We start from the raw sequence: 55,318 nt of genomic DNA, 5'->3' as shown, positions 1-55,318 counted from the left end.
CTGCTCAGTGCCATGGCGACGCTCCTCGGCGCGCTCTTCATCTGCCTGAGCCCGCCCGCCGAGCACCACGCCGCCGCCTCCGCGACCGGCGCCTCGTCCGGCTCCACGTCCGCGTCCGGCAATGCGGCGGCCGAGTACACCTGCCCGTACGACAAGGGCGCCTGCGGCCTGATGCCGCTCGTCAAACCGGCCGTACTCACCGCGCCCCCGCTGGACGCGCCGGTCGAGGCCGGGGCACAGCCCCAGCACCTCGGCGCACCGCCCGCCGGGGCCTCGCTGCCCCGCTCGGGAGCGCAGCCGCGGGCTCCCAGCCTCCACGTCCTTCAAGTGCTGCGGACCTGAACGGTCCCGCCTCCCCCACAGCCCCTTGATCACTTCATTGACGAAGGACGACACATCATGGCTACCCGCACCAACGACCGCAAAGCCCGAATAGAGAAGATGCGCCGCGCCGAGCAGGCCCGCGAGCGCCGCAGCCGCATCATCACGATCGCCGTCAGCGGTGTCGTCGTGGCCGGTCTCGTCGGCTTCGGCGTCTACGTGCTCAACAAGGAGTCGGACAAGAAGGACCAGAAGGTCGCCGAGGCCAAGGCGCCTGTCACCGGCGAGAAGAGCTGGGACGCGAAGAAGCTCGGCCGCACGCACGTCACCAAGGCGGTCACCTACCCGATGAAGCCGCCGGTCGGCGGCGACCACAACCAGGTGTGGATGAACTGCAACGGCGACGTCTACAAGGAGCCGATCCCCGACATGAACGCCGTGCACTCGCTGGAGCACGGCGCGGTCTGGGTCACGTACAACGACAAGGCTTCGGCGGGCGACGTGAGCAAGCTGAGCGAGAAGGTCAAGAAGACCCCGTACACGCTGATGAGCCCGTTCAAGGGCCAGGCCGGGCCGATCATGCTGAGCGCCTGGGGCAAGCAGGTGACGGTCGACAGTGCGAGCGACCCGCGCGTGAGCCAGTTCTTCACCAAGTACGTGCAGGGCCCGCAGACTCCCGAGCCGGGCGCCGCGTGCACCAACGGACTGGGCGGCAAATGATCCGCATGACGCGTACGCACTGGGCCGCGATTGCGGCTGTCGTGCTCGCGCTGCTCTTCGCCGGGGCCGCGACGGTGGCCTCGGCGCGGGGCGGGGACGACACCACATCGCGTACGCCGTCCGCGGATTCGGCCGACGCGGGCTTCGCGCGGGACATGTCGGTCCATCACCAGCAGGCGGTGGAGATGTCGTTCATCGTCCGGGACCGTACGCAGGACGACGAGGTGCGCCGGCTCGCGTACGACATCGCCAACACCCAGGCCAACCAGCGGGGCATGATGCTGGGCTGGCTGGATCTGTGGGGGCTGCCGAAGCTGGCGGCGGACCGTGAGCCGATGTCCTGGATGACCGGGGAGGGCGCGCACGGCGGGTCCGGACACTCCGGGCACGGCGGGTCGTCCGAGGCCGGGGACGGTGCCCTGATGCCGGGCATGGCGACCAGGGCGGACCTGGACCGGCTGGGCAAGGCCGGCGGCAAGCAGGCCGAGATCGAGTACCTCCAGCTGATGATCATCCACCACAACGGCGGGATCTCGATGGCGGAGGGCTGCGCGAAGCAGTGCACGGTCGGCCCTGAGAAGGCGCTGGCGGAGGGCATGGTGGCGGCGCAGCGCTCGGAGGTCGAGCTGATGGTGGACCTGCTGCACAAGCGGGGCGCGGAGGTTCGTACGTCGTAGGCCGCCGCGCCGTAACCGGGGGCGCTGCCCCCGGACCCCCGCGCCTCAAACTCCCCCAGACTTCGTCCGGGGGGACCCCCACGGGGCTGAATTGTTCAGCCCGTCCGGCGTTTGAGGACATGCGGCCGAAGGTCGCATACGGGGTCAGGGCGGCCCCTTGGTTACGGGATGGGGGTACCTCCCACGGCCGCCAGGCCGTAGGGGGAGGGCGGGGTGGGGAACAGGCCCGCCGCAGGCGCACCCCGCGCCCACCTAGCTTCCCGCCCGCCACACGATCCGCGGCGGGCGGACCCCCGCACACAGCGGCATGCCCGCGCCGTCCGTCAGCCCCAGCCCCGCCTCCGCCGCGCCGCCCTTCACCGCCTCCTCCGGCACGTCCGCGAGAAAGAGCTTCGCCCGCCGGAACATCGCGAACGATCCGCCCGGCGGCAGCTCACCCCACGTCAGGTAGACGAAGCGCTCACCGCGCCGCCCCTGGACGTACGGCCCGCGGAAGTCGGCCGTGCCGTCGGGCGCCGTGACGGTCTCGACGGGTATCTCGAAGACCGCCTCGGCCGCGTCGGCGCGCACCAGCTGGTCGGGCTCGCTGCCGCGCTGCGTACCGACGTGGACGTGGCGGTACGCGCCGCACGAGCTGCCGGGCAGCTCGCGGCCCGTGATCCGCAGGGTCAGCCGTGCCATGTCCAAGCGCTCCTTCCGCGAGCTCCACCTGCTGCGGTCGCGTACTCCGAACGGCCCAATGACAATGGGTTCGCTCGGGCAGTCAAGGCATGCCAGGAGGTACGAAGCCATGACCACAGCCAGAGACATCATGCACCCCGGGGCCCAGTGGATCCCCGCGCACGAGACCCTCGACCGGGCCGCGCAGCTGATGCGGCAGCTCAATGTGGGTGCGCTGCCCATAGCCGACTCCAACGAACGGCTCTGCGGCATTCTCACCGACCGTGACATCGTCGTCGGCTGTGTGGCCATGGGCCACGACCCCTCGCAGGTCACCGCGGGCGACATGGCCAAGGGCACGCCGCGCTGGATCGACGCGGGCTCCGACGTGGGCGAGGTGCTGCAGGAGATGCAGGGCCACCAGATCCGCCGGCTGCCGGTGATCGAGAACAAGCGGCTCGTGGGGATGATCAGCGAGGCCGATCTGGCCCAGCATCTGTCCGACGCGCAGATCCACGCCTTTGTGGAGCGGGTCTACGCGAACGGCTGAGGCCATGTCGTGCGTACGGCCCGTCCGGCGCTCGCCACGGCCGGTCCGTCGAGGACCGCCCGGGCCACCGCTTCCGGGCGGTCCAGCATCACCAGGTGGCCCGCCGGTGCGACCGTCTCGAAGCGGGCGCCGAGCAACTGGGCGAGGGCGTGCTGGCGCTCCAGCCAGCGCTCGCCCGCGGCGTTCGCGGCGAGCACGGTGACCGGGACGTCGGGCAGGGCGTACCGCTCGCGCAGGCCGAGGAGTTCGGCGGCGACCGCGCGGTAGTGGGTGTTCTCCAGGAGGCCGCCCTGGAGCACCCGTGAGGTGGCGTAGCAGCGGCGTACGAGCGCGGCCGGGGCCGGGTCGCCGCCGCCGGTGCGGGAGAGGCGGACCACGGCGCGGCGGGTGAGCGGGCCGAGCGCGGCGGGGACTCCGGCGGCGGACAGTGCCGTGCCGAGTGCCCGGGCCGCGGCGGTGCGCACCGCGGGCGCGGCGGGCACGCGCGCGTGCTCCTCGACGGACGAGTCGAGGAGGACGACGGAGGCGGTGCGGGCGGGGTGCAGCCGGGCGAAGGCCTCGGCGTGGAACCCGGCGATCGAGTGCCCGACGACGGTGGCGGGCCCGTCCAGACCGAGTGCGTCCAGTACGCCCGCGATGCGGTGGGCCTCGCCCGCCGCGGACGGCGGCACGGTGGCAGGGCCGCTCAGTCCGTGCCCGGGCCGGTCGAAGCGGACGACGGTGCGGTGCGGGGCGAGCAGTGGGACGACGGGGTCCCAGTCGAACCAGCTCATCGCGAGCCCGGCGCTCAGTACGCAGACCGGTCCGCTGCCCTCGACGACCACATGGTGCGGCACGTCTCCCACTCGTACGAACGTCAACGTCGCTCCTCCTCCCGCGCCATGGACGGCACGAGCACCGGAGGCAAGCCTGCCACGAACCGAGGTGCCGTTGACGAGCGGCGTCCCAAGTGACAACTCCCAGGTACCGCAGCCCTTGTCGGGCCGTGGCACCCGCGCTTCGCTCCTCACCGGCCCGGCCGGGTCACGGCAGCAGGATGATCTTTCCGCCGTTGCGGCGGGCTTCGACGTCGGCGTGTGCCCGGGCCGCCTCCGCCAGCGGATAGGTCCGCCAGACGGGCACGGTGAGCTCGCCGGAGGCGGCCAGCTCGGCCAGCACGGGCAGGGACTCGGGGAAGCGGTCGGCCGGGTCCATGCCGGTGAAACGCACCCCGTGCTGCGCGAACGACGGGTCGGCGATGGTGATGACACGGACCGCATCCCCGACGAGGGTGACGGAGTCGGCGAGCACGCCGGCGCCGGAAGCGTCGAAGACGCGGTCCACACCGCCCGGGGCGGCGGCCTTGACCCGCTCGACCCAGCCGTCGCCGTAGCGGACCGGCGTAGCACCGAGCGCGGTGACTCGCTCTATGTCGTCCTCGGCGACTGTGCCGACAACAGTGACGCCCTGGGCGGCGGCCAGCTGGACGGCGATCGTGCCGACGCTGCCGCCGGCACCGTGGACGAGCAGTGTCTGGCCCGCCTGGACACCGAGGTGCTTCAGCGCGCGGAACGCGGCCTCGCCGACGGTGACCAGTGCGGCTGTGGTTTCCCACGACAGTGCCTCGGGCTTGGCCACCGGCCGGTCCAGCAGCGCGTGCTCGCTGTAGCCGCCGACGGAGGCGACCCCGAAGACCTCGTCCCCCACGGCGGCGCTCGCTCCGTCGCCGACGGAGTCGACGACGCCGGTTACGTCCCATCCCGGGGTCATCGGGAACTGGACGGGAAAGAAGCCGTCCATCAGTCCGGCGCGGATCCGCACGTCGATCGGGTTGACGGCGGCGGCCCGCACCCGGATCCGGACCTGCCCCGGCCCCGGCTGGGGGGTCTCGACCTGCGAGACGGTGAGCACGTCCGGGGGGCCGTAGGCCGAGAAGCTGATCGCTGTAGACATCAGGAACTCCCTGAGGGATAGAGACAGCACACGAGCTGATTCATCCAGTCCGTATGATTGCCATTCCTGTGTATCACGCAGAGCGTATGATTGCGAGAGTGGAGCGCATCACACGTCGCGTATGATTTACGTGGAATGATGGGCACATGCCCGAAGAGCCGACGCCCCCCTGGGCCCGCCGCCCGTCGATCAGCAACCCCCGGGTCCAGCGCACCCGCGCCCGCATCCTGACCGTGGCCCGTGAGCTGCTGCCGGAGGTCGGGCCCACCGGGCTGACGTATGCGCTGCTGGCCGAACAGGCCTCCGTGACCCGGCAGACCCTCTACCGCCACTGGCCCACCCGCGCCGCCCTGCTCTTCGACCTGATCCTGGAAGGCCCCGACGTGGCCTACCCCGAGCCCGGCGACGACCTGCGCACGGTCGCCACCGCATGGCTGACCAGCCTTCGGGCGGGCCTGACCGACCCGGCCACCCGCCCCGCGGTGCTGGCCGTCACCGCCCAGGCCGACTACGACGCCGACAGCGCCCAGGCCCTCACACGCATCGGAACCGATCGACTCGCGGCCCTCAACAAGCTCCTGGAACCGTCAGGCCGCCAGATCACCGCCGACGAATACACCCTGCTCTTCGGACCGGTCATGTCCCGCCTCTTCTTCGACCGACGGGACGTCACAGACGAGTTCATCGACGCCGTCGTCACCCAATGGCTCACCACCGTCGACCGCACACCCCCGCCCGGCCATGACACGGAGAACACTCCGTCGTGACCACCATGGGCTGACCGCGACCCGGCTTCGGCGGCTACGGGCGCCGCTTCAAGCCTGCGCCGAACGCGGCTCATCGGGCGTGTGCGGCCCCGCGTCGACACATACCGGGTGGGGGTAAGCTGCGGGCCATGGTGATCGGTCGGCCCGCGCGGTTCGGACAGCTGTTGCTGTTCATGGCGCTGCTGTTCGGCATCGCCACGATGCACACGCTCGGCCACCCGGTCGCGGATCACGGCGGGGGCGCGGCGAGGCATGTGGCCGCACCCTCGCACGAGGTCGGCACGACGGGCGCCGTGAACCCCGTCGCCATGGCGAATCCCGGCCACCACCACGCCGCCGACCCTGCCGACCCTGCCGAGGCCCAACCGCCGTACGCCGGGCCGACGGTGCCCGGCATGGGCATGGATCCGATGAGCGTCTGCCTCGCCGTGCTGGACACCTTCACGGTCGTCCTGCTCGTCGCCGGACTGCTGCGCACCGACGTCGGCGCGCTGCTCGCGGGCTGTCACGCCCGGATACTCCGCGCCCTGCGGCCCAACCCGCCTCCCCGTAAGACCCTCCTCGCCAGGCTGTCGGTGCTGCGGATCTAGAGGTGGGCCCGCTGCCCGGAAACCGCCGCGCTGCGAGCGGTGTACCGGAAGCAGCAGACGCGCCCATCCACACGCATCACCACACACCACGAGGTGCTCTCAGTCATGCGCACTCACCCCACAGACCTCACCCGCCGCACCGTCCTGGGAGCGGCAATCGCCGCCGCCGGCACGGGAGTTCTGGCCGCCTGTTCCGGATCGCCGGGCACGGACCACGGATCGATGAACCACGGCGCCACCGGGGAGGCGAGCCTGAAAGGCTATGTCAGCCCCGACGGCCCCGAGGTCGCAGCCGCCGAGGCGAAGCGGGGCTCCGGCCCCGTCCGCGCCGTGAAGCTGACGGCCACGCCCACCCCGCTGGACCTCGGCGGCGGGCTCACGGTCAACTCCTGGGCGTACGGCGACCAGCTGCCCGGCCAGGTGGTCCGCGTCACGGCGGGCGACACCCTCGCGCTCACCCTCGCCAACCATCTGCCGCAGTCCACCTCACTGCACTGGCACGGCATCGCCCTGCGCAATGACATGGACGGCGTCCCCGGCCTCACCCAGAACCCGGTCAGGCCGGGCGGCTCCTTCGACTACCGCTTCACGGTCGCGGACCCGGGGACGTACTGGATCCATCCGCACTCGGGCGTCCAGCAGGACCGCGGGCTGTACGCCCCGCTGATCGTGGAGGACCCGAGGGAACCCCTGGCGTACGACAAGGAGTGGGTCGTCGTCCTGGACGACTGGGTCGACGGCGTCGACGGCTCCACGCCCGAGGGGGTGCTGGCCGAGCTGAGGCACGGAATGGCCGGACACTCCGGCGCGGACATGCCGATGGACATGCCGATGGACACGCCGTCCCCGACCGCGAGGGCAAAGAGCCCGTCCCGGATGATGATGGGCGCGACCAGCAAACTGCTCGCCGGCGACGCGGGCGATGTCGCGTATCCGTACTACCTGGTCAACGGGCGCACGACCGAGGCTCCCTCGGTCTTCAGGGCCAGGCCGGGCGACCGGATCCGGCTGCGCATCATCAACGCCGGCGGGGACACCCCGTTCCGGGTGGCACTCGGCGGCCATGAGCTGACGATCACCCACACCGACGGCTTCCCCGTCCAACACGCCAAGGCCGACTCCCTGATCCTGGGCATGGGCGAGCGGTACGACGTGCTGGTGACCGCGGGCGACGGGGTCTTCCCGCTCACGGCGGTCGCGGAGGGCAAGGACGCACCGGGCAGGGAGGCGGCCGCGATGGCGCTGCTCCGCACCGGCAGCGGCAGCGCACCCACCGCCTCCGTACGTCCCAAGGAGCTGTCCGGCAGGCTGCTGACCCCCAACCGGCTCAGGGCGGCCGAGTCCGTCGCCCTTTCCGCGCGGAAGCCGGACCGCCTGATCCGGCTGCGCCTGACGGGCAGCATGACGAAGTACAACTGGGCCTTCAACGGCAAGCCCTACACCCCGGGCGAGCGCCATCCGGTCCGGGCGGGCGAGCGGGTCCGGCTGATCTTCTTCAACAGCACGAAGATGTGGCACCCGATCCACCTCCACGGCCACACTTTCGCCCTGGCGAAGGTCCCGGGCGGCCCCCGCAAGGACACGGCGGGCCTCCTGCCGAACAGGACGGTGGTGGTGGACTTCGACGCCGACAACCCGGGCCTGTGGATGACCCACTGCCACAACGTCTACCACTCGGAGTCGGGGATGATGACGGTCCTCGGGTACCGGAAGTAGCACCCGGGGCGCCCCACGGAGCCGCACGTGGGGCGCCGCTCGGGCCCGGTACGTGGGGCGTCCCACATCTCCCCGCCGGGACATCGCGTCAGAAAGACGATTACACTGGGCCGCGTGCCTCAACTACGCCTCGCTCTGAATCAGATCGACTCGACCGTCGGCGATCTCGCCGGCAACGCCGAGGCGATCGTGCACTGGACCCGGCACTCCGCCGAGCAGGGGGCGCATCTCGTCGCCTTCCCCGAGATGGTGCTGACCGGCTATCCCGTCGAGGATCTGGCCCTGCGGTCGTCCTTCGTGGAAGCGTCCCGGGCCGCCCTGCGCGCGCTCGCCGTGCGCCTCGACGAGGAGGGCTTCGGCGAGCTGCCGGTCGTCCTCGGCTACCTCGACCGCTCCGAGCGGGCCCAGCCCCGCTACGGGCAGCCCGCGGGCGCACCCCAGAACGCCGGGGCCGTGCTGCACCGCGGCGAGGTGGTACTGACCTTCGCCAAGCACCATCTGCCCAACTACGGCGTCTTCGACGAGTTCCGCTACTTCGTGCCGGGCGACACCATGCCGGTGACCCGCGTGCACGGGGTCGATGTGGCGCTCGCGATCTGCGAGGACCTCTGGCAGGACGGCGGCCGCGTCCCGGCCACCCGTTCCGCCGGGGCCGGGCTGCTGATCTCGATCAACGCCTCGCCGTACGAGCAGAACAAGGACGACACCCGCCTGGAGCTGGTCCGCAAGCGCGCCCAGGAGGCGGGCTGCACCACCGCCTATCTGGCCATGATCGGCGGACAGGACGAGCTGGTCTTCGACGGCGACTCGATCGTCGTCGACGCGGCAGGCGAAGTCGTCGCGCGGGCCCCGCAGTTCGCCGAGGGCAGCGTCGTGCTGGATCTGGAGCTGCCCGCGGCCGCCGCCGAGCCGCCCTCGGGCGTGGTCGACGACGGGCTGCGCATCGAGCGCGTCGTCCTCTCCGAGGAGCCCCTCGACGGCTACGAGGCCGAGCTGACCGGCGGCTATGCCGAGCGGCTCGACGACGACGAGGAGGTGTACTCCGCGCTGGTCGTGGGACTGCGCGCGTACGCCGCGAAGAACGGCTTCCGTTCGGTGCTGATCGGGCTGTCCGGCGGCATCGACTCCGCGCTGGTCGCGGCGATCGCCTGCGACGCGGTCGGCGCTCAGAACGTGTACGGCATCTCGATGCCGTCGAAGTACTCCTCGGACCACTCCAAGGGCGACGCGGCCGAGCTGGCGCGCCGCACCGGGCTCAACTTCCGCACCGTACCGATCGAGCCGATGTTCGACGCGTACATGGGCTCGCTCTCCCTGACCGGTCTCGCCGAGGAGAACCTCCAGTCGCGGCTGCGCGGCACGATGCTGATGGCGGTCTCCAACCAGGAGGGCCACATCGTGCTCGCGCCGGGCAACAAGTCCGAGCTGGCGGTGGGCTATTCGACGCTCTACGGCGACTCGGTGGGCGCGTACGGGCCGATCAAGGACGTCTACAAGACCTCGATCTTCCGGCTCGCGAAGTGGCGCAACCGCGCCGCCGAGGAGCGCGGGCAGGTCCCGCCGATCCCCGAGGCCTCGATCACCAAGCCGCCGAGCGCGGAGCTGCGCCCGGGCCAGGTCGACACCGACTCACTGCCCGACTACGACGTACTGGACCGGATCCTGGAGCTGTACGTCGACCGGGACCAGGGCAAGGACGCGATCGTGGCGGCCGGTTTCGAGGAGGAGCTGGTCGCCAAGACGCTGCGGATGGTGGACACGGCGGAGTACAAGCGGCGCCAGTACCCGCCGGGCACCAAGATCTCGGCGAAGGGCTTCGGCAAGGACCGGCGGCTGCCGATCACGAACCGCTGGCGGGAGACGACGCACTGACCTGCTGGTCCGGGGTACGGGGGCTTCCTGCGGCGATGACGCGGGAGGCCCCCTTCGCCGGTCGCTGCCGGCGTTGGCGACGGCTCCCTCGCGGGGGCTGCCCGGACCCCCGCGCCTGCGGCGGGCTTTGCCCCCACCCCGCCCTCCCCCTACGGCCTGGCGGCCGTGGGAGGTACCCCCATCCCGTAACCAAGGGGCTTCGCCCCCTGGACCCCCGTATGCGACCTTCGGCCGCATGTCCTCAAACGCCGGACGGGCTGAATGTGCGGCCCTGCCCCACATTCAGCCCGCCGGCGTTTGAGGCGCGGGGGTCCGGGGGCAGCGCCCCCGGTTACGGGAAGGGGCGGGGCCGGGGAAAGCTCAAAGCCTGATGCGCGCCGCGATCGGCAAATGGTCGCTGTCCGTCTGCGGCAGGGTCCAGGAAGACACCGGCTCCACGCCCTTCACCATGATCTGGTCGATCCGCGCCATCGGGAACGACGCCGGCCAGCTGAAGCCGAAGCCGTCCCCCGCCGCCCCCTGCGTGGAGCGCATCTGGGAGGTGATGGACCTCAACGAGCGGTCGTTCATCGTGCCGTTGAGGTCACCGAGCAGCACGATCTTGCCCGTACGGTCATGCGCGATCGCCTCGCCCAGCGCGTCCGCGCTGTTGTCGCGCTGGTTCGCGGTGAAGCCGGCGTTGAGCTTGACCCGTACCGACGGCATGTGCGCGACGTACACCGCGACCGCGCCCTCGGGCGTCCGCACCGTGGAGCGCATCGCGCGTGTCCAGCCCAGCCGGATGTCCACGGGCGCCGTGTCGGTCATCGGGTACTTGCTCCACAGCCCCACCGTGCCCTGCACGGAGTGGTACTTGTACGTCCCGGCCAGCGCCTGTTCGTACGCGGTGACCTGACCCACCGGCAGTTCCTGCAGCGCGAGCAGGTCCGCGCCCGACGCGGCGACCTTCTTGGCCGTGCCCTCGGGGTCGGGGTTGCCCGCGTTGACGTTGTGCGTGGCGACGGTCAAATTGCCGGTTCCGCCCGACTTGTCGGCGATCAGGCCCCCGAAGAGATTGAGCCAGACGATCGAGGGCAGCAGCAGGGCGATCAGCGCGGTGGCCGAACGCCGCACCACGGCGACGACCAGGATCACCGGGATGAACACGGCGAACCATGGCAAAAAGGTCTCGCTCAGACTGCCCAGGTTGCCGATGCGGTTGGGGACTTGCGCGTGCAGGATCATCAACAGCGCGATCAGTACGGCGAGTGCGGCGAGCACGAGGCCGCGCCGCCAGATGCCGGAGTCGCCGCGCCAGCCGTCGAGCAGGCTCCGGAACCGGGCTCCGGTGCGCCCGTTCCGGGGGCTGCCGTTACCGGTCTCCGTCTTGTACGCCTGCGCCATGGAGCTTTCCTCACTGCCTTGCCGTCACACCAACCTCGCCGTCGACACTAGGCGATGACGGGCGTTTCGCCGCCGTCGCCGGACGGCCGTTCTGCCTCGATGACGACAGGACGACGTACGGGGTTCCTCGTATCGGGCCAGGTGAGGGCGCTGTGACAGAACCCGCACACTTCGGGCAGTGGCCCGGACGGCGGTTCTGGGCGCTTCAGCGTGGCGGGCGTACGCCCTGGAGCACCGCGTCCACGATCCGTTCCGCACCGCCCTCTCCGGGTGTGCCTTCGGGGCGCAGCACGGTGCGGACCAGCATCGGTCCCACGAACAGGTCGCCGAGGAGTTCGATGTCGATGTCGGAGCGGATCTCGCCGCTCTCGATGCCGCGGCGCAGGACGGCTTCCATGAGTTCACGGCGGGGGGCGACCGCGGTGCGGTGGTACAGCTCCCACAATTGGGGATAGTTCTGCATCTGAGCGAAGACGTTGTGCAGGAGCGTGGAGGACCGCTTGGCGAGACCGCGCCGACGCATTATCTCGACGAGCGCGACCAGGTCGTCCCGCACGGAGGTACCGGGCAGGGGCGGAGCGACCGGTTCCATGGACCGTACGACGTCGAGAAGGAGGGCTTCCTTGCCTTCCCAGCGGCGGTAGATGGTGGCCTTGCCGACCCCGGCGGTGCGGGCGATGCGCTCGATGGACAGCTCGGATATGGGGACGCCTTCCTCGAGGAGCCGCACGACGGCTTCGACGATGGACCGCTCGGCCGCCTCGCTGCGGGGCCGCCCTCGCCTTGGGGTCTTGCGCTGCTCCGCCTGCTGCCGCACCATCTGCTGCCGCTCCATCTGCTGCTGCTCCCTCAGAGGCACGTTCGCTGCCGCCCTCGCCTGTCCTTCCGATTCTCCCTGCCCCCGCCCGAAGCCCGGGTCGGCTCCGGGCGGAGGGTTCGCGCACACCGGGCGCTCAGGTCCTGTCCGGTCGATCTTGCCGGGCTCGCGTGCCCTGGCACGGCACCTCGCCGCGTTGTCGTCAGTCGCCGACGCTCCGCGTCGGCTCTCCCCCTGCCTTCGGCGGGGGGACCCCCATCCTCCGGCCTGCGATGCACCACGCCAGACCCCGCTCACTGATCCGGCCTGATCGACCGGACAGGACCTAGTCGCGCGCCGCCGTCTCCCGGACGCGTTCGGGGTCCTGACGCTCCGGTCCCGCGCCCGGTCGGCCGGGCAGGAACGCCCCGACCACCACGGCACCGACGACGGCGATGGCCGCCGAGCAGAGTGACGTCAGATGCATGGCGTCGAGGAAGGCCTCGTTCGCCGGGCCGATCAGCGCCTTGCCCGCCGGGCCGAGCCTCTCCGCCGCGGAGAGGGTGGCCTCGATGGACTCGCCCGCGGCATACCGTGCCCCGGCGGGCAGCGCGCCGAGGTGCTCCTCGATCCCGCTGCGGTAGTGCGTGGCCAGCAGTGAGCCGAGTACGGCCACCCCGAGCGCGCCGCCGATCTGGCGGAAGGTGTTGTTGACGGCGCTGCCCGAGCCGGCCTTCTCCTGCGGCAGCAGCCGCACCACCAGGTAGGTCACCGGCGTGGAGACGTGTGCCATGCCCACGCCCTGGGCGAGGAAGGCGATCTCGATCGCCCATACCGGGGTCGAGGTTCCGAACAGCGCGAACGCCCCGAACCCCGCCGCGATCAGCAGCATGCCCGCCGCACAGGTGGCCCGGGTGCCGAACCGGGCCACGGCCAGCCGGGCCCGCGGCGCGAAGACCATCTGCGCCGCGGCCATCGGCAGGATCAGGAGCCCGGCCCGCAGTGCGCTGTAGCCGCGCACGCTCTGCAGATAGAACGCGGAGAAGAAGGTCAGGCCCATGAGGGCGAAGAAGACGAGCGCGACCGCGGCGACGGCTGCGGAGAAGGCGGGCTTCTTGAAGTACCCCATGTCGAGGGCCGGATGCCTGCTGCGCTTCTCGTGGAGGACGAAGCAGACGAGCACGGCGAGCCCCAGGACCACCGGGCCCACCACGGACCGGGCGGTGAAGTCGCCCAGCTCGCCGGCGTGGATGATCCCGTACACCAGCAGCAGCATGCCGACGATCGACAGCACGACGCCGAGGGGGTCGAGCCCGCCGGGGTTCGGGTCCTTGGAGTCCGGCACCAGGAGTGCGACGCAGACCAGGGCGATGATGACGACGGGCACGTTGATCAGGAAGATCGAGCCCCACCAGAAGTGGTCGAGGAGCAGTCCGCCGGTGACCGGGCCGACGGCGATCGCAACGCCGACGCTGCCCGCCCAGATCCCCATGGCCTTGGGCTGCTCGTCACGCTCGAAGACGTGCACCAGCACGGCGAGCGTGGCAGGCATCACAAAGGCGGCGCCGAAGCCCATCAGCGCCCGGTAGGCGACGAGCTCGGCGGGTGAGCCGGACAGCGCGGCAAGTGCCGAGCCGAAGCCGAAGAGGAAGGTGCCGAAGAGCAGGACCTTCTTGCGGCCAATACGGTCGCCCACCAAGCCGGCGGTGAACAGCATCCCGGCGAGGACGAGCGTGTAGGAGTTCATCGCCCATTCGAGCTCGCTCTGGGTGGCACCGAGGCCGTGCGGCGGTGGGCTGGCGATCGTCTTGACCGCCACATTCAGGATGGAGTTGTCCAGCACGACGATGATCAGGCTGAACATCAGGACCGTGAGGATCGCCCACCTGCGGCGGTGCACGGCTTCGGGAATCCGCGGCGGGGCGGGTCTGCCGGACGGGGTCGTCATGGGGGCAGCGTAACTCAATTTCGATACGACACCGTCTCGTATCGAAAACCAGGAGAACGTGACGGATCCCCTTCCGCGCGGGCGGCACGAGGTGCCACCATGGAGGCGGTCCGGGGACGCCGTCAGGGCGCCTCGAGATGACGAAGGAGCCGTTAGCCATGACGCTTCAGGCTGCCCAGAAGCCCACCGACAGCAGCAAGGCGCTGTACGGCGGCAAGGGCACTCGCCGCATCACGGTCCACGACATCGCCACCGCCAAGGAGCGCGGCGAGAAGTGGCCGATGCTCACCGCTTACGACGCGATGACCGCGTCGGTCTTCGACGAGGCCGGCATCCCGGTCATTCTCGTCGGCGACTCCATGGGCAACTGTCACCTCGGTTACGACACCACCGTGCCGGTCACGATGGACGAGATGACCATGCTCTCCGCCGCGGTCGTACGGGGCACCAGGCGTGCCCTGGTCGTCGGCGACCTCCCCTTCGGCTCGTACCAGGAAGGCCCTGTCCAGGCTCTGCGCAACGCCACCCGGCTGGTCAAGGACGCGGGCGTCAGCGCGGTCAAGCTGGAGGGCGGCGAGCGCTCGCTGGGCCAGACGGAGCTTCTGGTGCAGGCCGGTATCCCGGTCATGTCGCATCTGGGCCTGACCCCGCAGTCCGTCAACACCATGGGCTACCGGGTGCAGGGCCGCGGCAACGAGGATGCGCACCGGCTGCTGCGTGACGCCAAGGCGGCACAGGACGCCGGCGCCTTCGCGGTCGTCCTGGAACTCGTACCGGCCGAGCTGGCCGCCGAGGTCACCCGCAGCCTGCACATCCCGACCATCGGCATCGGCGCGGGCGCCGACACGGACGCCCAGGTGCTCGTCTGGACCGACATGGCGGGCTTGACGGGCGGCAAGGTGCCGCGCTTCACCAAGCAGTACGCCAACCTCCGCGAGACGCTCGGCGACGCCGCGAAGGCCTTCGCCGACGATGTGGTCGGCGGAGCGTTCCCGCAGGAGGAGCACACCTTCCACTGAGCCATCTCCGGCACCACCGACAGCCCGCCGACATCCCCCATCGGCGGGCTGTCGTCCGCCGTGGGGCCCGAAGTCCCGGAAGGCCTCCAGGGGCCCCCGCGCGTAGCCTTGAACGTGGACTCGGGGCTTGCTTGCATCACCCGCCGGGAGGCTGTCGTCATGGCCGGAATCGTGCGCAAGACCTTCGACTCCCCGGAAGAGACCCGTCCCTTCGCGGAGGGAACCGGGAAGCTCGACCTCGTCACCACTGAAGGCGGTCCGCCGGTCGGCCGGGCCGTGTACGAGCCGGGCTGGCAGTGGTCCAAGCACATCAAGCCCATCGTCGGCACCGACAGCTGCCAGTCGCACCATGTGGGCTATGTCCTCAGCGGCCGGATGAAGGTCGTCATGAACGACGGCGAGACCGACGAGATAGGCCCCGGCGACCTCTTCGACGTCCGGCCCGGCCACGACGCCTGGGTGGTCGGCGACGAGCGCGTCGTCCTGCTCGACTGGGCCGGTTTCGTCGACTACGCCAAGCCGGCGGGCTCCTGACCTGCTAGGCCCTGGCTGTCGGCGGGACGTCGCCCGCTTGTCGGCAGCCTGTCGGCGGCTTGTCGGTGGCGCCCGTCATCGTGGACGGCATGACGCGAATCGACAAGAACGCCGTCGAGGTACGAGGCCTCGTCAAGCATTACGGCGACACCAAGGCGCTGGACGGGGTGGACCTCGATGTCCGCGAGGGCACCGTCCTCGGTGTCCTCGGTCCCAACGGCGCCGGCAAGACCACTCTCGTCCGCTGCCTGTCCACCCTCATCACTCCGGACGCCGGCCATGCCGTCGTCGCGGGCTACGACGTGGTGAAGCAGCCGCGGCAGCTGCGCCGCACCATCGGACTCACCGGCCAGTACGCCTCGGTCGACGAGAAGCTCTCCGGCTGGGAGAACCTCTACATGATCGGGCGGCTGCTCGATCTCCCCCGCAAGGACGCCCGCCGCCGCGCCGACGAGATGCTGGAGCGGTTCTCGCTCACCGACGCGGCGAAGCGGCCGGCGATGCAGTACTCCGGCGGTATGCGGCGGCGGCTCGACCTGGCCGCCTCGATGATCGGCAGCCCGTCCGTGCTCTATCTCGACGAGCCGACGACCGGCCTCGACCCGAGGACTCGCAACGAGGTCTGGGACGAGGTGCAGCGGATGGTCGCGGAGGGGGCGACCGTCCTGCTCACCACCCAGTACATGGAAGAGGCCGAGCAGCTGGCGAGCGAGCTCACGGTCATCGACCGCGGGCGGGTCATCGCCAACGGCCGCGTCGACGAGCTCAAGGCGAAGGTCGGCGGCCGCACCCTGCAGATCCGGCCCAGCGATCCGGCGCAGCTGTCCGCCATGGCCCGCGCGCTCGGCGAGTCCGGTCTCGACGGGATCGCCGGTGCGACAGTCGTCCCCGACGAGGGTCTGCTGTACGTACCGATCCTGAGCGATGCACAACTGACTGCGGTCGTGGGCCTGTTGGGCACGCACGGTTTCGGCATCGCACACATCGGAACCCATCTGCCCAGCCTGGACGAGGTGTTCCTGGCCATCACGGGCGAGAAGACGCCCGTGTCCGACACGATTCCCGAGGAGGTCGCCGCATGAGTACGGCTACTGCCACCACCGCTCAGTCGCCCGCTCCCGCGCCCGCCCCGGTCAAGAACGCGTCGGCGGGCGAGGGCCGGATCGGCCTGCGGGGCAATGTGCGGCACATCGGCGCGCTGGTGCGCCGCAACGCCCTCCAGATCAAGCAGGACCCGGAGTCGATGTTCGACGCCGTGCTGATGCCGGTCATCTTCATCCTGTTGTTCGTCTACGTCTTCGGCGGCGCGATCTCCGGCAAGGGCAACCAGCAGGAGTACGTCAACTACGTGGTCCCCGGCATGATGGCGATGATGGGCATGAACATCGCCATGGCTGTCGGCACCGGCGTCAACGACGACTTCAAGAAGGGCGTGATGGACCGCTTCCGGTCCATGCCGATCGCCCGCTCCTCGGTCCTCATCGCGAAGATCGTGGTCGAGGTCGGCAGGATGCTGATCGCCACGACCATCCTGCTCTCCATGGGTTTCCTGCTCGGCCTGCAGATCCACACCTCGGTGCTCGAACTCCTCGCCGCGGTCAGCCTCTCCATGGTCTTCGGCGCCTCGCTGATGTGGATCTTCATTCTGCTCGGTCTCACCATGAAGACGGCCCAGGCCGTCCAGGGAGTGGCCATGATGGTGCTGATGCCTCTGCAGTTCGGCTCGTCGATCTTCGCCCCGCCGACCACGATGCCCGGCTGGCTGCAGACCTTCACCGACTACAACCCGCTGTCCAATCTGGCGGACGCGGCCCGGAACCTGATCAACGGCGGCCCGGTCGCCCACTCCGTGTGGATGACGCTCGGCTGGTCGGCGGCGATCACTCTGGTCACTGCGCCGCTCGCGGTCGCCAAGTTCCGCAAGAAGACCTGACCCTGACGTGGGGTCACACCAGGGCGGCGGCCTCCTCCAGGGTGAGGCCGCCGCCTTCGGCGTAGGCGCTCTCGTACGCCGCGTCCCCCAGCGCGGCGCGGACCGCCGCCTCGGAATCGGCACGGCCCTCGCGCTCGTAGCGGGGCGAGAAGTGGCCCGGCGGCAGCAGGGCGTCGGACGCCCCGAGTATCCGCCCCGCGTCCGGGGCTCGTTCCGGGTGCCCCAGGGCCAGCGCCCCGGCAGCCGTCACCAGGTGCAGCGAGGGCATCTGCGGAGCGACCATCAGGGTCAGCGGGTCCCGCGCCTTCTCCAGCGCGTGGCGTGCCCTGCTCAGGGACAGCTCGTAGTCGCCGTCGACGAGGTCGAGCCGGGCGAGGAAGCCGGTGATCATGCCTTCGAAGATCGCCATGGTCGCGGACTGGAACTGCGTCAGCAGCACGTCGACCTCGGCACGCGCCTCGGGGACGCGGCCGGTGCGCCCCAGCCACAGCGCGAGGTACAGCCGGGCGAAGACCGTCGAGTCCCGGCCCGCTCCCCTGCCATCGGCCAGCACGTCACGGATCAGGGCCTCACCCCGCTCGCTCTCCCCCATCTCCAGCAGGATGCCGCCGAGACGGGAGCGCAGCACCGCCGTCTGGGCCTGGGCACCGACCTGCTCCGCGTATTCGATGGCGGACGTGAAGTCCTCGGCGGCGAGCGGGTATTCGCCGCGGTTCTCGCGCGCCTCGCCGCGCGCGGACAGGGCCTCTGCCGCACCGAAGGCATCGCCGATCCGGGTGAAGATCTCCAGGGCCTCCTCCGCGTCCCGGGCCGCGTCACCGGCCCACTCGCTGCGGTTGGCGAGCACATTGGCCCGCGCCTGGAGCGAAACGGCGAGCTCCCACTCGTATGCGAACGCGCGGCAGGCCTCGGTGGTCTTGTCGAGCAGGATCTTGAGCTGCGCGACCTCTCCGGTCATCACGACGGCGAAGAACCAGAGCGAAGCCGGGGGGCGGCAGGTCTGCGGCAGCCCCGGCCGATAAGCCTCGGTGATCCTGCGCAGCCGCTCCATCTTCTCCGGCGTCGTCCACTCGTCGACGTCGTAGTCCATGAACACCATCCGGATCAGCGCGGCGCCGCGCCGGGCCTCCTGGAGCAGCTCGGGCGACATCGGCGGCGGCGCGTCCGTGAACCGTTCGGTGATCGGCGGGGCGGGCTCGACGGGCGGCGCGAAGGGGTCGGGGCCGAGCTCGCCGGCGGCCGTGGCCCAGTGCCGGGCCTCGGTGCGCAGATCCCGCATCTGCCAGTACCAGGACAGGTAGACGACGAGGCAGAGCGCCTCGTGCTCGTCGCGGGCGGCGACGGCGTGGCGCAGCGCGGTGCGCAGATTCTCGTACTCGAGCTGCAGCAGGTCCAGGGCGGCGCGCTGGCCGTGGCCGCGCAGCAGCGGGTCGGTGACGCGTGCCAGCTCCCGGTAGTGGACCAGGTGCCGCCGCTCCACGGCGGTGCGTTCGGCGGCCTGGTCGAGGCGTTCGGCGGCGTACTCTCCGACGGTTTCGAGCAGGCGGTAGCGCATCTGGCCGTCGGGGGTGGGTGCGGCGACGACGAGCGACTTGTCGATGAGGGATCCAAGGACGTCGGCGACATCGAGGTCGGCGTCCGGTTCCGCGCAGACCGCCTCCGCGGCGGCGAGGTCGCAGCCGCCCGCGAAGACCGACAGCCGCGGCAGTACGGCGCGTTCGGCGTCGTCGAGGAGGTCCCAGGACCAGTCGACGACGGCCCGCAGGGTCTGCTGGCGCGGCAGTACGGTGCGGCTGCCGCTGGTCAGCAGGCGGAAACGGTCGTCCAGCCGGTCGGCGATCTGGCGCGGGGTGAGCATCCGCAGGCGGGCGGCGGCGAGTTCGATGGCGAGCGGCAGCCCGTCGAGCCGGTGACAGATCTCGGCGGCGGCCTCCGGGTCGTCCTCGGTACGGAAGCCGGGCCTGGCCGCGGCGCCGCGCTCGGCGAGCAGGCGCAGCGCCATGGGGTCCGGCAGCGGGTCCACCGGGCGCACCAACTCCCCCGGCACGCCGAGCGGTTCACGGCTGGTCGCCAGCACCGTGACGCCCGGGCAGCTTTCGAGCAGCCGCTCGGCGAGGGCGGCGGCGGCGCCGACGACATGCTCGCAGTTGTCGAGGAGCAGGAGCATACGGCGGCGCTCGCAGTGCTCGGTCAGCCGCAGGACGGCGTCGTCGCTGTGCCCCTCCGCGGCCCTCAACTCCTCGGCACCGGCGCCGCGCAGCACGGTCTCGCGCGCTCCGAGCGCGCTGAGGACAGCCTCCGGGACGGTCTCCGGGTCGTCCACGGGCGCGAGTTCGGCGAGCCAGACCCCGTCGGGCCACGGACTCTCTCCGGTCGCGCCGACCCGCTCGGCGGCCTCCTGCGACAACCGGGTCTTCCCGGCGCCGCCGGGCCCGAGCAGCGTGACGAGCCGGGCGGCGGCCAGGTCGCCGTGGATGGCCTCGATGTCGGCGTCGCGCCCGACGAAGGAGGTGAGGCGGGCGCGCAGATTGCCGGGGGTGTACGGCCGCTGCGCGGGCACCGGCGGCATGCCCGCGGCGCGGGCCGTCGCGGGCGGGGCTGCATTGGAAAGCAACTCCCCGTGCAGCGCCCGCAGTTCATGACCCGGGTCCGCCCCCAGGCTGTCCGCCAGCAGCCGCCGTACCTCCTCGTACGCCGCCAGCGCCTGTGCCGCCCGCCCCGCGTCCCGCAGCGCCCGCAGACGCAGCACCTGGAGGCGTTCGTCCAGCGGGTGCGCCTCGCACAGCGCGGCGAGCTCCGGCAGCGCCTCCTCCGCGCGGCCGAGCGCGAGCGCCGCCGCGAGCCGGGCCCTGCGGGCGTCCAGGCGGCGGGCCTCCCAGCGTGCCGCCTCGGACGTGCGGTCCGGAAGGTCGTCCAGCACCGGCCCCTGCCACAGCGCCAGCGCGTCGTCGAGCAGCGCCGCCGCCTTGACCGCGTCGCCCTCGTCCAGCGCCCGCACGCCCTCCCCCGCGATCCTGTCGAACCGGTGAAGGTCCACGTCGTCGCCCGTTGCGCACAGCCGGTATCCGCCGCTGTCCGCCGAGGCGACCGCCGCGTGCCCCAGCGCGCGCCGCAGCCGCCCGACGAGCGCCTGGACGGCGCCCACCGCGTCCGCGGGCGGATCGCCGTCCCATACTTCGTCGACCAGTACGCCGACCGGGACCGTACGCCCGGCCCGCAGGGCCAGCACGGTCAGCAGCGCGCGTAGTCGCGCACCGCCGAGGGCGACGGGGGTGCCGTCGTCGTGAAGTGCCTGAGTGGTGCCGAGTACCCGATAGTGCACCCGACCATTGTCACCCGGTGCCGAACCCGGCCCGCGCAGCAGGAACCCCCGCGCACCCCCGGGACGTTCTCACCACGTCACCGGTACGGTCGATCCCGCACGTCCCTCCCCCGAGCCCTGGCGGGCGTGGGGGGACCCCCAGCCTTCAGGAGCCGCACCCATGACCACCGCCACCTCCCGCCACAGCGACCGGCGCATCAGTCCGGTGTTCCTCGGGATCGTCGCCGTGATGGCGGTCACCGGGTGGGCGGTGTGGACGGACTTCGCGGCGAGCCCCGGCGTGGCCGTGTTCCTGTTCGTCACGTCGGCATGGATCGTCTCGCTGTGTCTGCACGAGTACGCGCACGCCCGCACGGCGCTGCACAGCGGTGACATCTCCATCGGTACCAAGGGGTACTTGACGCTCAATCCGCTCAAATACACGCACGCGCTGCTGAGCATCGTGCTGCCGGTGCTGTTCGTGATCATGGGCGGCATCGGTCTGCCGGGTGGCGCGGTCTTCATCGAGCGGGGCCGTATCCGGGGCCGCTGGAAGCACAGTCTGATCTCCGCGGCAGGGCCGCTGACGAATGTGCTGTTCGCGCTCGTGTGCACCGCACCGTTCTGGCTGCACGCGCTGGACGGGGTGCCGATGGTCTTCCGCTTCGCGCTCGCGTTCCTGGGGCTGCTCCAGATCACGGCCGCGATCTTGAACTTCCTGCCGGTGCCCGGGCTCGACGGCTACGGCGTGATCGAGCCGTGGCTCTCGTACAAGATCCGCCGCCAGGTCGAGCCGTTCGCGCCCTTCGGGCTGCTCGCGGTCTTCGGCGTGCTGTTCATCCCCGAGGTGAACCTGGCGTTCTTCGAAGCGATCGACACGATCCTGCGGGGGCTCGGCATCAGCGAGGTGGAGACGTACTGCGGTCAGGAGTTCTACCGCTTCTGGCAGACGGACGCGAGGTGCGAGGCGATCGTCAGCCAGTAGCCCCGCGAGCCGCGCGCTCCACCTTCGCCCGGCGCAGGTAGTACCAGGTCATGTTCGACGCGAGCCCGGCCAGCAGCACCCATACGATCCCGAGCCAGCTGCCCTGTGCGAAGGAGACCACCGCTGCCGCGACGGCGAGGATGCAGACGACGAGGGAGTACAGAGCGAGGCGGGGCATGGGGTAGGGCTCCTGTCCGGGTACTGATGGCATACGCCGTCCAGTGTCCCCCATCCCCCCGCCCGCCCCTGTCACCGCCTACACGTCGGTGACGCGCAGCCCGGCGTGCGCCTTGTAGCGGCGGTTCACCGAGATCAGATTGGCGACCAGCGACTCGACCTGGTGGGCGTTTCGCAGCCGGCCCGCGAAGACTCCGCGCATGCCCGGGATGCGGCCTGCCAGCGCCTGCACGAGGTCGGTGTCCGCGCGCACCTCGCCCATCACCATCACATCGGTGTCGATCTCCTCGATCGACTCGTCCTGCAGCAGTACGGCGGACAGATGGTGGAAGGCGGCGGTCACCCGCGAGTCCGGCAGCAGGGCCGCGGCCTGCTCGGCGGCGCTGCCCTCCTCCGGCTTGAGTGCGTACGCGCCCTTCTTGTCGAAGCCGAGCGGGTTGACGCAGTCGACGACGAGCTTGCCCACGAGCTCCTTCTGCAGCGTCTCCAGTGTCTTGGCGTGCCCGTCCCACGGCACGGCCACGATCACCACATCGCTGCGCCGGGCGCACTCGGCGTTGTCGGCGCCCTCGATACCGAGGCCGAGCTCGGCGGCCGCCGTCTCGGCGCGCTCCACGGCGCGGGACCCGATGATCACCTTCTGGCCCGCCCTGGCCAGCCGGTAGGCGAGCCCGCGGCCCTGGTCGCCGGTTCCGCCGAGCACGCCGACGACCAGCCCGGATACGTCGGGAAGGTCCCAGGGGTCCTTGGCCGGGGCCTTCGGCGCGGCGCCTGCGCTGTCACGAGAAGTCATGCGCACGACCTTACTTCCTGGTCTCGGCACCCGATCGGGTGAGCCGGTGGCAATCCGGCCCGCCCGGTTGGGCCGTCGTGCACGATGCGGGGCCATGGATGCTGTACGCGTCGCCCTGCTGCGGGAAGTCCTGGCCGGTACGGAGTGGCCCGCGGCGACCCGGCGCTTCGCCGGGACGCTGCGCTCGTCGGTCGTGCCGCAGGGCGGCGGACTGCTGCTGGTCGGGACCGAGGAGTACGAGCCGTGGCATCTGGCCGCGCATCTCGTGGACGAGGCGGCCTGGTCGGGACAGCCGGAGCTGACGCCGACGCTCGTACGGCACCGGGTGCGGCCCGGGGACCCCGCCCAACTGGCCGTCGGGCTCGGCAGGCTGCAGGCGGCGCGACGCGGCGAGACCCTGCTGGTGGTGGCACCGACCAGGCCGGACGCGGGGCTTCTAGAACGGGTGCACGACGCACGGCGGGCCGGGGCGACGGTGCTGGCGCTGGACGGCGGGGACGCTGAGGTGCACGGCCTGGCGCACGAGGCGCTGGCGGTGAGCGACCGGGTGGACGAGGTCGACATCGACACGGTGCAGCATCTGGTCAGTGCGGCGGCGGGCGAGAACGTGGTGCCCGCGGCGCGCGGGCGGCGACGGCTCAGGGACCGGCTCTCGCGGCTCGCCGACCAGCTGACGTCGCCGCCACCCGCGCGCTGGTAATTCGGTTGCCGGGGGCGACGAGGGGTGCGGACGATGACCCCTCGTGACCTCCAAACTCTCCTCCGTACTGCCCGACCTGTCGCCGTGGCGGTCCTCCCGCGACTTCCGGCTGCTGTGGATCCAGGGCCTTGTCACGTACTTCGGCAGCTTCATGGCGATGATCGCCCTGCCGCTGCAGATCAAGGAGCTCACGGACTCACCGCTCGCGGTCGGTGCGATGGGCGCGGTGGAGCTGGTCCCGCTGGTCGTCTTCGGCCTGTACGGAGGGGCGCTGGCGGATGCGGCCGACCGCCGCAAACTGATCCTCGGAACCGAGGCGGGCCTCGGCCTGCTGGCCGTGATCCTGCTGGTGAACGCGCTGCTGCCCGACCCGATGCTCTGGCCGCTGTACCTGGTCGCGGCAGGCGTCTCCGCGCTCGCCGGTCTGCAACGCCCGGCACTGGACTCGCTGATGGCCCGGATCGTCCCCCACGACCAGCTGACGGCGGCGGCCGCGCTCAACGCCCTGCGCTGGCAGCTCGGCGCGATCGCGGGTCCCGCGCTGGCGGGTCTGGTCGTGGCGTACGCGGGTCATGCACCGGCGTACGCGATCACGGTCCTCGGCTTCGTCGCGTCCGTACTGCTCTGTCTGCGCCTGGCCGCGGCGCCGCCCGCGCACGACGCGGACAAGCCGTCGCTGCGGGGGATCGCCGAAGGGGCGCGCTATGCGTGGTCGCGTCCGGTGCTGCTCGGGACGTACGCGATCGACCTGGCCGCGATGTTCTTCGCCTTCCCGAACACGATCTTCCCGTTCCTCGCGGACGACCTGGACGCGCAGTGGGCGCTCGGCCTGATGTACGCGGCGGGCTCGGTCGGCTCGGTGGTGCTCAGCCTGACCAGCGGCTGGACGTCCCGGGTACGACGGCACGGCTTGTTCGTCGTCTTCGGCGCGGCGGGCTGGGGCCTGGCGATCGCGGCGGCTGGCTGGTTCTCTAACGTCTGGCTCGTGCTGCTGTGCCTCACCTTCGCGGGCGCCGGCGACATGCTGAGCGGCCTGGGCCGCTCGACCATCTGGAACCAGACGATCCCGGAGGAGCTGCGCGGCCGGCTGGCGGGCATAGAGGTGCTCTCGTACAGCGTCGGCCCCCAACTGGGCCAGGTCCGCGCGGGCACGATGGCGGGCTGGACGGGGACGCGCGCGGCGATCTGGAGCGGGGGCGTGGCGTGCGTGGCCTCGGTGGGGCTGCTGGCGGGAGCCCTGCCGGGGCTGCTGAGGTACGACGCGGACACGGACGAGGACGCGGGGCGCAGGCGTGCGCAGCGGGAGGACTCGGCGCGGGTCTGACCCGGGGGCGCTGCCCCCGGACCCCCGCGCCTCAATCGCCGGCGAGGCTGAAATTTCCGCCGGTCGGCCTGATTCTTCAGGCCGACCGGCGGAAATTTCAGCCCGTCCGGCGTTTGAGGACATGCGGCCGAAGGTCGCATACGGGGGTCTGGGGGTCTGCCCCCAGTTCGGGAAGGGGCGGGTAGGGGAACAAGCCCCGCGCAGCGGCACCCGCACCCGTACCGTCACGCCGAGTCGTCGTCCCCCGCCGTCGCAGACCCGTCGTGCCACCGCGGATCCGTCTCCCACTCCAGATTCCGCTCCCGCGCCGTCTCCATCGCCTGCTCCGCCTCCCCGCGCGTCGCGTACGGGCCGAAGCGGTCCTTCGCGGGGCACTCCGGGCCCTCTTCGACCTTCTTGTGCTCCAGGCAGTAGTACCACTCGCCCGGTTTTCCGACCGTGCGCTTCTTGAACAGGGCCATCGTGGGCTCCTTCCTCTCCCGCCATGCTGCCCCACGCCTTCCCCCGTAGCCCTTCGGGCACGGGAGGGACCCCCTCGTTAGACTCGCGGCATGTCTGGCCAGTCGCTGCTCGTACCAGGGGAGCTCTCTCCCATCCGATCCGTCCCCGGAAACATCCGGCGCCCCGAGTACGTCGGGAAGCCTGCCCCGACGCCGTACACCGGGCCGGAGGTCCAGGACTCCGACACCGTCGAGCGCATGCGCATCGCCGGTCGTATCGCCGCTCAGGCGATGGAGGAGGCCGCCAAGCACATCTCGCCCGGCGTGACCACGGACGAACTGGACCGGGTCGCGCACGAGTTCATGTGCGACCACGGCGCGTACCCCTCCACGCTCGGCTACCGCGGCTTCCCCAAGTCCCTGTGCTCCTCGATCAACGAGGTCATCTGCCACGGGATTCCGGACTCGACCGTCCTGCGCGACGGCGACATCGTGAACCTCGACGTCACCGCGTACATCAACGGCGTGCACGGCGACAACAACGCCACCTACCTCTGCGGCGACGTCGACGAGGAGTCGCGCCTGCTCGTCGAGCGGACCCGGGAGTCCCTCAACCGCGCCATCAAGGCGGTCAAGCCGGGCCGCCAGGTCAATGTCATCGGGCGGGTCATCGAGTCGTACGCCAAGCGCTTCGGTTACGGCGTGGTCCGCGACTTCACCGGGCACGGGATCAACTCGTCGTTCCACTCGGGGCTGATCATCCCGCACTACGACGCGGCGCACGCGACCACCCTCATCCAGCCGGGCATGACCTTCACCATCGAGCCGATGCTCACGCTGGGCACACACGAGTACGACATGTGGGACGACGGCTGGACCGTGGTCACCAAGGACCGGAAGCGGACGGCGCAGTTCGAGCACACGCTCGTGGTAACCGAAAACGGGGCCGAAATTCTCACGTTGCCGTGATCGCTTCGAGGGGTAGGGTTTTTACCGACAGGACGTCGGGAACACATTGACTTAGGTAAGCCTAAGTAGGGAGACTCGGTCGTGGCAAGCGCCAGTGCCGCCATCGCTTCCTTTCCCGTCACCATCGGCCCCTGGAGGCCCGCCTTGGACGCCACCACCACGTCCGGTACGCCCTTCTCGACGGTCATCCGTGTCGCCTCGCACGAGCAGCACACCGAGGCGGAGACCTCGACCTTCATGAGCGACCTGCTCGGCGGCCGGCTGGGCGTGGAAGCCTACGCGCGCTACACCGAGCAGCTGTGGTTCGTGTACCGGGCGCTGGAGGACGGCGCCGAGTCACTCAGGGACGACCCGGTCGCGGGGCCCTTCATCCGGCCGGAGCTGATGCGCACGGCCGAGCTGGAGCGCGATCTGGCGCATCTGAGGGGCGCGGACTGGCGCGAGGAGCTCGCGCCGCTGCCCGCGACCGTGGCGTACGCCGAGCAGGTCTCGCAGTGTGCGCGCGACTGGCCCGCGGGCTATGTCGCGCACCACTACACCCGCTACCTCGGCGATCTCTCCGGCGGCCAGATCATCCGCGACAAGGCGGAGAAGACCTGGGGCTTCACCCGCAAGGGCGACGGGGTGCGGTTCTACGTCTTCGAGCAGATCCCCAACCCGGCGGCGTTCAAGCGGGGTTACCGCGAGCTGCTGGACGCGGTGAACGCGGACGACCTGGAGAAACAGCGGATCGTCGACGAGTGCAAGCGGGCGTTCGACTACAACGGCGCGGTGTTCCGTGAGCTCGGAGCGGAGTTCCCGCTCAGCGCATAGCCGGAACGGGGGCCGCGAGGCGTACGCGGCCACCGATCTCGATCGTGCCGTCGGGGCCGGGGGCGGTGAGGATCTGCGAACCCCGGCCCTGCGTAATGTTCAGCGCCCGCCCCAGCCGGTCGGTGAGCAACAGCGCGGCGGCCCCGGTCGCCTCGTCCTCGTCGATACCGTCACCCCGCCCGGGAAAGGCCCGCGCCCGGACCCGGCCGGCGGCCTCGTCCTCCCACGCCCACGCGTAGACCCACTCGCCCGCCGGCGGCACCTCCAGCGCCTCGACCTCGGCGGCCGAGCCGTACTGCCGGAGCGTGCGCGGCGGCGCCCACTCGGCGCGCGCCGTGATCCAGGTGAACTCCCCGTCCTGGCTGACCCACACCTCGCCCGCGGGAGGGTTCACCACCTCCAGATCGAGCAGCCAGGCGGCGCCGACGAGGGGATGCCCGGCGAAGGCGAGCCGGAGGCCGGGGGTGTAGATGTCGACGACACCGCGCTCGGGGTCGTCGACGAACACGGTCTCACTGAAGCCCAGCTCGGCGGCGAGGGCCTGCCGTGACGCCCGGTCGGGAAAGGCGCGGGGGTCGCGGACGACACCGAGGGTGTTGCCGTGGCGGCCGTCGGCGCCGCAGAAGACCTGAAGTACGTCGAGCACGTCGCGTTGGTTCACCCCGACATTGAAGCAAGTCACTTCAAGCCAGTGACGGCGGATTGCGCGAACGCGGCGATCCACGAGCCTGGTTAATCAGGTAAGGCTAACCTAAACTGACGATGACTCGGGCCGAAAGGCCCCCCTTCACGCGAAGTCCCACTGGACAGCACGGCACCCCATGGCAGACTGCGGCCGACCGCTGTTAGACAACGAACAAGAGGAAGGTGCATCGGTGCGCACAACTCGCCTTGCGGGTGCGGTGATTGCCGTGCTCGCTCTCGCCCTGACGGCCGGTGGATGCGGCAGTACGGACGACGCCGGACCGGCCACGAAGGGGAAGCCGGCCGGGGCCCGGGCCGCCGCCGCGCCCGACCGGGTCGAGCCACTGGCCGCTGCACCGAAGCCACAGGTGCCGGTCACCGTGACATCGGCGGACGGGAAAAAGGTCACAGTCGCATCGACCGAGCGGATCGTGCCGCTGACACCGGCGCTGAGCGAGACCGTCTTCACCCTCGGCTTCGGAAAGCAGGTCGTCGCCCGCGACAACGCGACGACCTTCGAACAGGCCAAGAAACTGCCCGTGGTGACACGTGCTCACAACGTCTCGGCGGAGAGCGTGCTCTCGCTGAAGCCGACCGTCGTCCTCGCCGAGACCCTGACCGGCCCGGCCGAGGCCATCGGCCAGATACGCGACGCGGGCGTCCCTGTCGTGCTGGTCAAGCCGGGCAAGAGCCTGGCCGACGTGGGGCCGCGGATCGACGCGGTCGCGGCGGCGCTGGGCGTCAAGTCGGCGGGCGACGAGCTGAAGACGCGCACGCAGACCCGTATCGACGCGGCCCAGAAGAAGATTCCGCAGCCGAAGGAAGGCAAGAAGCCGCGGGTCGCGTTCCTGTACCTCCGCGGCTCGGCGTCGGTCTACCTGATCGGCGGCGCCGAATCGGGAGCGACGTCGCTGCTGGAGGCGGCGGGCGCGGTGGACGCGGGCAAGGAGTCCGGCCTGACGAAGGACTTCACGCCGATCACCAGCGAGGCGCTGGCCAAGGCCGCGCCCGACGCGCTTCTGGTGATGACGGACGGGCTGGAGTCGGTGGGCGGCGTGGACGGGCTGCTCAAGATTCCGGGCGTGGCGCAGACGCCGGCGGGCATGGACCGCAGGGTCGTCTCGGTCGACGACGGGGTGATCCTGAACTACGGGCCGCGGACGGATCAGGTGCTTCGGACGCTGGTCGACCAGCTTTACGCGAACGGAAGCTGAGGATGTCGTCGACGTCTGCGGAGGAGGCCCGGGCGGTGCCTGGGCCTCCGGCCTCCGAGCCGGGCGCTCCCGCCGCGCCGGGTAACCCGGAGCCCAATGCGCCCGCGCCGAACGGTACTTCGCGTACCAGTGTGGCGGCGGCTCAGGCGGGCGCGCCCGCGCCAGGCTGTGCGTCACCGGGTAGCCCGGGGCCCAATCCGCCTGTGGTGAACGGGACTTCCCAGGACGGGGCCGACGCCGCGTCGGCGTCGGCGCCTGCGGCGGGCCTGTTCCCCACCCCGCCCCTCCCCGAACCGGGGGCTCCGCCCCCGGACCCCCGCGCCTCAAACGCCGGCGGGGCTGATTGTTCCCCCCGCGGGGCTGAAGTTTCCGCCGGCGAGGCTGACATTCAGCCCGTCCCGCGGAGGACATACCTCCTCACCGGGTCCCTCGTACTCTCCCTCCTCGTCCTCTCCCTTCTCTCCGCCGGGCTCGGCGCCTACGACATCCCCCTCAGCGATGTCGTCTCCTCCCTCCAGCACCGCGTCGGGCTCGGCGGGCATGCCCTCGATCGTGTCGGCGAGAGCGTCCTGTGGAATGTCCGGCTGCCGCGTGTCGTGCTCGCGCTGCTCGTCGGGGCCTCCCTCGGGTGTGCCGGGGCCCTGATGCAGGGCGTCTTCGGTAATCCCCTCGCCGAGCCCGCCATCATCGGGATCGCCTCCGGCGCGGCCGTCGGCGCCGTCGGGGCCGTTGCGCTCGGGCTGAGTTTTCTCGGGAACTGGACCGTCACCGCCTGCGCGTTCGTCGCCGGGCTGGTCACCGTCCTCGTCGTGTACTCCCTGTCCCGTTCGGGCGGCAAGACCGAGGTCGTCACGCTCATCCTCACCGGCATCGCCGTGAACGCCTTCGCTGGCGCCCTGATCGGGCTCTTCATCTTCTTCGCGGACAACGCCCAGATCACCCAGATCACCTTCTGGCAGCTCGGCTCGCTCTCGCAGTCGACCTGGCCGAGGGTGCTCGCCGTACTGCCGTGCGCGGTCGCCGGGCTCGCCGTCGCGCCGTTCTACGCACGCAAACTGGACCTGCTCGCCCTCGGCGAACGGCCCGCCCGGCACCTGGGTGTCGATGTCGAGCGGCTCCGTATCGCCCTCGTGCTCGTCGTCGCGCTGCTCACCGCCGCCGCCGTCGCCGTGGCGGGGATCATCACCTTCGTCGGCCTGCTCGTGCCGCATCTGCTGCGGATGGCGCACGGCTCCGGTCACCGTTATCTCATTCCGGGCAGCGCGCTCGGCGGTGCGCTGATGCTGGTCGCGGGCGACCTCGCCGCGCGGACCGTCGCCGAGCCCGCGGAGCTTCCGCTCGGGGTGCTCACCGCGCTGTTCGGCAGCCCGTTCTTCTTCCTGCTGCTGCGCAGGACCCGTCGTAAGCAAGGGGGTTGGGCATGAGGGCCCTGAAGCGTCTCTTCGCCGCACACGGGCGCGAACTGCCCGCTCCCCCCACCCCGGGCAGCCCGCTCGTCGAGGCGCGCGGCCTCCATGTGCGGCTCGGGCAGCGCGAGGTGCTCGGCGGTGTCGATCTCGCCGCCCACCCCGGCGAGGTGCTCGCGCTGGTAGGGCCCAACGGCGCAGGGAAGTCGACGATGCTCGCCGCCCTCGCCGCGGATCTGCCCGCGGCGCGGGGCGAGCTGCGGATCGCGGGCCGCCCGGCCGCCGAGCTGTCGGCGCCCGAACTCGCCCTGCGCCGCGCAGTGTTGCCCCAGTCGGCCACCCTGTCGTTCCCCTTCCCGGTGGAGGACGTCGTACGGATGGGCCGCGCGCCCTGGGCCGGAACCGTCCTGGAGGAGCAGGACGACGCGGCCGTCGCCGAGGCGATGGCCGCCACCGAAGTGGCGGGCTTCGCGGCGCGGCCCTTCTCCGCGCTGTCCGGCGGCGAACGCGCCCGCGTGGCTCTCGCCCGCGTACTCGCCCAGCGGGCACCCCTGTTGCTGCTCGACGAGCCGACCGCCGCGCTCGATCTGCGCCACCAGGAGCTGGTGCTCCGCGTCTGCCGGGAGCGCGCCGCGGCCGGGGACGCCGTCGTCGTCGTGCTGCACGATCTCGGGCTGGCCGCCGCGTACGCGCACCGGGTCGCCGTGCTGCACGCCGGACGGATCGCGGCCGAGGGTCCCCCCGCGGCGGTTCTGGACGACGAGATGCTCAGCCGGGTCTACCGGCAGCCGGTCGAAGTGATGCCGCATCCGCGGACCGGTGCGCCTCTTGTCGTCCCGAGGAGGGGCATGTGACATTCGCTTGACCTTGTCGTGACGGTGCCGTGTCCCTACCCCGCATGTGAGAGCTACATCACTGGACGGGTGGGTATCGGTGAGGTAAGCCTCGGTTAAGTTAGGTCCGCCTCACCCCTCGTACCCCCGTACTCGTCCTCTGTGGAGCCCGTATGCGACCCGTCCGTCTGTCCGTCGTCACCGCCGCCGCGACCGTGGCGGCTTTGACCGCCGTCACGGGATGCTCCGAGAAGAGCGACGCCAAGGGTTCCGACGGCGCCGTGTCGGTCACCGCGAAGGACGACTCCTGCGAGGTGTCGAAGAAGGAGTTCCCGGCCGGCCATGTCGAGTTGGCCATCGAGAACAAGGGCAGCAAGGTCACCGAGGTCTACCTCCTCTTCCCCGACGACCGCATCGTCTCCGAGCGGGAGAACATCGGCCCCGGCACCAAGCAGAAGCTCACCGCCGAGGTGAAGGCGGGCGACTACGAGATCGCCTGCAAGCCCGGCATGAAGGGCGACGGCATCCGCCAGAAGGTCACCGTCACCGGCGGCAAGGCCGCCAAGCGCAGCCCCGAGATGGACAAGGCCGTCGCCGAGTACCGCACCTATGTGCAGGCCCAGGCAGACGAGACCCTGCCCAAGGTCAAGGTCTTCACGGACGCCGTCAAGGCGGGCGACATCGAGGCCGCGAAGAAGGCGTACGCCGACTCCCGTATCGGCTGGGAGCGCACCGAGCCGGTCGCCGAGTCCTTCGGTGACATCGACCCGAAGGTCGACCTTCGTGAGGACGGCCTGGAGAAGGGCCAGAAGTGGACCGGCTGGCACACGCTGGAGAAGGCGCTGTGGCAGGACAAGAAGCTCGGCGCCGCGGAGAAGACCCTCGCCACCACCCTCATCACCGACCTGACCGCCTGGCAGAAGCGGGTCGGCACGGCGGAGATCACGCCGACCTCCATGGCCAACGGCGCCAAGGAGCTGCTCGACGAGGTCGCCACCGGCAAGGTCACCGGTGAGGAGGAGCGCTACAGCCACACCGACCTGGTGGACTTCAAGGCGAACGTCGAGGGTGCGCAGAAGTCGTACGAGCTGCTCAAGCCGGTCGCGTCGAAGAACGACCCGAAGCTCGTCGCCGAACTGGACAAGCAGTTCGCCGCGCTGAACAAGCTGCTCGACAAGTACCGCAAGAGCCCCGCCTCGTACGAGTTCACCTCGTACGACAAGGTCGGCAAGGCGGAGCGCAAGGAACTGTCGGACGGCGTCAACGCGCTGGCCGAGCCCCTGTCCAAGCTCGCCGCCGCCGTCGTGAAGTAAGGGGGGGACCACAGATGTCCGAGGAGACCACCAACAGCCAGGCCCCGAGCCGTCGTTCGCTGATCGGCTGGGGCGGTGCGGGGCTCGCGCTCGGCGCCGCCGCGGCAGGCGGCGCCGCTGTCGCCATGACCCGCCAGGACACGGCCGTGCCCGCCGCCGAGAGCGGCGCGGCGGTGCCCTTCCACGGCGCGCACCAGGCGGGTATCGCCACCGCCGTACAGGACCGGCTGCACTTCGCGGCCTTCGACGTGAAGACGAAGGACCGTGCCGAGCTGGTCCAGCTGCTCAAGGACTGGACCCGGGCGGCGGAGCGGATGACGGCCGGACAGGCCGTCGGCGAGGGCGCGTTCGGCGGCCTCGACGAGGCGCCGCCGGACGACACCGGCGAGGCCCTCGGTCTCAAGCCGTCCCGCCTCACGCTCACCATCGGCTTCGGCCCGTCCCTGTTCGCCAAGGGCCGCTTCGGCCTGGAGGGCAAGCGCCCGGCGGCCCTGGTGGAGCTGCCGGTGTTCCCCGGCGACAGTCTCGACCCGGCGCGCAGCGACGGCGACATCTGTGTGCAGGCCTGCGCGGACGACCCGCAGGTCGCCGTGCACGCGATCCGCAACCTCGCCCGGATCGGCTTCGGCAAGGTCGCGGTCCGCTGGTCGCAGCTGGGCTTCGGCAAGACCTCGTCGACGACGCCCGAGGCGCAGACCCCGCGCAACATGATGGGCTTCAAGGACGGCACCCGGAACATCGCCGGTACGGACAAGGCCGCGCTCGACAAGCACGTCTGGGTCTCCGAGAAGGAGGGTTCGGGCTGGCTGACGGGCGGCTCGTATCTCGTCGCGCGCCGGATCCGGATGAACATCGAGACCTGGGACCGTACGCCGCTCAAGGAGCAGGAAGACATCTTCGGCCGGGACAAGGGCGAGGGCGCGCCGGTCGGCAAGGCCAAGGAGCGCGACGAGCCGTTCCTGAAGGCGATGCTGCCGACCGCGCATGTGCGGCTCGCGCACCCGGACACCAACGGCGGCGCGAAGATCCTGCGCCGCGGCTACTCCTTCACCGACGGTACGGACGGTCTGGGCCGCCTGGACGCCGGGCTGTTCTTCCTCGCCTACCAGCGCGACGTCCACAAGGGCTTCATCCCTGTGCAGCGCAGTCTCGCGGGGAGCGACGTCCTCAACGAGTACATCCAGCACGTGGGTTCGGCGTTGTTCGCCGTCCCGCCGGGCGTCCGCGACAAGGACGACTGGTGGGGCCGGGCGCTGTTCTCCTGACCTGAAGGGACCCGACGTGTTCGGCAACTATCTGATCGGCCTGCGCGAGGGCCTGGAGGCCAGCCTGGTCGTCTGCATCCTGATCGCGTATCTGGTGAAGACGGATCGCCGTGATGCGCTCCGTCCGATCTGGATGGGCATCGGGGTCGCGATCGCGCTCTCCCTCGGCTTCGGCTTCGCGCTCGAATACGGCTCGCAGGAGCTGACGTTCGAGGCGCAGGAGCTGCTCGGCGGCTCGCTGTCGATCGTCGCGGTCTGCCTGGTGACCTGGATGGTCTTCTGGATGCGGCGCACCGCGCGGCATCTGAAGGCCGAGCTGCACGGCAAGCTGGACGCCGCGCTGCAGATGGGCACGGCCGCGCTGGTCGCCACCGCGTTCCTCGCGGTGGGCCGCGAGGGCCTGGAGACGGCGCTATTCGTCTGGGCGTCGGTCAGGGCTGCCACCGACGGGGACGGTACGCAGGCGCCGCTGGTCGGCGTGCTGCTCGGCATCGCCACCGCGGTCGTGCTGGGCTGGCTGTTCTACCGGGGCGCGCTGCGGATCAATCTGGCCAAGTTCTTCACCTGGACCGGCGGCATGCTGGTGGTCGTGGCAGCCGGTGTTCTCGCGTACGGCGTCCACGACCTGCAGGAGGCCCGCTTCCTGGGCGGTCTGGCGGACAAGGCCTTCAACATCACGACGACGATCCCGCCGGACAGTTGGTACGGCACGCTGCTGAAGGGCGTGTTCAACTTCCAGCCCGACCCGACCGTCCTCCAGGTCACGGTGTGGGTGCTCTATCTGATCCCGACGCTCGGCCTGTTCCTGGCCCCGGTAGGGTTCGGACGGTCAGTGGGGGTCAAGGAGCAGAAGGCAACCGATGAGAAGGCCGATTCGGGTGGGAAGGCTGCGTCTGGCGGCGACGGGTCTGACGGCGATGACAGTGCTGTCCCTGACGGCGAGCGGGTGCGTGACGGTGCACGGGGAGCTGGAAGTCGTACCGTCGGCGACGAAGGCTGAGGCCGCGCAGGCGCTCCAGGACTTCACCGACGCGTACAACAACGCCGACAAGGCCTATGACCCTGTTCTGGACGCGGACCGTGTCACCGGTGCGCTCGGCGCGATAAACCAGGCCGGTCTCAAGGCACGCAGCGTCAACTACCCAGACGGCAACCCCCAGCATGTGCCGCTGGAGCTGAGCGACGCGAAGTTCACCATCCCGAAGAAGGCCGGCTGGCCGCGCTTCTTCCTCGCCGACGTCGACTCCAACCGCGACCAGGACCAGGGCAGTCAGGACAACCGCTGGGTACTGGTCTTTCTGCGCGACAGCCCGGACGACGTCTGGCAGGCGGCGTATCTGACGATCCTGCGGCCCGCCGCGATTCCGGCGCTGAAGACCGACGAGGACGGCTTTGCCGAGCCGGTCGCGCCGGACAGCGCGGCGCTCGCGGTCGCTCCCCGCGATCTGAGCGAGGAGTACTCCTCGTACATGCAGAACGGGAAGCCGGAGCACTTCAAGGACGGGCCGCACACCTCGGAGTGGCGCGCGTCCCGCAAGAAGGAAGAGAACCTGCCGGGGATACGGACGCTGTACATCGACCAGGCCCTGGACTCCGACGACTTCGGGCCGCTCGGGTTCGTCACGCGGGACGGCGGCGCGCTGGTCTTCTTCACCGTACGCAACTACGAGCGGCAGATCGCCGCGAAGGGCGTACGGCTGCAAGTCGTCCCGGATGTGAAGGCCCTGCTGACGGGTGAGGTGAAGTCCACGCTCACCAAGGAGCGGATCTCCAGCCAGGCGGTGACGGTTCCGGCGAGCGGCGCGGGCGGCGGCAGGGTCGATGTGCTCGGACGTCTGACGGGCCTGACGGCGGCGAAGGGTTCGTAGCCCCGCCTGTAGCCCGTCTCGGCCGAGTTAGGGCCTGTCGTTTGGATCAGGCCGGATCAGTGAGCGGGGTCTGGTGCGTGCGATCGCAAGGCGGAGGAAGGAGCCGACGCGGAGCGTCGGCGACTGACGACAACGCGGCGAGCGTGCGTGCCAGGGCACGCGAACCCGGCAAGATCCGAACGACAGGCCCTAACGACCGAGCGGCCAGGCCACCGCGGACTGGTCCACCGACTCGTTCTCGCCCGCGTACTTCGCGCACGCGTCCGTCAGCGTCTCCAGCAGCGTCAGCGGGTCGGGCAGCGAATGCTCGAGGCCGCGTACCCACTTCATCTCAAGTCCGCCGGGCAGCCGCGCGGGCGGTACGAGCACATAGCTGCCGCGGCAGTGCCAGCGCAGCCCGGGGTGCTCGTCCATCGTCTCGGGATGGCAGTCCAGTTCGCAGGGCCACCATTCGTCCTCGTCCTCGGGGGTGCCACGGGTGGCGGTGAAGAACAGCATCCGGTCCTCGCCGTCCTCGGCGACCGGGCCGACCTCGATGTTCAGGTCGAGCAGGCGTTCCAGGGCGCTGCGGCCCGCCTCCAGCGGTACGTCGAGCACATCGTGGACCATGCCGGTCGCGGTGATGAAGTTCGCCTCCGGCTGTCCTTTCGCCCAGCGCTCGATCTGGCCTCGGTCGGTGGTGGACTGTGTCTGCCAGGCGAAGGAGACGGGATGCCTGCCCGGTGTGGGGCAGCCGATGCGTTCGCAGGAGCAGCGGTAGGAGACGGGGTGCGCGGCGGGCGCGAGCGGCAGTCCCACGGCGGCGGCAGCCAGCAGCAGGGGCACGCGGCGGGAGTCGTCGGTGTCGGTGTTCTTGGGGCGGCGGCGCAGCCACTGGGGCAGCCGGCTCTCCCTGGACAGCCTGTTCTCCGTGCCGCGGAAGCGGCCGATACCGTCGCCCATCTATCCCCTCACACCTCACGCTCGCCCTGCGCGGACTCTGCCATGGTCCCACCATCCTGCTCCCCGGGTGGCCACGGTCCCCGACCGGGGTCCCTTCCGGCATATTCCGGGAGGGCTCGGAGTGCGGAGCCGGGAGGGAATGAAGCACTGGCGTACGGCGATCGGCAGCTCGCGTACAAGACGATGAATCACCCGATCGGTGTACATCACAGGGGCCCCACAGGCCTCACCATGGGCGGCAGTTGTCACACCCGACCGCGAGGAGCCCTCATTGCCCCGTGACGCCACCCCCCGGCGCTACCTGATGTGCCCACCCGCGCACTTCAAGGTGACCTACTCCATCAACCCATGGATGGATCCGGCGAAGCCGGTCGACCTGCCGCTCGCCCTCGCCCAGTGGGAGGACCTGCGCGACCGCTACCGCTCGCTCGGCCACACCGTCGAGCTGCTGGAGCCGCAGGAGGAACTGCCCGACATGGTCTACGCCGCGAACGGCGCGACCGTGATCGACGGGCGGGTGCTCGGCGCCCGCTTCGCGCACGCGGAGCGCGAGCCCGAGGCCGGCGCGCATCTCGACTGGTTCCGGGCGAATGGTTTCGCCGAGATCCACGAGCCCGCGCACATCAACGAGGGCGAGGGCGACTTCGCCGTCACCGCGTCCTATCTGCTCGCGGGGCGGGGCTTCCGTTCGAGCCCGCTCTCGCACGCCGAGGCGCAGGAGTTCTTCGGCAGGCCGGTCATCGGGCTCGATCTGGTGGACCCGCGGTACTACCACCTGGACACGGCGCTGTGCGTCCTGGACGACGCGGGCGACGAGATCATGTACTACCCGGACGCGTTCTCGGCGGGCAGCCGTTCGGTGCTGTCCCGGCTCTTCCCGGACGCCCTGATCGCGGATGAGCAGGCCGCGGCGGAGTTCGGTCTGAACGCGGTGAGCGACGGCCGTCATGTGCTGCTGCCGCAGTCGGCGGTGGGGCTGTTCGAGCCGCTGCGGGACCGGGGGTTCGAGCCGATCGGCATGGACCTGAGCGAGCTGCTGAAGGGCGGCGGCAGCGTGAAGTGCTGTACGCAGGAGCTGCGCGGTCAGGAGCCAGGAGTCTGACGCTGGACGCTCACTCGGCGTGGGGCGGCCAGGGGTCGCCCCACGACGCGTCACGCGCCGATTTGTACAGCGCGCCGTGGCGCTTGGCCACCGTGTCGCGGCGCAGCCCCTCCGTGTCCGTGCACAGGTCGAGCAGCACCAGGCCCTTGCGGATCTGGGGCTTGCGGGTGACGCGGGATGCGACCGGGTTCGCCGGGAAGCGCACCGCGGCGACATAGCTGAACTTCTCGTCCTCGTACGGGAGTGAGCCGCCCTTGACCTGGCGGTGGAGCGAGGAACGGCTGACCCTCGCCGCAAAGTGGCACCAGTCCGCGCCCGGCTCGATGGGGCAGGTGGCGCTGTGGGGGCAGGGCGCCGCGACGGTGAGTCCGGCGGCGATCAGGCGGTCGCGGGCCTCGATGACGCGGGCGTAGCCGTCGGGGGTGCCGGGCTCGACGATCACCACGGCCTGGGCGGCGCGGGCCGCCTCGGTGACGACCGCGTGGCGGTCCTTCGCGGTGAGCTCCTTGAGGACGTACGAGACCGTGACGAGATCAGTGCTCTCTATACGGAGCGCCGCGCTGATCCGCGAGCGCTGCCATTCGGCCGCCCGCAGCGCGGGAACCCCCGAGGCGACGGCCAGTTCACGCCCCAGTGCCAGCGCGGGCTCGGCCCAGTCCAGGACCGTGGTGCGCGGGGCGTTCTCCTCCCACGCCTCGGCGACCGCCCAGCTCGCGGCGCCCGTCCCGCCGCCGATGTCGGTGTGCGTCGCCGGAGCCCACTCGGGCGCAGCCGCCCGCAGCGCGGCGAGCGCGGACCGTACCGCCTCGAAGGTCGCCGGCATCCGGTACGCGGCGTACGCGGCGACGTCCGAGCGGTCCCGCAGCACCGGGGCGTCGGTCGGGGTGTTCCCCCGGTAGTTGGCGATCAGCCGGTCGACGGCCTGCGCGGCCTGCTTCGGCGGCAGCCCGTCCAGAAGCGCGGCCAGGGTGGTGCGCAGGGCTTCCGCGGTGGGGAGTGTGGCGTTCACCGGGAAATTCTAAGCGGTGCCGGGGAAGCCCGGGTGGCGTCGCGCGGCGGGGCAGGTCCCCGCGGCTCGTGCGGCACGGAACCGGGACGATACGGGGACAGAATCGAACTCCTGGGAGCCCGGCGGCAGTTGCTACGCTGACGGCCGTCGCCGCACACGGAACGTGCTGCACCGCTCACGGGGGGACCATGAGACAGCGGGTCGTGCGCCTGGCCCTGGTGGCCGGGGTGACCGTACTGGCCCTGCTGCTCCTGCTGAGTATGTGCGGCACAGGCGAGGGTGGCGCGGGCGGCGACAAACCCCGCAAGCCGGTCCGGCACAGTGCGGCGCCGCTGACCCGGCTCACCGTTCCCTCCGCGTACGACACCCAGCAGGGCTGGGAGATCACCAACGCCTCGCCCGAGTACGCGATCGCGCGGGACAGCGGCCGCGTCGGCTATCTGGAGCGGGTCCAGGACGACAGCTTCCGGCTGCGCACCCTCGACGCCGCCACGGGCAGGCCCGGCTGGACGGGGCTGCCCTGGCATCCGCCCGCTTCGGACGAGCACATCCCGCGACTGCTGTCCGTCGCCAAGGACGGCCACGAGTACTTCGTGACCTGGTCCTTCGGCAAGGCGGGCGAGGACGCGCTGACCTCGGCGGACACCTTTGTCGCGCTGGATGTGTACGACGTGGCCGACGGAGACCGCCAACGGATCGAGGTCCCGTGGCCCGCCGCACCGACGGTCTCGGGCACCGGTCCCGGCATCCTCATCAGCGACGGCCGCACCCGGACCGCGGTGGTCGACCCGGTCTCGGGCGAGGTGTCCCGGGTGCCGGAGAGCGCGCTCGGCCACCCCAGGGGCTGTGCGGGCTGCCGCCGGCTCACCGAGGTCCGCGCGCTGACCGCGGAGGGCCTGCTGGTGAGCGGGGATCCGGGGTTCTGGGTGCGCGGCGGTTTCTCCAGCCGCGATGTGGCCCCGGCCCGTACCGACCCGGCCTCCGGCGTGCCGACCTCGATCGTCCCCGGCTACGTACTGGCCAAGTGGCAGCCCGCGAAGGGCGGCAAGAACGGCAACGACTCAGCCGCGTACGACATCTGGGCGGTGCACGACGCGGCGACCGGGAAGCCGCTGGTCCAGGCGCGGTGCCACAAGCCCGCGATCGAGCCGGGCGAGTATCCGCAGGCCGTGCCCGCGCCCGGCGGCGACTATCTGGTCGCCGGGAACCTGGCCTTCGACCTGGAGCGGCGTACGGCGCACTGCTTCGAGGAGTCGGACGGCTCCAAGCCGCTGACGCTCACGTCGGTGACGGACTCGGGCACAGCGTACGGAGCGACCAGCGCGCTCAGCGCGGCGGACGCGCTGGCCGGCGGCGGGAACCCGATCGAGCTCGATCTGGCCACCGCCGCGCCCCAGGCGCTGTCCCCCAATGTCCGGCTGCCCGCCGCGGAGGCCGCGGGCGTCGGGATCTTCAGCTGGACGGACGCGAAGGACCGGCTGCATCTGATCGGGTACCCGCGCAAGGACCAGTAGGCGTAGGTCTCAGACCGCTTCGGCCCGGCGCTGCCAGGGGCGGCACAGCCCCAGGAAACAGCCCAGCGCGCCCAGCGCGCAGGTCAGTTGGACCACCGCCATCGGGACGGCCGTCTGCTCGCCCGCGATCCCGACCAGCGGTGAGGCGATCGCCCCGATGAGGAACGCGGACGTGCCGATCAGCGCGGACGCCGAGCCCGCGGCGTGCGGGGTGCGCAGCAGGGCCAGGGCGTTGGTGTTGGGCATCACGAGGCCCATCGCGGACATCAGGACGAACAGTCCGACCGCGACGGGCAGCAGGCCGACCCTGCCGAAGACCCCCGAGGTCATCAGCAGCAGCCCGGTGGCCGCGAGCATGACCATGCCCAGGCCGAAGCCCAGCGCCTTGTCCAGGCTGACCCGGCCCACGAGCACCTTGCCGTTGATCTGGCCGAGCGTGATCAGGCCGATGGAGTTGACGCCGAAGAGCAGGCTGAAGGTCTGCGGGGACGCGCCGTAGATCTCCTGGACCACGAACGGCGAGGCGGAGATGTACGCGAAGAGCGTGGCGAAGGCGAGCCCGCCGGTGAGCGTGTAGCCGGTGAAGACCCGGTCGGCGAGCAGCCCGCGCATCGTGCGCAGGGCCTCGCCGACGCCGCCGCCGTGCCGCCGCTCGGGCGGCAGGGTCTCGTGCAGCCACTTGGCCACCACCAGCGTGAGCAGGATGCCCACGGCGGTCAGAACGACGAAGATGCCGCGCCAGTCGGTGATCCGCAGCACCTGGCCGCCGATCAGCGGCGCGATGATCGGGGCGACGCCGGATATCAGCATCAGGGTGGAGAAGAAGCGGGCCATCTCCACGCCGTCGTACAGATCCCGGACCACGGCGCGGGCGATGACGATGCCCGCAGCACCCGCGAGTCCTTGCAGCAGCCGGAAGCCGATCAGCATGTCGACGGTGGGGGCGAGCGCGCAGACCGCGGTGGCCGCGACGTACACGATCATGCCGACGAGCAGCGGACGGCGTCGGCCCCACTTGTCGCTCATGGGGCCGACGACGAGCTGCCCGAGTGCCATGCCCGCCAGGCACGCGGTCAGCGTGAGCTGGACGGTGGCGGCGGGCGCGCCGAGGGAGCGGGTGACCGCGGGAAGCGCCGGGAGGTACATGTCCATGGAGAGCGGCGGCAGTGCGGTGAGACCGCCGAGGACGAGCGTGACCAGAAGGCCGACGCGGCGCGCTGCCGTGACGGATGCCGGTGCGGGTGCGGGTCCCCTGGCGGAAGCCGTGGCGGATGCGGAAGCCGGGGCGGCGGCCGGTATGTGTCCTTCTGTACTTCCCTGGCCGCTGTCCGGCTTCGGCATCACGTCTCCATGTCGTTGAATCCTTCCCTATGCTCTCAGCTCCGCAGCAGTGGTCGAGACCCTTTCGAGACGCCCCGGGCTATACCGGCTTGAGGCCCGGATCGCCCGCCTCCGTCACGAAGGACGCGGCCGTGGCGATCGGAGCGCCCGGCGTGGTGACCGCGCCGACCGTCCGGAAGTCGGCGCGGGCCTGCTGCTCGCCGAGCGTCACGGTCACATAGCCTCGCCGGCCGTTGTAGAACTTCATGTGCGGGTTGGCCTGGGTGAGGTTGTCCCAGTTGCCGGGCTTGTCGACGCCGTCCTTTCCGCTGCTGATGGAGGTGGCGACCAGTTCGGTCCCCACGGTGCGGGACGCGGGGTCGTCGAAGTCCTTCTTCAAGTCGAAGCCGTAGCCGACGTGCACGTCACCGGTGAGGACCATCAGATTCTCGATACCGGCCGCCTCGGCGCCCGCGAGGACCCGGTCGCGGGACGCGGGGTAGCCGTCCCAGGCGTCCATGCTGAACTTGAAGGTCCCGGTGGGGACACTGCGCCGCTGAGCGAAGGTGACCTGCTGCGGGACGACGTTCCAGAGCGCGCGGGAGCTCTGCCAGCCGTCGAGCAGCCAGCGTTCCTGCGCGGCGCCGGTGAGCGTGCGCGCCGGATTCTCGGACTCCGGGCCCGGGACCTGCCAGCCGTCGCCGTACGCCTGGTCCGAGCGGTACTGACGGGTGTCGAGGATGTCGAACTGCGCGAGCCGCCCGAAGTGCAGCCTGCGGTACAGCCGCATTTCGGGGCCCTCGGGCTGCTGGGGCCTGCGCAGCGGCTGGTTCTCGAAGTACGCGCGGTAGGCGGCGGCCCTGCGCAGCAGGAACTCCTCCGGCGGTGCGCCGTTCTCGGGGATGTCGCCCGCGTAGTTGTTCTCGGTCTCGTGGTCGTCCCAGGTGACGACGAAGGGGTGCGCGGCGTGCGCGGCCCTGAGGTCGGGGTCCGACTTGTAGAGGCCGTAGCGCAGCCGGTAGTCCTCCAGGGTGACGGTCTCCCGGTTGAAGTGGGCGGGCAGGCGGCGGTCGGTGTAGTTGCGGGCTCCGCCGACGGCGTTGACGGCGTACTCGTAGAGGTAGTCGCCGAGGTGGAGGACGACGTCGAGTTCCTGTTCGGCGAGGTGCTTGTACGCGGTGAAGTAGCCGTCGTGGTACGCCTGGCAGGAGACGGCGGCGAGCTTCAGCTCACCGATCCGCGCGGACCGCGCGGGCGCGGTGCGGGTGCGGCCGGTCGGGCTGATCCAGCTCCCCGCGCGGAAGCGGTAGTAGTAGGGGCGGTCGTAGTCGAGGCCGGAGACCGGGACATGGACGCTGTGGTGGAACTCCGGGTGGGCGGTGACGGATCCGCGCCGGGCGACACGGGTGAAGCCGGAGTCGTGGGCGAGCTCCCAGCGCAGCGGGACCCTGGAGCGGGGCAGACCGCTGTCGGGCTCGTACGGACGGGTCGCGAGCCGTGTCCACAGCAGTACGGAACCGGGCTGCGGGTCTCCGGAGGCGACGCCGAGGGTGAAGGGATCCTCGGTGATCTTCTTGGCGTCGAGTTCGGCGGCGTGGGCCGTGCCGGGCAGATTGACGGCGAACGCGAGTGCGGCGGCAGCACCGGTGACGGTGAGAAACCTGCGACGGCCGATGTGCCGGGCGGCGGCCCGGAGCTCGGGTGCGTGCGGTGCGGGTGTCATGTGCCCCTCCCCTGACGTGTGTTGTCCTTTCGCATTGGAGTAGGGGCTGACGACCCTGTGTTGTCGAGTACACAACATCCGCATGTCGGCGGGATGAGTTCCACGTACAGGTAGGCGACTACGCTGCGCGGGCATGAACGCTGTTGCGAAGATTGCGGTAGTGACGGGAGCGGGCTCGGGTATCGGCCGGAGCGTGGCGCTGGCTCTGGCGGAGGCGGGCTGGTCGGTGGTCCTGGCGGGCCGGCGGGCGGAGTCCCTGGAGGAAACGGCCTCGCTGGCGGGCGGGGATGTCCTGTGTGTCCCCACTGATGTGACGTCACCGGCGGATGTCACCACGCTGTTTGCGACCGCGCACGAACGCCACGGCCGTGTTGGCCTGCTGTTCAACAACGCAGGCACGTCCGGCCCACGCGTCCCCTTCGAGGACATCTCCTACGAGGACTGGCGCGCGGTGGTGGACGTCAATCTGACCGGCGCGTTCCTGTGCGCGCAGGCGGCGTTCCGCATGATGAAGGACCAGTCACCGCAGGGCGGCCGGATCATCAACAACGGCTCGATCTCGGCGCATGTGCCGCGCCCGCACTCGGCGCCGTACACGTCGACGAAGCACGCGATGACGGGCCTGACGAAGTCGCTGTCGCTGGACGGGAGGGCGTACTCAATCGCGTGCGGCCAGATCGACATCGGGAACGCGGCGACGGAGATGACGCAGCGGATGCGGGCGGGGATTCTGCAGGCGAACGGGGAGGTGGTGGTGGAGCCGGTGATGGACGTGGGGGATGTGGCGAGGACGGTGAGGCACATGGCGGAACTGCCACTGGAGGCGAACGTCCAGTTCGCCACGGTGATGGCGACGGGGATGCCGTATATCGGGCGGGGTTGAGGGGGCACGGGGTGCCCGGCGCGGGTAGCGGGTCCCCGGTGCGGGACGCGGGGTTGCCCGGTGCGGCGGGCTGTGCCGCGTCGTGGGTCGCCCGGTGCCGCGAGGCCAGCCGGTCCGCGGTGCGGGACGCGGGTTGCCCGGCGCGGTGTCGGTGGCCGTTTGGGGTCCGCTCCGGGGTAGAGCCGGGACTGCATGATTTACGGCGCGTTTCCGGACTGCCGTGGGGCGCGGGCGTCCCCGCGCCCCAAATCACGCTCTACGTCCCGACTCCACCCGCTCCACGGCCCCCTTGTGAGGCGACGCTTGTCGGTCCCCCCGCGCTGCGAGGCGGGGCCTCGCGGTCGCGCCGGGCCTGAGGGCGCCACACCCGCCGCGCCCTCCCTCACCCCTTGGCGTCCGCCACCCGCGCGAACCACCCATCGGAATGTGTCGGCTCCGAATATCATCCGGGAACCCGACACACGGCAGGCGGCCTCTATGAATCACACCCTGGACCCCATCTGGGACACGGTGGACGACCTCCACAGCTGGCTGGAGACGGAGAGCGACCTGCCGCCCCAACAGGAGACACTGCTGCGGATGTTGAAGCTCACCGAGGAGGTGGGCGAGGTGGCGCAGGCGGTCGTCGGCGCGACGGGGCAGAACCCCCGGAAGGGCATCACGCACAGCTGGCAGGACGTCGAGTCCGAACTGTGCGACGTGATCATCACGGCGATGGTGGCGCTGAGGACGCTGACTCCCAAGGCGTCGGAGGTCTTCGGGGGACATCTGCGCCGGGTCGCCGAGCGCTCGCTCAACGCCGCGTCATAGAACGCCGCGTCAGGGCGCAGCTTCCCAGGGCAACGCCTCGACCGTGCCCAACGGCCAGCGGTGATCCCGCTTCCTCGACGGATCGAACTCTTCCGCCTCGCTCGCCTGCTGTTCCCGCCACAGCACCTGCTCGTAGTGCAAGGCTGGCCGCGACAGCCGGCCGACCGACGCGTGGCACGCCCCGATGACCTGCGCCAGCACGAGCGAGGCTGCCGCGTCACTGCCAGGGTTCCCGGGACGGTCATGGGGCACTCCGTACCACTCGGCGACCCTCTCCAGCGCCCGGCCACCGGACCGGTAGCGGTCGGCATGCCGGTCCAGGATCAGCGGATCGCACACCGGAAACAGCCCTCCGGGGCCTCGGTCGGAGAGCGGTCGCAGCCCGTGGCGCAGCAGTTCGGACTCGAGCAGGGTGAGTACGTACGGGGCATGCCAGACGACCAGCAGCTCTTTGGCCGCCAGCTGCCCGGCGAGATGCGCGGCCAGTTCGTCGAGCGCCCGGGACGCCGGAACACCATGAGCGCGTGCCTCGTCCAGGGTGATGCCATGCGTCGTGCGCGGGTCGACGGCGAGTCCCGGTCCGGGATCGATCAGCCAGTCCCGATCGCGCCCGTCGGTGGTGCGTACGGCCGCGGCGAGGATCCGGTCGACCGCGGTGCGACGACCCGTCGCCGCGATGTCCACGGCCATGAGACGGCGACGGTGCCATCCGGGGTGCCTGCCGCGGGGCGTCGGCGCGGGCTCGCGCGCGTGCTCGGGATGGCAGACCTCCCAGCCCCCGTGCTTGCCGGGCAGCAGGGTCCCTTCTCCGGCGCGCACGGTCTCGCCGCACACGGCGCACGGACCCTCGTACGCATTGGTCCGAACTGGTGCGTTCATGGGAACGACTCCGGGCGAGGGCGCCGGGGGGAGGCGGCAGACGAGTCGGGCTGTACGCCGGGTTCTTCTGCCGCACCTTTCTGACCTCAGCTTATGCGAGTCGGACGGCAGTGACCTGCTAGGTCGCGACGATCCGAACGCCGGGTATCGGCTGCTTCAGGTCCGCGCTCAGGCGCTGGAGCTGGTCACCGAGCAACGTCGAAGCCTCAGTCAAACGTAGGGCGAACCGCAACAAGATCGCAGAGGGTGACCGCCAAGCCCCAACAGACAACCGCTGGGTCGGCCCTGAGGCGATGTTGGGCGGACCTGAAACCGCACCTCGCTGACGGCTCACCTGCTTGGATGGGCGGCATGAACGGTACTCAGTCCATAGACGCTCCTTGGGGCATATCCGTGTTCGGCGCGGCGAGCATGGATGCCACACCTGATGTAGCCCGACTTCGCGTGGCGATCAAGCAGACGAGGCAGAAAGCGAGCGAAGCGTTCGAGGTCACGCGTGGCAGCGTCAACCAGATCCGGGACGTACTGCGCGGCCACAGGGTGCCGGACACTGCCGTCTCCACGTCGCGTCTGAACCTGGAGTCCACATGGAGTTACGGCAATGAGCGCAAGTTCCTCGGCTACGAGTGCACAGCCGCCTTTGTGATCGAGCTGCGTGAGCTGGACATTCTGGAGGCGGTCCTCATCAACGTTGTCGAGGCGGGGGCGAACGAGGTTGCCGGTGTCGAGTTCGACGTGAGTACCAAAAAGGAGCTGCGAGCCGAGGCACGCACGGCCGCTGTAGCCGCCGCCCGTGAGAAGGCGGCTCTGTACGCGGCGGCCGCCGGTGTCCAACTCGGCCCCGTCATCCACATCAAGGACGTCGACTCCGATCAGCTGCAGAACTCCTACCGTGGGCACGGCCAAGCGGGTAGGGGCGGGGGTGAGGGTGACCTCGCCCCCGGCAAGGTCACCGTGACTGCAGGTGTCGTGATCGGTTTCTCGATCGTCGGTGGCTGACAACACGCACAAAGGCGCGGTGCCCCGCCAGGAGTGCCGGGGCACCGCGCAGGCACTGTCTCGATACGCCGAGTTCTCCGAGACAGGGGACGCCTACGCTCCTCCGCCCGTGACGGTTCAGGGCGTCAAGGTGGCGACCTTCAGCGGTTGTCCGTTCCGGCCGACAGCTTCGGGGAGAGCGCCGTCAGCTGGGGCGAGGGAGTCCGCCGTCCCTTGTGTTCCAGACTCACTGGCGACTTGAGGCTGAGGCTTGTCCCCTAATTGATCTTCGATGAGGCGTGGGCGAGGTCGACCGTCGTTCGGCCCGATCGCCTATCCGGCGAGGGCGAGGATCGGATTGCTGAAGCACCTTGAGTCGTTGCCCTGGAAATCACCACACTCAGTGCAGGTGCTGGTTCACGACGAGGAGGACGAGTGCTTTGGCCTGTGGATGATCCACGACGGCCGACTCGTGACCGCCAACGGCATGTACACCGCGATCCAGAAGACGACGATCCCGAAGGCGAATAATCGCTGCCTCATGAGTCCGTGCCACCACTCCGCGCGTTGACCAGAGTGGCGCGGAAGAACGCCGTCGTGATCCCGCGGAAGCCGGTGTGCCCGAGCGCACCCGCATGCCGGAGACACCACAGCTCCGGCTCGTCCTTGCTTTCCTCCGCGTCGGAGGACTCGCCGCACGTCGTGCACTCAGCCTCGTACACCGGTCCGCTGCCCTGCTTGTCCGTGGTCAACGCCCAGTCCGCGAACCGAATAACCGGGCGAGGTCTCGCAGGCTGACGATTCAGCGCGCTAGCTTCCACTGGTCCCTGAGTAGCGTCCATCAGCTGTCTCCGTCCTGAGGCGGCACCGCCATGAGAGCCCACACGGACTTACCGACCCCACCGCGTTTGCTTACGCCCCACTGGTCCGCCAGCTCGCTGACCAGGACAAGCCCTCGGCCGCTCTCCGAGTCACTGGTAGCGGCATGCTTGTGAGGCCACACATCCGAGCTGTCATGCACCTCAATACGGAGGTCTTCGCCAGCCAGTTGGAAGCGGGTTTCGATCTCACGCCCCGGCGAAACGTGCGCATGCCGGACGGCGTCCGTGACCAGTTCTGAGAGCACGACGAGAGCCGCATCCTCAATCTTCGCCAGGCCCCAGGCGGCGAGTGCCTTGCGCAGCTCGACACGGGCCAGGCCAACACACCGCGGATGACGAGCCCATCGGCACACCATCTCCGGGCTGTTCAGCGCATCCTCTCGCTCCTGCATAACTCAGAGGATGGCGAGCTCAACGCCCCATCGATTCCCGGCGATAGGGGTACCCATGATGGGTAACTCGGCTCGGAGAATCACTGATATTCCTTGTGCCCAGGCAGATTCGAGGAAGCGCGTGTCAGGAGACCTCTCACCAGCGGCATTACCGGCCCATGTGCTAGGCCGCGCCGATGTGCAGGCCGCGCTGAAGCGGCACGACTTCGGACAAGTCTTCAAGCTGGCCCGGCAATGGGGCGGAATCAGCTTCCTGAAGATCGCCGACGCGTGCGACATCAAGCCGGAACGAGTGGGGAAGCTGGCGCGCGGCGACGGAGCGATCACCACGTACGAGAAGATGGCGTACATCGCCGACGCCCTGGGCATCCCCGGCCACATGATCGGGATGGCACCGCGCGCCTGGGAGCGTGCATCAGCGCCGGCGTTCGCAAGCCGTCCGGAGCTGATCTCTCCCCTCGCAGCTGTCGCCCCAAGAATTTCGGACGTTCCCGAGACCGATGATCTGGGAGCCGTCGATCTCGAAGGAGACGAAGTGCAGCGCAGGAGGTTCCTCGCCGCTTCTCTAGGTATCGCCACCGGAGCCGCCTTGACGCCAGGAGCCCCGGCCGGCCGCCGCATTGGGCACCGGCAGGTGCAGCACCTTCAACGGCGCACCACCCGTCTTCGTAGCCTCGATGACGTACTCGGCGGAGCCGACACCCGGCACATCTACCGCGCCGAACTCGGCACCACGATGAACCTGTTGCGCCACGCCTCGTACACCGAGACCACCGGCCGACAGCTCCTCAGTCTGGTGGCGGAGCAGGCGCAGCAGGCAGGCTGGGCGGCGTTCGACGCAGGGCGACAGACCGAGGCATCAGCTCTCTACGAGAAGGCGTTTCAGGCGGCGACCGAGGCGCAAGACGCGGCGCTGGCGGGCAACTCCCTCGCGTTTCTCGCCTACCAGCAGGTCAGCACCGGAACATCTGGCGTGGCGACCGCCGCCGCATCCTGCGAGACAGCCAGCGCAGACGCACCCGCGACTGTCCGGGCCCTGCTCTTCGAACGACGCGCTTGGGCCCATGCCAAGGCAGGCCAGGCGAAGGAGACCGAGCAGGCACTCGGCCAGGCTGAGGAAGCCCTGACGGGGAACGGCAGCGAGCGTCCCGGGCCCGACTGGTCGTCGTGGGTCGACACCCGCGAGCTCCAGATCATGAAGGGCCGCTGCTGGACCGAACTGCACCGGCCGCTACGAGCAGTGCCCGCGCTCGAAGCAGCCTTGGCCGACTTCGACGATGCCCATGCCCGAGACAAGTCGCTGTACCTCACCTGGCTGGCACACGCCTACCTGGACGCAGGCGAGATCGAGCAATCAGCAACCGTGATCGCCAAGGCCATGGATCTCTCCACCGGAGTCGGCTCCGTCCGACCTCGGCAGCGCGCCGACGAGTTCCTGCTCAGGCTTCAGCCGCACCGGGCCATCGCGCCCGTCGCCGAGGTCCTGGACCGCGCGGCCATGTGATCACTCAGCGACGCTGCGGGCGATCCAGTCCAGACCCGCCGCAGAGCCCTCCACGATGGGCACCGCGTTGATCTCGGGGTTCTTCCACGGGTGGTGCTTTAGCAGATGTGCCTCAAGTTCGCGGTACCGGGCCGCCGTTGTCTTGAAGATCACCTGCCATTCCTCGCCCTCACCGAATTCGCCCAGGTGCCAGAACACCGAGGTGACAGGGCCGACCACCTGCGCTCCCGCAGCCAGACGTACCTCCGTCGCTCCCTTGGCCAGTGCTACCGCTGCCTCACGACTCTCCGTCGCTGTGTACACCTGCACGCACTCAGTCATGAGCCAGAGCCTAGGCCGGACCACGACCCGCCAACCAGGCCGCGCAATGAGTGCTCCTCAGAGCCCCCGCGCGACGGCTGCCCAGCAAAAGGATTTCGAAGAAGGCTTGACTCTAGCCATCGCAGCGCGAGGGTGTGCGGGGCCGCGGAACGACTAACTCACTCGATTCGACCCCGCAAACTCGAGCCGACATGAACACCCACTCTGACCTGGGCCAGAGCGGGTGTGGCAGACGAGTCGGGCTGTACGCCGGGTTCTGTGCGCCCGGGACCTCGCGGTCGTCGGGGCGACGGCCATCCATCTAGGACCGGCGTTGCCACCGGTCTCGTGCGGTCTACCCGCGGACTCGGGCGGGCAGCCCTCGAACGTCCGCGCAGGGCCCCCTGTTACAGCGGCCCCTCTTGACCTTGCTCCAGGTGGGGTTTACCTAGCCGCCTGAGTCACCTCAGGCGCTGGTGGTCTCTTACACCACCGTTTCACCCTTACCGAGGACCGAGGTCCCCGGCGGTCTGTTTTCTGTGGCACTGTCCCGCGGGTCACCCCGGGTGGCCGTTAGCCACCACCTTGCCCTGTGGAGCCCGGACGTTCCTCGGGAAGATCCGAAGATCTCCACGCGGCCGTCCGCCCGGCTCGTCTGCCGTGACGACCATGCTACCTGGCGTGCGCGGGGACGAATTCCGCCGAGCCGGTGTGAGGGAGCGGCGCCGACGGTCCTCACGTGAGGGCGGCGGTCTCCAGGTCGAAGGCGAATGGCTCGGGAAGCGTCAGGGACTTGCCGAACGACACGGAGCACCGCTGGCCGTAGTCCTCGCCCTCGGGCTCGCTGAAGAGCGTGACCGAGGACTCGTCGCGATCGACAAGCAGGTACAGAGGGATGCCCCCTCGCGCATAGCAGCGCCGCTTGACCTCACGGTCGATCTTCGCCCGTCTCGATGTGACCTCGACGACGAGTTCGACACCGTCGCACGGCATCCAGGGGTCCGCACCCCGGTACAGCCGAAGCTCGAGGGGGGCGAAGGTGGCATCCGGGATCACATGGCTCTTGGGGCAGCTCCCCCCGCTCGGCAGCTTGAGGCCCTTGTTTCCGGCAAACTGCATGGGGGTCTGTGAGCGCCTGATCACCTGGTCCACGATCAGGCCAATGTAGTCCTCATGATCCCCGTCCGGCGGCGGCGTCACAACGATTTCCCCCTCGATCAGCTCCGCCCGGAAACCCTCCGGCGTGTCCAGCGCCAGGAAGCCCTCCAGCAGGATGTCCGCCTGCGTGAGCGGTTCATGCGGCATGGCACTCATGTCACGCTCCTTCCTCGGTCGCTCGTCAGACTGGGACATCGCCGTACCCGCCGTCCGTTAGATGTGGATCGTTCCCTCGATCGTGGCACACGATCATGGAAATCCGGAGGCGCTCACGGCGGCCGCAGGTCCGCCTTGACCCTGCCGCAACGTCAGGGTTTCTACTGAAGCCATGAGGATCGGAGAGATCGCCGCACTCGCCGGCGTCACGCCCCGCACCGTCCGCCACTACCACCACCTCGGGCTCTTCCCCGAGCCCGAACGTCTCCCCAACGGCTACCGCGACTACCGCCTCCGGCACGCCGTCGCCCTCGCCCGTATCCGGCGGCTGACCGAGCTCGGCCTCGGTCTCGCCGAAGTGCGCGACGTACTCGCCGACGACGCCGGGCGCGAGCTCGCCGAGGTCCTTCAGGAGCTCGACGACGACCTCGCCCGGCAGGCCGCCGCGATCGCCGGTCGGCGGGCCCGGCTCGGCGGTCTGATCGAGCAGGCGCGGGCGGGGCTGCTGCCTGCCGAGGGACCCGTGTCCCCGGAGCTCGCCGGGCTCCTCGGGGCGCTCGCACCGAGCGATTCACCGATGGCCGCCAAGGACCGCTCGCATCTGGCTCTGCTCGACACGATGGTGGAGCCGGAGCAGCGCGACCGGCTGTTCGCGGCACTGCGCCCGCTCGCCGAGGATTCCGAATTCTCCGTGCGGGTGCAGGAGTTGTACGAGCGCCTCGACGACCTCGCCGACGCGGATCCTGACGACGCCCGGGTGGGGCCCCTCGGTGACGAGCTGGCCGCGTGCATGCCCGACGAACTGCTGGAGCTGATGGTCGAGGGGGCTCAGACGGACGGGGCGCAGAAGGACGTGGCGCAGAGTGCCGACAGCGCCTTCGGCGACGCCTTCCTCGACGACTTCGCTCCCGCGCAGGCCGCTGCCGTACGACGGATGCTGGCCGCGCTCACCGTACGCGCCGGGGAGCGGCGATGAGAGCTCTGCGCCGGCTGCTCGCTCACGAGGTGCGGGCGTTGCACAGCCTCGGGCTCTGGGTGGCCCGACGGCGGCACGCAGTGGCGCCGGGGGCACACGCGGCCCCGTACACCGGGCCGCAGACCGCCATGATGTACGGGTTCATCTTCGTGTCGGTCGTCGAGACCGTGGCGCTGGCCGTCCTGGTCCCGTGGCCGCTCGTGCATGCGATCACGCTGGTCGTCGATGTGTACGGCGTGCTGCTGATGGTCGCCCTGCACGCGTCGTGTGTGACGCGGCCCCATGTGGTGGGACCGGACGGATCACTGCGGATCCGCTACGGCGCGCTGTTCGACCTGCGGATACGGGCGGACGAGATCGTCGGCGCCCGCGTCGAACGGCGTTATCCCGAGGGGCGGTTGATCCAGCCGCGCGACGACGGGTCGCTGGAGCTGATCGTCGCGAACCAGACGACGGTGGCGGTGGAGCTGGCGGCGCCTGTGCGCTACGTACGTCCGCTCGGGAAGGAGGGGCGGGCCCGGATCGTGCGCTTCCACGCCGATGACCCGAAGGCGCTCGTCCTCGCGCTCACGCGGGCGCGAACCGCACCTTCGCCGAGCCCGGGTCCGCCTGTGTGAGCCTCACCCGCAGGCGCTCCCCCAGCGGCAGTTTCGCCTCGCCGCCCGCGATCCTCGCGATCACCGCCGGGTCCTCCAGGTGGACCGTGCCGACCGCGGGTTCGTCCTCCTGCACATCCACCACGTACGCGTCGAAGATCTCGCCGATCCGTTCCTTCAGCAGCGCCGCCTCGACGATGTCGACGCACTCGCGCTCCACCGTGTTGGCGCGGCGGGAGCCGTCCGCCATCTCCTTGGGAAGTGCCTCCAGCGCGGCCGAGACCCACTCGGGCGGCTCCTGTCCGGCCACGGCGGCCACGCACAGTTCGCCCGCGTACCGGTCCACGAGCCGACGGAGCGGGGCTGTGCAGTGTGTGTACTCGTCGGCGACCGCCGCGTGCACCGCCGGTGAGGGCAGTGCGCCGCCCGCGAAGGAGCTGTAGCCCGCGCCGCGCAGCAGGCTCGTGCACTCCTGCAGGAAGGCGGCGTGGCGGGCGTTGTCCGGGTCGAGGGAACGGACCACGTCCGCGTACGAGACATGGTGCGGCCAGTCGATGTGCAGGGCTTTGGCCGAGCGGCGCAGCCGTGCCACCGCGCCGTCCGGGGCGGTGGGCAGCGTACGCAGGATGCCGGTGCCCGCCGCGATCATGAGGTCGGCCGCGACCATGCCGGTGAGCAGCGAGATCTGGGCGTTCCAGGCATCGGCGGGCAATACGGCACGGTATGCGAGGACGTACGAGCCGTCCCGCTCGAGAACTTCCTGTTCGGGGACGTTCAGGGAGATCCCGCCGCGTTCGCGCTCCAGGTTCTCGCGCAGCAGCCCGATGTCCCTGAGCAGCGCCAGCGGCTCCTCTGCGGTGCCCGCGTCGATCTGCCGCTGCACGCCCTCGTAGTCGAGCTTGGCCCGGCTGCGTACGAGCGCGCGCCGCACCTCGGTCGCGACGGTGCGGCCCTCGGCGTCGAGGTCGATCTGCCAGAGCAGCGCGGGCGCGGGGTGGTCGGGCAGCAGGCTGGCCGCGCCTTCGGAGAGCACGGCCGGATGCAGCGGAACCTTGTCGTCCGGGAAGTAGAGGGTCTGAACGCGGCGGTGGGCCTCGGCGTCGAGCACGCCACCGGGTGCGACGAAGGCGGCGACGTCGGCGATCGCGTACTGCACGCGGAAACCGCCGCCGCGGCGCGAGAGGTACATCGCCTGGTCGAGGTCGACGGAGGCCGGCGGGTCGATCGTGAAGAAGGGGATGTCGGTGGCGTCGTGGCCGGGCAGGCGTGGGGCCCGGGCGGCCGACTCCGCCTCGGCGAGGACCTCGGGCGGGAAGTCCTGCGGCACGTCGAGCGTCGTACGCAGCTCTTGCAGCGCGGCCCGCAGCGGAGCCTCGGCTGCGCCGGTCACAAGCATCTTGCGGCGGGGCATGGACCGAGCGTATGGCGGGGTGGGGTCCTTGGCACCCCGTACGCTGACGCAGGGGCCGCGGGCGTGTTTTGGAAGTAGCGCCGTCCGCCCGAAGGGCGGGCCCCGCGGCGTCTGGCGCGTGCAATCGCAAGGCGGAGGATCGCCCTCGTACTGGACGTACTTGGGCGACTCCGACAACATCGCGAGTGTGCGTGCCAGGCGTCGCGGGGCAGGCGGGACTTGCAAAACACGCCCGCGCCCCCCGCCCCCCGTACGTACGAAGGAGTTGTGCCGTGCTCGTGCTGTTGCCGCCGTCGGAAGGTAAGGCCGCTTCCGGGCGCGGGGCTCCGCTGAAGCCGGAGTCCTTGTCGCTGCCGGGTCTTGCCGGGGCACGCGCCGCGGTGCTGGACGAACTGGTCGAGCTGTGCGCCGCCGACGAGGACAAGGCGCGGGAGGTGCTCGGGCTGAGCGAGGGCCTGCGCGGCGAGATCGCCAAGAACGTGGAACTGCGGACCGCGGGGACCCGGCCGGCCGGGCAGATCTACACGGGCGTCCTGTACGACGCGCTGGACCTCGCGACGCTCGAGCCGGACGCGCGACGCCGGGCGCGGCAGTCGCTGCTGGTCTTCTCGGGGCTGTGGGGTGCGGTGCGGATCACCGACCGGATTCCGTCGTACCGCTGCTCGATGGGCGTGAAGCTGCCGGGGCTCGGCGCGCTGGCTGCGCACTGGCGGGAGCCGATGGCGTCCGTCCTGCCGGAGGCGGCGGGCGACGGGCTCGTCCTCGATCTGCGGTCCTCCGCGTATGTGGCGGCGTGGAAGCCGAAGGGGGAGGTGGCGGGGCGTACGGCGACGGTGCGGGTGCTGCATGCGCCGACCCGGAAGGTGGTCAGCCACTTCAACAAGGCGACGAAGGGGCGGCTCGTGCGGGACCTGCTGACGGCGGGCGCGAAGCCGACGGGTCCGGCGGAGCTGGTGGAGGTGCTGCGGGACCTGGGGTACGTCGTGGAGGCGGAGGCTCCGGCGCAGGCGGGGCAGCCGTGGGCGCTGGACGTGCTGGTCACCCAGATCCACTGATTGCACTCTCTGCAACGCTCGTTGTGCCAGATGCAGGGGCCCGACAGGATGGGCGTATGCCCTCCGTCCTGGACCTCGCGCCCGTCGTTCCCGTCGTCGTCGTCGAGGACGCCGCCGATGCCGTACCGCTCGCGCGGGCCCTGGTCGCGGGCGGCCTGCCCGCGATCGAGGTGACGCTGCGGACGCCCGCGGCGCTGGACGCGATCCGCGCCATCACCTGCGAGGT

At 70.5% G+C, this 55,318-nt stretch carries 54 protein-coding genes, 1 other RNA gene and 1 pseudogene (2 of these 56 running past the window's edge); 34 read left to right on the top strand and 22 right to left on the bottom strand.

The annotated features are described in order from the left end of the window. The 3 genes in view from OOK40_RS06005 to OOK40_RS05995 are tightly spaced (at most 57 nt apart) and all read left to right on the top strand, a layout consistent with a single transcriptional unit that may run on beyond the window. A protein-coding gene (locus OOK40_RS06005; protein WP_266477100.1) for a hypothetical protein crosses the window boundary here: on the top strand, window positions 1-342 show its 3' portion. The gene continues 51 nt to the left of window position 1, outside the view; the window shows 342 of its 393 coding nt (coding positions 52-393); its start codon lies beyond the left edge, outside the window; it ends in the stop codon at window positions 340-342. Between the two features lie 57 nt (window positions 343-399). Beyond that, window positions 400-1,041, top strand: coding sequence for a DUF3105 domain-containing protein (locus tag OOK40_RS06000; protein WP_266477098.1), 642 nt, complete (start codon window positions 400-402; stop codon window positions 1,039-1,041). Further along, the gene (locus tag OOK40_RS05995; RefSeq protein ID WP_266477096.1) at window positions 1,038-1,718 is read left to right on the top strand and encodes a DUF305 domain-containing protein; all 681 of its coding nucleotides are present in this window, start codon (window positions 1,038-1,040) and stop codon (window positions 1,716-1,718) included. Before OOK40_RS06000 ends, OOK40_RS05995 begins: the two co-directional genes overlap by 4 nt. Window positions 1,719-1,970: 252 nt before the next feature. Here OOK40_RS05995 and OOK40_RS05990 read toward each other — a convergent pair whose 3' ends face one another. Further along, on the bottom strand, window positions 1,971-2,399 hold the full coding sequence (locus OOK40_RS05990) for a DUF5990 family protein (RefSeq protein WP_266477094.1): 429 nt from the start codon (window positions 2,397-2,399) through the stop codon (window positions 1,971-1,973). Between the two features lie 109 nt (window positions 2,400-2,508). Between OOK40_RS05990 and OOK40_RS05985 the strand changes: the two genes are divergently transcribed. Next, window positions 2,509-2,928, top strand: coding sequence for a CBS domain-containing protein (locus OOK40_RS05985; RefSeq protein WP_266477093.1), 420 nt, complete (start codon window positions 2,509-2,511; stop codon window positions 2,926-2,928). Here the strand turns inward: OOK40_RS05985 and OOK40_RS05980 are convergent. Then, window positions 2,913-3,788, bottom strand: coding sequence for an alpha/beta fold hydrolase (locus tag OOK40_RS05980; protein WP_266477092.1), 876 nt, complete (start codon window positions 3,786-3,788; stop codon window positions 2,913-2,915). The genes OOK40_RS05985 and OOK40_RS05980 overlap by 16 nt on opposite strands. A gap of 163 nt (window positions 3,789-3,951) precedes the next feature. Beyond that, on the bottom strand, window positions 3,952-4,860 hold the full coding sequence (locus OOK40_RS05975) for an NADP-dependent oxidoreductase (protein ID WP_266477090.1): 909 nt from the start codon (window positions 4,858-4,860) through the stop codon (window positions 3,952-3,954). Between the two features lie 146 nt (window positions 4,861-5,006). Between OOK40_RS05975 and OOK40_RS05970 the strand changes: the two genes are divergently transcribed. From OOK40_RS05970 to OOK40_RS05955, 4 genes are all read left to right on the top strand, one after another. Continuing rightward, window positions 5,007-5,627, top strand: coding sequence for a TetR/AcrR family transcriptional regulator (locus OOK40_RS05970; protein WP_266477088.1), 621 nt, complete (start codon window positions 5,007-5,009; stop codon window positions 5,625-5,627). A gap of 128 nt (window positions 5,628-5,755) precedes the next feature. Then, window positions 5,756-6,217 carry a hypothetical protein gene (locus OOK40_RS05965; RefSeq protein ID WP_266477087.1) on the top strand — a complete coding sequence of 154 codons (462 nt, stop codon included), beginning with the start codon at window positions 5,756-5,758 and terminating at the stop codon, window positions 6,215-6,217. Window positions 6,218-6,322: 105 nt separating this feature from the next. After that, window positions 6,323-7,933 carry a multicopper oxidase family protein gene (locus OOK40_RS05960; RefSeq protein ID WP_266477086.1) on the top strand — a complete coding sequence of 537 codons (1,611 nt, stop codon included), beginning with the start codon at window positions 6,323-6,325 and terminating at the stop codon, window positions 7,931-7,933. Between the two features lie 114 nt (window positions 7,934-8,047). Next, a complete protein-coding gene (locus OOK40_RS05955) occupies window positions 8,048-9,805 on the top strand; it encodes an NAD+ synthase (protein ID WP_266477085.1) in 1,758 nt (585 codons plus the stop codon). Between the two features lie 360 nt (window positions 9,806-10,165). Here OOK40_RS05955 and OOK40_RS05950 read toward each other — a convergent pair whose 3' ends face one another. From OOK40_RS05950 to OOK40_RS05940, 3 genes are all read right to left on the bottom strand, one after another. Beyond that, a complete protein-coding gene (locus OOK40_RS05950; protein ID WP_266477084.1) occupies window positions 10,166-11,188 on the bottom strand; it encodes an endonuclease/exonuclease/phosphatase family protein in 1,023 nt (340 codons plus the stop codon). 205 nt (window positions 11,189-11,393) lie between these two features. Next, complete coding sequence (locus tag OOK40_RS05945; protein WP_266478928.1) at window positions 11,394-12,008, bottom strand: TetR/AcrR family transcriptional regulator; 615 nt, start codon at window positions 12,006-12,008, stop codon at window positions 11,394-11,396. 322 nt (window positions 12,009-12,330) lie between these two features. After that, a complete protein-coding gene (locus tag OOK40_RS05940) occupies window positions 12,331-13,932 on the bottom strand; it encodes an MFS transporter (protein ID WP_266477083.1) in 1,602 nt (533 codons plus the stop codon). 158 nt (window positions 13,933-14,090) lie between these two features. Here OOK40_RS05940 and panB point away from each other — a divergent pair, with 158 nt between their 5' ends. The 4 genes from panB to OOK40_RS05920 all read left to right on the top strand — a co-directional run bounded on the left by panB (window position 14,091) and on the right by OOK40_RS05920 (window position 17,418). Beyond that, the gene (gene panB / locus OOK40_RS05935; protein ID WP_266477081.1) at window positions 14,091-14,951 is read left to right on the top strand and encodes a 3-methyl-2-oxobutanoate hydroxymethyltransferase; all 861 of its coding nucleotides are present in this window, start codon (window positions 14,091-14,093) and stop codon (window positions 14,949-14,951) included. 159 nt (window positions 14,952-15,110) lie between these two features. Then, complete coding sequence (locus OOK40_RS05930; RefSeq protein WP_266477080.1) at window positions 15,111-15,485, top strand: cupin domain-containing protein; 375 nt, start codon at window positions 15,111-15,113, stop codon at window positions 15,483-15,485. An 89-nt stretch (window positions 15,486-15,574) separates the two neighbouring features. Then, window positions 15,575-16,567: an ATP-binding cassette domain-containing protein gene (locus OOK40_RS05925; protein ID WP_266477079.1), complete on the top strand. Its 993-nt coding sequence runs from the start codon at window positions 15,575-15,577 to the stop codon at window positions 16,565-16,567. Beyond that, a complete protein-coding gene (locus OOK40_RS05920; RefSeq protein WP_266477078.1) occupies window positions 16,564-17,418 on the top strand; it encodes an ABC transporter permease in 855 nt (284 codons plus the stop codon). The genes OOK40_RS05925 and OOK40_RS05920 overlap by 4 nt, the downstream gene beginning before the upstream one ends. A gap of 13 nt (window positions 17,419-17,431) precedes the next feature. Here OOK40_RS05920 and OOK40_RS05915 read toward each other — a convergent pair whose 3' ends face one another. Further along, window positions 17,432-20,740 carry a BTAD domain-containing putative transcriptional regulator gene (locus OOK40_RS05915; RefSeq protein ID WP_266477077.1) on the bottom strand — a complete coding sequence of 1,103 codons (3,309 nt, stop codon included), beginning with the start codon at window positions 20,738-20,740 and terminating at the stop codon, window positions 17,432-17,434. Between the two features lie 160 nt (window positions 20,741-20,900). Between OOK40_RS05915 and OOK40_RS05910 the strand changes: the two genes are divergently transcribed. Further along, window positions 20,901-21,704, top strand: coding sequence for a site-2 protease family protein (locus tag OOK40_RS05910; RefSeq protein WP_266477075.1), 804 nt, complete (start codon window positions 20,901-20,903; stop codon window positions 21,702-21,704). On the opposite strand, the gene OOK40_RS05905 is transcribed toward OOK40_RS05910, so the two are convergent. Together OOK40_RS05905 and npdG are read right to left on the bottom strand one after the other, a co-directional pair. Then, window positions 21,694-21,936: a hypothetical protein gene (locus OOK40_RS05905; RefSeq protein ID WP_266477073.1), complete on the bottom strand. Its 243-nt coding sequence runs from the start codon at window positions 21,934-21,936 to the stop codon at window positions 21,694-21,696. The genes OOK40_RS05910 and OOK40_RS05905 overlap by 11 nt on opposite strands. Window positions 21,937-21,960: 24 nt before the next feature. Continuing rightward, window positions 21,961-22,674 (bottom strand): NADPH-dependent F420 reductase, encoded by a 714-nt coding sequence (gene npdG, locus OOK40_RS05900; RefSeq protein WP_266477071.1) that lies wholly within the window; start codon window positions 22,672-22,674, stop codon window positions 21,961-21,963. A gap of 94 nt (window positions 22,675-22,768) precedes the next feature. Here npdG and OOK40_RS05895 point away from each other — a divergent pair, with 94 nt between their 5' ends. Together OOK40_RS05895 and OOK40_RS05890 are read left to right on the top strand one after the other, a co-directional pair. Next, on the top strand, window positions 22,769-23,374 hold the full coding sequence (locus OOK40_RS05895) for a hypothetical protein (protein WP_266477069.1): 606 nt from the start codon (window positions 22,769-22,771) through the stop codon (window positions 23,372-23,374). Window positions 23,375-23,417: 43 nt separating this feature from the next. After that, window positions 23,418-24,698, top strand: coding sequence for an MFS transporter (locus tag OOK40_RS05890; RefSeq protein ID WP_266477067.1), 1,281 nt, complete (start codon window positions 23,418-23,420; stop codon window positions 24,696-24,698). Between the two features lie 224 nt (window positions 24,699-24,922). Here the strand turns inward: OOK40_RS05890 and OOK40_RS05885 are convergent, their stop codons facing one another. After that, complete coding sequence (locus OOK40_RS05885) at window positions 24,923-25,159, bottom strand: hypothetical protein (protein WP_266477065.1); 237 nt, start codon at window positions 25,157-25,159, stop codon at window positions 24,923-24,925. Window positions 25,160-25,249: 90 nt separating this feature from the next. Here OOK40_RS05885 and map point away from each other — a divergent pair, with 90 nt between their 5' ends. Next, a complete protein-coding gene (map, locus tag OOK40_RS05880; RefSeq protein ID WP_266477063.1) occupies window positions 25,250-26,107 on the top strand; it encodes a type I methionyl aminopeptidase in 858 nt (285 codons plus the stop codon). 144 nt (window positions 26,108-26,251) lie between these two features. After that, window positions 26,252-26,920, top strand: coding sequence for a heme oxygenase (biliverdin-producing) (locus OOK40_RS05875; RefSeq protein WP_266478925.1), 669 nt, complete (start codon window positions 26,252-26,254; stop codon window positions 26,918-26,920). Here OOK40_RS05875 and OOK40_RS05870 read toward each other — a convergent pair. Further along, window positions 26,910-27,581 (bottom strand): PhzF family phenazine biosynthesis protein, encoded by a 672-nt coding sequence (locus OOK40_RS05870; protein ID WP_266477062.1) that lies wholly within the window; start codon window positions 27,579-27,581, stop codon window positions 26,910-26,912. The two genes, OOK40_RS05875 and OOK40_RS05870, sit on opposite strands and share 11 nt — an antisense overlap. A 214-nt stretch (window positions 27,582-27,795) precedes the next feature. On the opposite strand from OOK40_RS05870, the gene OOK40_RS05865 reads away from it, so the two are divergent. The 7 genes from OOK40_RS05865 (at window position 27,796) to OOK40_RS05835 (ending at window position 35,503) form a co-directional block, all read left to right on the top strand. Next, complete coding sequence (locus tag OOK40_RS05865; protein ID WP_266477060.1) at window positions 27,796-28,818, top strand: hemin ABC transporter substrate-binding protein; 1,023 nt, start codon at window positions 27,796-27,798, stop codon at window positions 28,816-28,818. Between the two features lie 386 nt (window positions 28,819-29,204). Further along, a complete protein-coding gene (locus OOK40_RS05860) occupies window positions 29,205-30,242 on the top strand; it encodes an iron ABC transporter permease (RefSeq protein WP_266478921.1) in 1,038 nt (345 codons plus the stop codon). Next, the gene (locus tag OOK40_RS05855) at window positions 30,239-31,078 is read left to right on the top strand and encodes a heme ABC transporter ATP-binding protein (RefSeq protein WP_266477059.1); all 840 of its coding nucleotides are present in this window, start codon (window positions 30,239-30,241) and stop codon (window positions 31,076-31,078) included. Before OOK40_RS05860 ends, OOK40_RS05855 begins: the two co-directional genes overlap by 4 nt. A 152-nt stretch (window positions 31,079-31,230) precedes the next feature. After that, a complete protein-coding gene (gene efeO, locus OOK40_RS05850) occupies window positions 31,231-32,370 on the top strand; it encodes an iron uptake system protein EfeO (RefSeq protein ID WP_266477058.1) in 1,140 nt (379 codons plus the stop codon). Window positions 32,371-32,384: 14 nt separating this feature from the next. Then, window positions 32,385-33,635: an iron uptake transporter deferrochelatase/peroxidase subunit gene (gene efeB, locus OOK40_RS05845; RefSeq protein WP_266477057.1), complete on the top strand. Its 1,251-nt coding sequence runs from the start codon at window positions 32,385-32,387 to the stop codon at window positions 33,633-33,635. 16 nt (window positions 33,636-33,651) lie between these two features. Next, window positions 33,652-34,635: an iron uptake transporter permease EfeU gene (efeU, locus tag OOK40_RS05840; protein WP_266477056.1), complete on the top strand. Its 984-nt coding sequence runs from the start codon at window positions 33,652-33,654 to the stop codon at window positions 34,633-34,635. Next, complete coding sequence (locus OOK40_RS05835; RefSeq protein WP_266477044.1) at window positions 34,553-35,503, top strand: hypothetical protein; 951 nt, start codon at window positions 34,553-34,555, stop codon at window positions 35,501-35,503. The genes efeU and OOK40_RS05835 overlap by 83 nt, the downstream gene beginning before the upstream one ends. Window positions 35,504-35,692: 189 nt before the next feature. Here OOK40_RS05835 and OOK40_RS05830 read toward each other — a convergent pair whose 3' ends face one another. Continuing rightward, entirely contained in the window at window positions 35,693-36,445 is a 753-nt protein-coding gene (locus OOK40_RS05830; protein ID WP_266477042.1) for a bifunctional DNA primase/polymerase, read from the bottom strand. A 271-nt stretch (window positions 36,446-36,716) separates the two neighbouring features. Here OOK40_RS05830 and ddaH point away from each other — a divergent pair, with 271 nt between their 5' ends. Further along, on the top strand, window positions 36,717-37,547 hold the full coding sequence (gene ddaH / locus OOK40_RS05825; RefSeq protein ID WP_266477041.1) for a dimethylargininase: 831 nt from the start codon (window positions 36,717-36,719) through the stop codon (window positions 37,545-37,547). A 10-nt stretch (window positions 37,548-37,557) separates the two neighbouring features. On the opposite strand, the gene OOK40_RS05820 is transcribed toward ddaH, so the two are convergent. Beyond that, window positions 37,558-38,556, bottom strand: coding sequence for a small ribosomal subunit Rsm22 family protein (locus OOK40_RS05820; RefSeq protein WP_266477040.1), 999 nt, complete (start codon window positions 38,554-38,556; stop codon window positions 37,558-37,560). A 188-nt stretch (window positions 38,557-38,744) separates the two neighbouring features. On the opposite strand from OOK40_RS05820, the gene OOK40_RS05815 reads away from it, so the two are divergent. Continuing rightward, window positions 38,745-40,070 (top strand): hypothetical protein, encoded by a 1,326-nt coding sequence (locus OOK40_RS05815; protein ID WP_266477038.1) that lies wholly within the window; start codon window positions 38,745-38,747, stop codon window positions 40,068-40,070. 9 nt (window positions 40,071-40,079) lie between these two features. Here the strand turns inward: OOK40_RS05815 and OOK40_RS05810 are convergent, their stop codons facing one another. Both OOK40_RS05810 and OOK40_RS05805 read right to left on the bottom strand, forming a co-directional pair. Beyond that, complete coding sequence (locus OOK40_RS05810; protein WP_266477036.1) at window positions 40,080-41,411, bottom strand: Bcr/CflA family multidrug efflux MFS transporter; 1,332 nt, start codon at window positions 41,409-41,411, stop codon at window positions 40,080-40,082. Window positions 41,412-41,490: 79 nt separating this feature from the next. After that, the gene (locus OOK40_RS05805) at window positions 41,491-43,113 is read right to left on the bottom strand and encodes an alkaline phosphatase (protein ID WP_266477034.1); all 1,623 of its coding nucleotides are present in this window, start codon (window positions 43,111-43,113) and stop codon (window positions 41,491-41,493) included. A gap of 133 nt (window positions 43,114-43,246) precedes the next feature. On the opposite strand from OOK40_RS05805, the gene OOK40_RS05800 reads away from it, so the two are divergent. Both OOK40_RS05800 and OOK40_RS05795 read left to right on the top strand, forming a co-directional pair. Next, on the top strand, window positions 43,247-43,996 hold the full coding sequence (locus tag OOK40_RS05800; RefSeq protein WP_266477033.1) for an SDR family oxidoreductase: 750 nt from the start codon (window positions 43,247-43,249) through the stop codon (window positions 43,994-43,996). A 477-nt stretch (window positions 43,997-44,473) separates the two neighbouring features. Continuing rightward, window positions 44,474-44,806, top strand: a complete 333-nt coding sequence (locus OOK40_RS05795) for a MazG-like family protein (RefSeq protein WP_266477032.1) — start codon at window positions 44,474-44,476, stop codon at window positions 44,804-44,806. 9 nt (window positions 44,807-44,815) lie between these two features. On the opposite strand, the gene OOK40_RS05790 is transcribed toward OOK40_RS05795, so the two are convergent. Then, a complete protein-coding gene (locus OOK40_RS05790; protein WP_266477030.1) occupies window positions 44,816-45,685 on the bottom strand; it encodes a 3'-5' exonuclease in 870 nt (289 codons plus the stop codon). 351 nt (window positions 45,686-46,036) lie between these two features. Between OOK40_RS05790 and OOK40_RS05785 the strand changes: the two genes are divergently transcribed. Further along, window positions 46,037-46,684: an SIMPL domain-containing protein gene (locus OOK40_RS05785; RefSeq protein WP_266477029.1), complete on the top strand. Its 648-nt coding sequence runs from the start codon at window positions 46,037-46,039 to the stop codon at window positions 46,682-46,684. A gap of 518 nt (window positions 46,685-47,202) precedes the next feature. Here OOK40_RS05785 and OOK40_RS05780 read toward each other — a convergent pair. Together OOK40_RS05780 and OOK40_RS05775 are read right to left on the bottom strand one after the other, a co-directional pair. Further along, window positions 47,203-47,415 carry a hypothetical protein gene (locus OOK40_RS05780; RefSeq protein ID WP_266477028.1) on the bottom strand — a complete coding sequence of 71 codons (213 nt, stop codon included), beginning with the start codon at window positions 47,413-47,415 and terminating at the stop codon, window positions 47,203-47,205. An 89-nt stretch (window positions 47,416-47,504) separates the two neighbouring features. Further along, on the bottom strand, window positions 47,505-47,936 hold the full coding sequence (locus OOK40_RS05775; RefSeq protein WP_266477027.1) for an ATP-binding protein: 432 nt from the start codon (window positions 47,934-47,936) through the stop codon (window positions 47,505-47,507). A gap of 121 nt (window positions 47,937-48,057) precedes the next feature. On the opposite strand from OOK40_RS05775, the gene OOK40_RS05770 reads away from it, so the two are divergent. Next, window positions 48,058-49,440, top strand: coding sequence for an XRE family transcriptional regulator (locus tag OOK40_RS05770; protein ID WP_266477026.1), 1,383 nt, complete (start codon window positions 48,058-48,060; stop codon window positions 49,438-49,440). Here OOK40_RS05770 and cutA read toward each other — a convergent pair whose 3' ends face one another. From cutA to OOK40_RS05755, 3 genes are all read right to left on the bottom strand, one after another. After that, window positions 49,441-49,761, bottom strand: coding sequence for a divalent-cation tolerance protein CutA (cutA, locus tag OOK40_RS05765; protein WP_266477025.1), 321 nt, complete (start codon window positions 49,759-49,761; stop codon window positions 49,441-49,443). A 229-nt stretch (window positions 49,762-49,990) separates the two neighbouring features. Further along, window positions 49,991-50,394: RNase P RNA component class A (rnpB, locus tag OOK40_RS05760), an RNA gene on the bottom strand. An 81-nt stretch (window positions 50,395-50,475) separates the two neighbouring features. Next, the gene (locus OOK40_RS05755; RefSeq protein ID WP_266478917.1) at window positions 50,476-51,045 is read right to left on the bottom strand and encodes a Uma2 family endonuclease; all 570 of its coding nucleotides are present in this window, start codon (window positions 51,043-51,045) and stop codon (window positions 50,476-50,478) included. 181 nt (window positions 51,046-51,226) lie between these two features. On the opposite strand from OOK40_RS05755, the gene OOK40_RS05750 reads away from it, so the two are divergent. Continuing rightward, window positions 51,227-52,030, top strand: a complete 804-nt coding sequence (locus tag OOK40_RS05750) for a MerR family transcriptional regulator (RefSeq protein WP_266477023.1) — start codon at window positions 51,227-51,229, stop codon at window positions 52,028-52,030. Then, on the top strand, window positions 52,027-52,647 hold the full coding sequence (locus OOK40_RS05745; RefSeq protein ID WP_266477022.1) for a hypothetical protein: 621 nt from the start codon (window positions 52,027-52,029) through the stop codon (window positions 52,645-52,647). The genes OOK40_RS05750 and OOK40_RS05745 overlap by 4 nt, the downstream gene beginning before the upstream one ends. Here OOK40_RS05745 and OOK40_RS05740 read toward each other — a convergent pair. Further along, entirely contained in the window at window positions 52,598-54,037 is a 1,440-nt protein-coding gene (locus OOK40_RS05740; RefSeq protein WP_266477021.1) for an RNB domain-containing ribonuclease, read from the bottom strand. The genes OOK40_RS05745 and OOK40_RS05740 overlap by 50 nt on opposite strands. A 272-nt stretch (window positions 54,038-54,309) precedes the next feature. On the opposite strand from OOK40_RS05740, the gene yaaA reads away from it, so the two are divergent. After that, a complete protein-coding gene (gene yaaA, locus OOK40_RS05735; protein ID WP_266477019.1) occupies window positions 54,310-55,092 on the top strand; it encodes a peroxide stress protein YaaA in 783 nt (260 codons plus the stop codon). A 56-nt stretch (window positions 55,093-55,148) separates the two neighbouring features. Then, window positions 55,149-55,318 (top strand): annotated as a pseudogene (gene eda, locus OOK40_RS05730) (bifunctional 4-hydroxy-2-oxoglutarate aldolase/2-dehydro-3-deoxy-phosphogluconate aldolase); its annotated part runs 442 nt beyond the window's last position; the annotation flags it as partial.

It is taken from the genome of Streptomyces sp. NBC_01481 (assembly GCF_026339995.1).
Lineage (GTDB): Bacteria > Actinomycetota > Actinomycetes > Streptomycetales > Streptomycetaceae > Streptomyces.
This window is presented reverse-complemented; position numbering and strand designations above follow the sequence as displayed.

Excerpts from the sequence above, each read along its gene's own strand:
- OOK40_RS06000 (WP_266477098.1), top strand. The coding sequence starts at position 400 with ATGGCTACCCGCACCAACGACCGCAAAGCCCGAATAGAGAAGATGCGC.
- OOK40_RS05995 (WP_266477096.1), top strand. The coding sequence starts at position 1,038 with ATGATCCGCATGACGCGTACGCACTGGGCCGCGATTGCGGCTGTCGTG.
- OOK40_RS05990 (WP_266477094.1), bottom strand. The coding sequence starts at position 2,399 with ATGGCACGGCTGACCCTGCGGATCACGGGCCGCGAGCTGCCCGGCAGC.
- OOK40_RS05985 (WP_266477093.1), top strand. The coding sequence starts at position 2,509 with ATGACCACAGCCAGAGACATCATGCACCCCGGGGCCCAGTGGATCCCC.
- OOK40_RS05975 (WP_266477090.1), bottom strand. The coding sequence starts at position 4,860 with ATGTCTACAGCGATCAGCTTCTCGGCCTACGGCCCCCCGGACGTGCTC.
- OOK40_RS05970 (WP_266477088.1), top strand. The coding sequence starts at position 5,007 with ATGCCCGAAGAGCCGACGCCCCCCTGGGCCCGCCGCCCGTCGATCAGC.
- OOK40_RS05965 (WP_266477087.1), top strand. The coding sequence starts at position 5,756 with ATGGTGATCGGTCGGCCCGCGCGGTTCGGACAGCTGTTGCTGTTCATG.
- OOK40_RS05960 (WP_266477086.1), top strand. The coding sequence starts at position 6,323 with ATGCGCACTCACCCCACAGACCTCACCCGCCGCACCGTCCTGGGAGCG.
- OOK40_RS05950 (WP_266477084.1), bottom strand. The coding sequence starts at position 11,188 with ATGGCGCAGGCGTACAAGACGGAGACCGGTAACGGCAGCCCCCGGAAC.
- OOK40_RS05945 (WP_266478928.1), bottom strand. The coding sequence starts at position 12,008 with ATGGTGCGGCAGCAGGCGGAGCAGCGCAAGACCCCAAGGCGAGGGCGG.
- OOK40_RS05940 (WP_266477083.1), bottom strand. The coding sequence starts at position 13,932 with ATGACGACCCCGTCCGGCAGACCCGCCCCGCCGCGGATTCCCGAAGCC.
- panB (WP_266477081.1), top strand. The coding sequence starts at position 14,091 with ATGACGCTTCAGGCTGCCCAGAAGCCCACCGACAGCAGCAAGGCGCTG.
- OOK40_RS05930 (WP_266477080.1), top strand. The coding sequence starts at position 15,111 with ATGGCCGGAATCGTGCGCAAGACCTTCGACTCCCCGGAAGAGACCCGT.
- OOK40_RS05925 (WP_266477079.1), top strand. The coding sequence starts at position 15,575 with ATGACGCGAATCGACAAGAACGCCGTCGAGGTACGAGGCCTCGTCAAG.
- OOK40_RS05920 (WP_266477078.1), top strand. The coding sequence starts at position 16,564 with ATGAGTACGGCTACTGCCACCACCGCTCAGTCGCCCGCTCCCGCGCCC.
- OOK40_RS05910 (WP_266477075.1), top strand. The coding sequence starts at position 20,901 with ATGACCACCGCCACCTCCCGCCACAGCGACCGGCGCATCAGTCCGGTG.
- OOK40_RS05905 (WP_266477073.1), bottom strand. The coding sequence starts at position 21,936 with ATGGGGGACACTGGACGGCGTATGCCATCAGTACCCGGACAGGAGCCC.
- npdG (WP_266477071.1), bottom strand. The coding sequence starts at position 22,674 with ATGACTTCTCGTGACAGCGCAGGCGCCGCGCCGAAGGCCCCGGCCAAG.
- OOK40_RS05895 (WP_266477069.1), top strand. The coding sequence starts at position 22,769 with ATGGATGCTGTACGCGTCGCCCTGCTGCGGGAAGTCCTGGCCGGTACG.
- OOK40_RS05885 (WP_266477065.1), bottom strand. The coding sequence starts at position 25,159 with ATGGCCCTGTTCAAGAAGCGCACGGTCGGAAAACCGGGCGAGTGGTAC.
- map (WP_266477063.1), top strand. The coding sequence starts at position 25,250 with ATGTCTGGCCAGTCGCTGCTCGTACCAGGGGAGCTCTCTCCCATCCGA.
- OOK40_RS05855 (WP_266477059.1), top strand. The coding sequence starts at position 30,239 with ATGAGGGCCCTGAAGCGTCTCTTCGCCGCACACGGGCGCGAACTGCCC.
- efeO (WP_266477058.1), top strand. The coding sequence starts at position 31,231 with ATGCGACCCGTCCGTCTGTCCGTCGTCACCGCCGCCGCGACCGTGGCG.
- efeB (WP_266477057.1), top strand. The coding sequence starts at position 32,385 with ATGTCCGAGGAGACCACCAACAGCCAGGCCCCGAGCCGTCGTTCGCTG.
- OOK40_RS05835 (WP_266477044.1), top strand. The coding sequence starts at position 34,553 with ATGACAGTGCTGTCCCTGACGGCGAGCGGGTGCGTGACGGTGCACGGG.
- OOK40_RS05830 (WP_266477042.1), bottom strand. The coding sequence starts at position 36,445 with ATGGGCGACGGTATCGGCCGCTTCCGCGGCACGGAGAACAGGCTGTCC.
- OOK40_RS05815 (WP_266477038.1), top strand. The coding sequence starts at position 38,745 with ATGAGACAGCGGGTCGTGCGCCTGGCCCTGGTGGCCGGGGTGACCGTA.
- OOK40_RS05810 (WP_266477036.1), bottom strand. The coding sequence starts at position 41,411 with ATGCCGAAGCCGGACAGCGGCCAGGGAAGTACAGAAGGACACATACCG.
- OOK40_RS05805 (WP_266477034.1), bottom strand. The coding sequence starts at position 43,113 with ATGACACCCGCACCGCACGCACCCGAGCTCCGGGCCGCCGCCCGGCAC.
- OOK40_RS05800 (WP_266477033.1), top strand. The coding sequence starts at position 43,247 with ATGAACGCTGTTGCGAAGATTGCGGTAGTGACGGGAGCGGGCTCGGGT.
- OOK40_RS05795 (WP_266477032.1), top strand. The coding sequence starts at position 44,474 with ATGAATCACACCCTGGACCCCATCTGGGACACGGTGGACGACCTCCAC.
- OOK40_RS05790 (WP_266477030.1), bottom strand. The coding sequence starts at position 45,685 with ATGAACGCACCAGTTCGGACCAATGCGTACGAGGGTCCGTGCGCCGTG.
- OOK40_RS05785 (WP_266477029.1), top strand. The coding sequence starts at position 46,037 with ATGAACGGTACTCAGTCCATAGACGCTCCTTGGGGCATATCCGTGTTC.
- OOK40_RS05775 (WP_266477027.1), bottom strand. The coding sequence starts at position 47,936 with ATGCAGGAGCGAGAGGATGCGCTGAACAGCCCGGAGATGGTGTGCCGA.
- cutA (WP_266477025.1), bottom strand. The coding sequence starts at position 49,761 with ATGACTGAGTGCGTGCAGGTGTACACAGCGACGGAGAGTCGTGAGGCA.
- OOK40_RS05755 (WP_266478917.1), bottom strand. The coding sequence starts at position 51,045 with ATGCCGCATGAACCGCTCACGCAGGCGGACATCCTGCTGGAGGGCTTC.
- OOK40_RS05750 (WP_266477023.1), top strand. The coding sequence starts at position 51,227 with ATGAGGATCGGAGAGATCGCCGCACTCGCCGGCGTCACGCCCCGCACC.
- OOK40_RS05745 (WP_266477022.1), top strand. The coding sequence starts at position 52,027 with ATGAGAGCTCTGCGCCGGCTGCTCGCTCACGAGGTGCGGGCGTTGCAC.
- OOK40_RS05740 (WP_266477021.1), bottom strand. The coding sequence starts at position 54,037 with ATGCCCCGCCGCAAGATGCTTGTGACCGGCGCAGCCGAGGCTCCGCTG.